The organism is Erythrobacter sp. JK5 (genome assembly GCF_018205975.1).
In the GTDB taxonomy this organism is placed as follows: Bacteria; Pseudomonadota; Alphaproteobacteria; order Sphingomonadales; family Sphingomonadaceae; genus Erythrobacter.
Genome location: NZ_CP073577.1, coordinates 1,864,234 through 1,921,904 on the forward strand (window position 1 = coordinate 1,864,234; position 57,671 = coordinate 1,921,904).

Annotated in this window: 47 protein-coding genes and 1 pseudogene (1 of these 48 running past the window's edge); 24 read left to right on the forward strand and 24 right to left on the reverse strand. The window is 65.5% G+C overall.

The genetic code is table 11. The annotated features are described in order from the left end of the window. The 4 genes in view from KDC96_RS09155 to KDC96_RS09170 are tightly spaced (at most 15 nt apart) and all read left to right on the forward strand, a layout consistent with a single transcriptional unit that may run on beyond the window. Positions 1-1,339, forward strand: the 3' portion of a protein-coding gene (locus KDC96_RS09155; RefSeq protein ID WP_212448157.1) for a tetratricopeptide repeat protein. Its footprint begins 347 nt before the window's first position; 1,339 of the gene's 1,686 nt are visible here — the last part of the coding sequence; the start codon falls outside the window, past its left edge; it ends in the stop codon at positions 1,337-1,339. Positions 1,340-1,354: 15 nt separating this feature from the next. Next, positions 1,355-2,086: a 2OG-Fe(II) oxygenase family protein gene (locus KDC96_RS09160; protein ID WP_212448158.1), complete on the forward strand. Its 732-nt coding sequence runs from the start codon at positions 1,355-1,357 to the stop codon at positions 2,084-2,086. Then, a complete protein-coding gene (locus KDC96_RS09165; RefSeq protein WP_212448159.1) occupies positions 2,068-3,786 on the forward strand; it encodes a putative 2OG-Fe(II) oxygenase in 1,719 nt (572 codons plus the stop codon). The genes KDC96_RS09160 and KDC96_RS09165 overlap by 19 nt, the downstream gene beginning before the upstream one ends. Then, on the forward strand, positions 3,783-4,691 hold the full coding sequence (locus KDC96_RS09170; protein WP_212448160.1) for a class I SAM-dependent methyltransferase: 909 nt from the start codon (positions 3,783-3,785) through the stop codon (positions 4,689-4,691). The genes KDC96_RS09165 and KDC96_RS09170 overlap by 4 nt, the downstream gene beginning before the upstream one ends. Positions 4,692-4,820: 129 nt before the next feature. Here the strand turns inward: KDC96_RS09170 and KDC96_RS09175 are convergent, their stop codons facing one another. Then, positions 4,821-7,823, reverse strand: coding sequence for a TonB-dependent receptor domain-containing protein (locus KDC96_RS09175; protein WP_212448161.1), 3,003 nt, complete (start codon positions 7,821-7,823; stop codon positions 4,821-4,823). A 276-nt stretch (positions 7,824-8,099) separates the two neighbouring features. Here KDC96_RS09175 and KDC96_RS09180 point away from each other — a divergent pair, with 276 nt between their 5' ends. Next, the gene (locus KDC96_RS09180; RefSeq protein ID WP_212448162.1) at positions 8,100-8,651 is read left to right on the forward strand and encodes a hypothetical protein; all 552 of its coding nucleotides are present in this window, start codon (positions 8,100-8,102) and stop codon (positions 8,649-8,651) included. An 85-nt stretch (positions 8,652-8,736) separates the two neighbouring features. Here KDC96_RS09180 and KDC96_RS09185 read toward each other — a convergent pair whose 3' ends face one another. From KDC96_RS09185 to clpB, 3 genes are all read right to left on the reverse strand, one after another. Further along, positions 8,737-10,740, reverse strand: coding sequence for a S9 family peptidase (locus KDC96_RS09185; protein ID WP_212448163.1), 2,004 nt, complete (start codon positions 10,738-10,740; stop codon positions 8,737-8,739). 151 nt (positions 10,741-10,891) lie between these two features. Further along, complete coding sequence (locus KDC96_RS09190) at positions 10,892-14,329, reverse strand: TonB-dependent receptor domain-containing protein (RefSeq protein WP_212448164.1); 3,438 nt, start codon at positions 14,327-14,329, stop codon at positions 10,892-10,894. 346 nt (positions 14,330-14,675) lie between these two features. After that, positions 14,676-17,255: an ATP-dependent chaperone ClpB gene (gene clpB, locus KDC96_RS09195; RefSeq protein ID WP_212448165.1), complete on the reverse strand. Its 2,580-nt coding sequence runs from the start codon at positions 17,253-17,255 to the stop codon at positions 14,676-14,678. Between the two features lie 180 nt (positions 17,256-17,435). On the opposite strand from clpB, the gene KDC96_RS09200 reads away from it, so the two are divergent. From KDC96_RS09200 to KDC96_RS09230, 7 genes are all read left to right on the forward strand, one after another. Next, positions 17,436-19,643, forward strand: coding sequence for an acylase (locus tag KDC96_RS09200; RefSeq protein WP_212448166.1), 2,208 nt, complete (start codon positions 17,436-17,438; stop codon positions 19,641-19,643). A gap of 68 nt (positions 19,644-19,711) precedes the next feature. Next, positions 19,712-22,585, forward strand: coding sequence for a pitrilysin family protein (locus KDC96_RS09205; protein ID WP_249171737.1), 2,874 nt, complete (start codon positions 19,712-19,714; stop codon positions 22,583-22,585). Between the two features lie 154 nt (positions 22,586-22,739). Next, positions 22,740-23,042: a hypothetical protein gene (locus KDC96_RS09210; protein ID WP_212448167.1), complete on the forward strand. Its 303-nt coding sequence runs from the start codon at positions 22,740-22,742 to the stop codon at positions 23,040-23,042. Positions 23,043-23,239: 197 nt separating this feature from the next. Continuing rightward, positions 23,240-24,847, forward strand: coding sequence for a peroxidase family protein (locus tag KDC96_RS09215; protein ID WP_212448168.1), 1,608 nt, complete (start codon positions 23,240-23,242; stop codon positions 24,845-24,847). A 53-nt stretch (positions 24,848-24,900) separates the two neighbouring features. Next, the gene (locus KDC96_RS09220) at positions 24,901-25,248 is read left to right on the forward strand and encodes a helix-turn-helix transcriptional regulator (protein ID WP_212448169.1); all 348 of its coding nucleotides are present in this window, start codon (positions 24,901-24,903) and stop codon (positions 25,246-25,248) included. After that, positions 25,245-25,802, forward strand: a complete 558-nt coding sequence (locus KDC96_RS09225; protein WP_212448170.1) for an SRPBCC domain-containing protein — start codon at positions 25,245-25,247, stop codon at positions 25,800-25,802. The genes KDC96_RS09220 and KDC96_RS09225 overlap by 4 nt, the downstream gene beginning before the upstream one ends. Positions 25,803-25,816: 14 nt before the next feature. Beyond that, complete coding sequence (locus KDC96_RS09230) at positions 25,817-26,359, forward strand: DUF4287 domain-containing protein (RefSeq protein ID WP_212448171.1); 543 nt, start codon at positions 25,817-25,819, stop codon at positions 26,357-26,359. On the opposite strand, the gene KDC96_RS09235 is transcribed toward KDC96_RS09230, so the two are convergent. From KDC96_RS09235 to rpsU, 9 genes are all read right to left on the reverse strand, one after another. After that, positions 26,341-27,342, reverse strand: a complete 1,002-nt coding sequence (locus KDC96_RS09235; RefSeq protein WP_212448172.1) for an esterase-like activity of phytase family protein — start codon at positions 27,340-27,342, stop codon at positions 26,341-26,343. The two genes, KDC96_RS09230 and KDC96_RS09235, sit on opposite strands and share 19 nt — an antisense overlap. A gap of 1 nt (position 27,343) precedes the next feature. Then, positions 27,344-28,843, reverse strand: coding sequence for an Asp-tRNA(Asn)/Glu-tRNA(Gln) amidotransferase subunit GatB (gene gatB, locus KDC96_RS09240; protein WP_212448173.1), 1,500 nt, complete (start codon positions 28,841-28,843; stop codon positions 27,344-27,346). Between the two features lie 40 nt (positions 28,844-28,883). Beyond that, positions 28,884-30,041 (reverse strand): acyltransferase, encoded by a 1,158-nt coding sequence (locus KDC96_RS09245; RefSeq protein ID WP_212448174.1) that lies wholly within the window; start codon positions 30,039-30,041, stop codon positions 28,884-28,886. Between the two features lie 90 nt (positions 30,042-30,131). After that, positions 30,132-30,362: a hypothetical protein gene (locus KDC96_RS09250; protein WP_212448175.1), complete on the reverse strand. Its 231-nt coding sequence runs from the start codon at positions 30,360-30,362 to the stop codon at positions 30,132-30,134. Beyond that, entirely contained in the window at positions 30,359-30,544 is a 186-nt protein-coding gene (locus KDC96_RS09255) for a hypothetical protein (protein WP_212448176.1), read from the reverse strand. The genes KDC96_RS09250 and KDC96_RS09255 overlap by 4 nt, the downstream gene beginning before the upstream one ends. 47 nt (positions 30,545-30,591) lie before the next feature. Continuing rightward, positions 30,592-32,076 (reverse strand): Asp-tRNA(Asn)/Glu-tRNA(Gln) amidotransferase subunit GatA, encoded by a 1,485-nt coding sequence (gene gatA / locus KDC96_RS09260; protein WP_212448177.1) that lies wholly within the window; start codon positions 32,074-32,076, stop codon positions 30,592-30,594. Positions 32,077-32,178: 102 nt separating this feature from the next. Further along, on the reverse strand, positions 32,179-32,481 hold the full coding sequence (gene gatC, locus KDC96_RS09265) for an Asp-tRNA(Asn)/Glu-tRNA(Gln) amidotransferase subunit GatC (RefSeq protein ID WP_212448178.1): 303 nt from the start codon (positions 32,479-32,481) through the stop codon (positions 32,179-32,181). Positions 32,482-32,505: 24 nt separating this feature from the next. After that, complete coding sequence (locus KDC96_RS09270; RefSeq protein ID WP_212448179.1) at positions 32,506-33,156, reverse strand: FKBP-type peptidyl-prolyl cis-trans isomerase; 651 nt, start codon at positions 33,154-33,156, stop codon at positions 32,506-32,508. A 127-nt stretch (positions 33,157-33,283) separates the two neighbouring features. Next, positions 33,284-33,490, reverse strand: coding sequence for a 30S ribosomal protein S21 (rpsU, locus tag KDC96_RS09275; protein WP_066772550.1), 207 nt, complete (start codon positions 33,488-33,490; stop codon positions 33,284-33,286). Between the two features lie 242 nt (positions 33,491-33,732). Here rpsU and crcB point away from each other — a divergent pair, with 242 nt between their 5' ends. Genes crcB through KDC96_RS09300 form a run of 5 tightly spaced genes read left to right on the forward strand, consistent with a single transcriptional unit; the run spans position 33,733 to position 36,896 of the window. Continuing rightward, positions 33,733-34,137, forward strand: a complete 405-nt coding sequence (gene crcB, locus KDC96_RS09280) for a fluoride efflux transporter CrcB (RefSeq protein ID WP_212448180.1) — start codon at positions 33,733-33,735, stop codon at positions 34,135-34,137. Then, positions 34,134-35,294 carry an RluA family pseudouridine synthase gene (locus KDC96_RS09285; protein WP_212448181.1) on the forward strand — a complete coding sequence of 387 codons (1,161 nt, stop codon included), beginning with the start codon at positions 34,134-34,136 and terminating at the stop codon, positions 35,292-35,294. Before crcB ends, KDC96_RS09285 begins: the two co-directional genes overlap by 4 nt. Then, positions 35,291-35,950, forward strand: a complete 660-nt coding sequence (locus tag KDC96_RS09290; protein WP_212448182.1) for an HAD-IA family hydrolase — start codon at positions 35,291-35,293, stop codon at positions 35,948-35,950. Before KDC96_RS09285 ends, KDC96_RS09290 begins: the two co-directional genes overlap by 4 nt. Beyond that, entirely contained in the window at positions 35,947-36,174 is a 228-nt protein-coding gene (locus tag KDC96_RS09295) for a hypothetical protein (RefSeq protein ID WP_212448183.1), read from the forward strand. The genes KDC96_RS09290 and KDC96_RS09295 overlap by 4 nt, the downstream gene beginning before the upstream one ends. Then, positions 36,171-36,896 carry an ATP12 family chaperone protein gene (locus KDC96_RS09300; RefSeq protein WP_212448184.1) on the forward strand — a complete coding sequence of 242 codons (726 nt, stop codon included), beginning with the start codon at positions 36,171-36,173 and terminating at the stop codon, positions 36,894-36,896. The genes KDC96_RS09295 and KDC96_RS09300 overlap by 4 nt, the downstream gene beginning before the upstream one ends. A gap of 5 nt (positions 36,897-36,901) precedes the next feature. On the opposite strand, the gene KDC96_RS09305 is transcribed toward KDC96_RS09300, so the two are convergent. The 4 genes from KDC96_RS09305 to KDC96_RS09320 all read right to left on the reverse strand — a co-directional run bounded on the left by KDC96_RS09305 (position 36,902) and on the right by KDC96_RS09320 (position 40,509). Continuing rightward, entirely contained in the window at positions 36,902-37,552 is a 651-nt protein-coding gene (locus KDC96_RS09305; RefSeq protein WP_249171738.1) for an ABC-type transport auxiliary lipoprotein family protein, read from the reverse strand. A gap of 11 nt (positions 37,553-37,563) precedes the next feature. Continuing rightward, entirely contained in the window at positions 37,564-38,511 is a 948-nt protein-coding gene (locus KDC96_RS09310) for an MlaD family protein (RefSeq protein ID WP_212448185.1), read from the reverse strand. Between the two features lie 63 nt (positions 38,512-38,574). After that, the gene (locus KDC96_RS09315) at positions 38,575-39,393 is read right to left on the reverse strand and encodes an ABC transporter ATP-binding protein (RefSeq protein WP_212448186.1); all 819 of its coding nucleotides are present in this window, start codon (positions 39,391-39,393) and stop codon (positions 38,575-38,577) included. 3 nt (positions 39,394-39,396) lie between these two features. Next, positions 39,397-40,509, reverse strand: coding sequence for an ABC transporter permease (locus tag KDC96_RS09320; RefSeq protein ID WP_212448187.1), 1,113 nt, complete (start codon positions 40,507-40,509; stop codon positions 39,397-39,399). Between the two features lie 143 nt (positions 40,510-40,652). On the opposite strand from KDC96_RS09320, the gene KDC96_RS09325 reads away from it, so the two are divergent. The 3 genes from KDC96_RS09325 (at position 40,653) to KDC96_RS09335 (ending at position 44,936) form a co-directional block, all read left to right on the forward strand. After that, positions 40,653-43,634, forward strand: coding sequence for a valine--tRNA ligase (locus tag KDC96_RS09325; RefSeq protein ID WP_212448188.1), 2,982 nt, complete (start codon positions 40,653-40,655; stop codon positions 43,632-43,634). 22 nt (positions 43,635-43,656) lie between these two features. Beyond that, a complete protein-coding gene (locus KDC96_RS09330) occupies positions 43,657-44,019 on the forward strand; it encodes a hypothetical protein (RefSeq protein ID WP_212448189.1) in 363 nt (120 codons plus the stop codon). A gap of 182 nt (positions 44,020-44,201) precedes the next feature. Continuing rightward, complete coding sequence (locus KDC96_RS09335) at positions 44,202-44,936, forward strand: 7-carboxy-7-deazaguanine synthase QueE (RefSeq protein ID WP_212448190.1); 735 nt, start codon at positions 44,202-44,204, stop codon at positions 44,934-44,936. A gap of 267 nt (positions 44,937-45,203) precedes the next feature. On the opposite strand, the gene KDC96_RS09340 is transcribed toward KDC96_RS09335, so the two are convergent. From KDC96_RS09340 to KDC96_RS09360, 5 genes and pseudogenes are all read right to left on the reverse strand, one after another. Continuing rightward, positions 45,204-46,913: an ATP-binding protein gene (locus KDC96_RS09340; RefSeq protein WP_212448191.1), complete on the reverse strand. Its 1,710-nt coding sequence runs from the start codon at positions 46,911-46,913 to the stop codon at positions 45,204-45,206. Positions 46,914-47,043: 130 nt separating this feature from the next. Further along, positions 47,044-47,766 (reverse strand): TIGR02186 family protein, encoded by a 723-nt coding sequence (locus tag KDC96_RS09345; RefSeq protein ID WP_212452564.1) that lies wholly within the window; start codon positions 47,764-47,766, stop codon positions 47,044-47,046. Between the two features lie 38 nt (positions 47,767-47,804). Next, a pseudogene (locus KDC96_RS09350) lies at positions 47,805-48,715 on the reverse strand (sulfite exporter TauE/SafE family protein). A gap of 81 nt (positions 48,716-48,796) precedes the next feature. Further along, on the reverse strand, positions 48,797-49,975 hold the full coding sequence (locus KDC96_RS09355) for a hypothetical protein (protein ID WP_212448192.1): 1,179 nt from the start codon (positions 49,973-49,975) through the stop codon (positions 48,797-48,799). Beyond that, positions 49,972-51,378 carry a glycosyl transferase family protein gene (locus KDC96_RS09360; protein WP_212448193.1) on the reverse strand — a complete coding sequence of 469 codons (1,407 nt, stop codon included), beginning with the start codon at positions 51,376-51,378 and terminating at the stop codon, positions 49,972-49,974. Before KDC96_RS09360 ends, KDC96_RS09355 begins: the two co-directional genes overlap by 4 nt. A gap of 87 nt (positions 51,379-51,465) precedes the next feature. Here KDC96_RS09360 and nhaA point away from each other — a divergent pair, with 87 nt between their 5' ends. Beyond that, entirely contained in the window at positions 51,466-52,707 is a 1,242-nt protein-coding gene (gene nhaA, locus KDC96_RS09365) for a Na+/H+ antiporter NhaA (RefSeq protein WP_212448194.1), read from the forward strand. A gap of 22 nt (positions 52,708-52,729) precedes the next feature. Here the strand turns inward: nhaA and KDC96_RS09370 are convergent, their stop codons facing one another. After that, positions 52,730-53,167, reverse strand: a complete 438-nt coding sequence (locus tag KDC96_RS09370) for a VOC family protein (RefSeq protein WP_212452566.1) — start codon at positions 53,165-53,167, stop codon at positions 52,730-52,732. 190 nt (positions 53,168-53,357) lie between these two features. On the opposite strand from KDC96_RS09370, the gene KDC96_RS09375 reads away from it, so the two are divergent. Further along, complete coding sequence (locus KDC96_RS09375; protein ID WP_249172010.1) at positions 53,358-54,008, forward strand: SIMPL domain-containing protein; 651 nt, start codon at positions 53,358-53,360, stop codon at positions 54,006-54,008. Between the two features lie 81 nt (positions 54,009-54,089). On the opposite strand, the gene KDC96_RS09380 is transcribed toward KDC96_RS09375, so the two are convergent. Beyond that, positions 54,090-54,950 (reverse strand): TorF family putative porin, encoded by an 861-nt coding sequence (locus tag KDC96_RS09380; protein ID WP_249171739.1) that lies wholly within the window; start codon positions 54,948-54,950, stop codon positions 54,090-54,092. 302 nt (positions 54,951-55,252) lie between these two features. On the opposite strand from KDC96_RS09380, the gene KDC96_RS09385 reads away from it, so the two are divergent. Further along, positions 55,253-56,056: a metallophosphoesterase family protein gene (locus tag KDC96_RS09385; protein WP_212448197.1), complete on the forward strand. Its 804-nt coding sequence runs from the start codon at positions 55,253-55,255 to the stop codon at positions 56,054-56,056. A gap of 59 nt (positions 56,057-56,115) precedes the next feature. Continuing rightward, the gene (locus KDC96_RS09390) at positions 56,116-57,426 is read left to right on the forward strand and encodes a UDP-glucose/GDP-mannose dehydrogenase family protein (protein ID WP_212448198.1); all 1,311 of its coding nucleotides are present in this window, start codon (positions 56,116-56,118) and stop codon (positions 57,424-57,426) included. Positions 57,427-57,671: the final 245 nt, after the last annotated feature.

Consider the following 57,671-nt stretch of genomic DNA (forward strand, 5'->3'; position numbering starts at 1 on the left):
TGCCGAGCGCGGCATGGGCCACGGCGCAGCGGCGGCGAAATGGTACGACCGCGCCCTGACAATCGAGCCGAACCGGCCCAAGGCGCTGCTGGGCCGGGCCAATGTCGCGCTGGAACGGGGCGAACGCAGCGCGCTCCAGCGGTTCGACAAGGCGCTCGATGTCGACCCCGGCAATCCAATGATCCTGCTGGCCAAGGCGCAGGCTCTCGAGGTTGCCGGCGATGCCGAGGGGGCGCTGGCGCTGGTCGGCGAAGTGACTGCCGGGTTCCCGCACTATACCGATGCCTTGCAACTCAAGGCGCAGCTGCTTCTAGCCATGGGCGAATCCGATTTCACCTCGCACTTTGCCGCCGCCGCCGAGCAGGTCCCGGCCGATCCGGCGATCCGGGTCAGCTGGTGCCGCGCGCTGGCGGGGATGGACCGCGAAGCCGACGCCGCCGAGGTCGCGGCACAGGCACGCGCAACGTTCCCCGAAGAGCCGGGCTTTGCGCTGCTCGAGGCGGTCTATGCCGGGGCGGCGGGCGACAATGGCCGGGCCGATGCGATCTTCGCACAACTGGCGCTCGATACCCCCGCCCGCCACGTCCACGAAGCGCGCCATCGCGTGCGGCAGGGCGACTACGACGCGGCCGAAGGTTTGCTCGATACCGCGCTGGCCGCACAACCGGACAATATCGATGCGTGGTCGCTGCGGGGGATCGTCTGGCGGCTGATCGGGGACCCGCGCAGCCAGTGGCTGCACGAACAGGCCGGGCTGGTCGAATTGCTGCCGTTCGCGGCGCGATCGGGCCTTCTCGACAAGGCGGCAGCCACCCTGCGCGAAATGCACGCGGTCTCGACCATGCAAATCGGGCAGACATTGCGCGGCGGCACGCAGACGCGCGGGGCGCTGTTCCAGCGCGCCGATCCGGTGCTCGCCGAGCTGCACGAGGCAGCGCGCAAGGCCCTCAACCGCTACCGTTCCGCCCTGCCCCCGGTCGACCCTGCGCACCCGCTGCTGCGGCATCGCGATGCGCCGTGGCCGATCACCGGATCGTGGTCGATCCGCATGACCGGAGATGGCGGGCATCACAAATCCCACATCCACCCCGATGGCATCGTGTCGAGCGCGCTCTACCTTGTCGTGCCCGAGGAAGCCCGTGGCGAAGGGCAGCGCGGCTGGCTCGAAGTGGGGCGCCCGCCGCCCGATCTCGGGCTCGACCTGCCGCCCCTGCGGGTGATCGAACCGCGGGCCGGGCATCTCGCGCTGTTCCCCTCCACGCTGTTTCACGGAACCACCCCGTTCGACACGGCAGAGCGGCTGACGGTCGCGTTCGACGTAGCGAGCGAAGCGCGCTAAGGGGCCGCCGCGACCATGAAAAAGCTGTTCGAACTCAATCCCGCACTCGATCGCGCCGCGCTGGCCCGGCGCTTTGCCGCCACCGGCCGGGTGCAGATCCGCGACGTGCTGACGGAGGAAACCGCGCGCGAGATCCTCGCAGTGCTGACCAGGGGCACGCCGTGGGGCATGGCGATCGGCGCGGGCGAGACCACGCCGCAAAGCTTCCGCATGGAAGAGGCCCGCACCCCGCAGGGGCAGCAACAGGTAAACGCCGCCGCCATGGCAGCGCAGGAGCACAGCGCGCGCGGCGAATACGGGTTTCGCTTCGCGCATTATCCGATCCTCACCGCGCTGCAGGAACGCTGGGATCCGGATGGCCCGCACGAGGTACTGCTCGAACACCTCAACGCGCCCGAGTTCATGGCGCTGGCGCGCGATGTCACCGGTATCGAGAGCCTGTTCAAGGCCGACGGTCAGGCAACCCTGTTCGCGCCCAACCACTATCTCGGCCGCCATATCGACAGCCACGTCGCCGAAGGATGGGAAGTCGCCTACGTGCTCAATTTCGCGCGCGACGACTGGCACCCGGACTGGGGCGGCTACCTGCTGTTCCTCGACGAGGACGACGATGTCGTCGAAGGGTTCCGCCCGCGTTTCAACGCGCTCAACCTGTTCAAGGTGCCGCAATCACACCTGGTCAGTTACGTCCCGCCGTTCGCGCCGATGGGCCGGATCGCGGTGACCGGATGGTTGCGCTCGAAGTGAGCAGCGGCGCGCCCCTTTCCGCTCCAGAGGCGCTGGTGCGCGCGCGGATGGCGATGCAATCGGGCGATGTCGCCGGAGCGATGGCCATCACCGACGCCGCGCGGCGCGATCATCCCGACGACGCCGCGCTGGCCGATGCCGCGGGCGATCTCGCGCTCAGATCGGGCGATGCGGCGGCGGCAGCGGCGCATTTCGCCGCTGCCTGCCGCGCTGCGCCGACCATGCTCGATTACGCGCTCAACCATGCGATCGCCTTGCAGCGAATGGATCAGCACCGCGAAGCGCTCGCGGTTCTCGAGCCACACGAGAAGGCCGGATACAGTGTCGCGCGCTACGGCAGCATCCGGGCGCTGTCGGAGCGCAGCCTCGGCCACGCGGGCGACGCCGCGCGCTGGTACGATGCCGCGCTCACCGCCGAGCCGCACCATCCGCGCGCGCTGCACGGGCGGGCACGGGTCGCGCTCGAACGCGGGGAAGGCGATGCGGTGGCGCGGTTCGATGCCGCGCTGGCGGTGAATTCGGGCGATGCGGACCTGTGGCTGGGCAAGGCGCAGGCGCTCGAAGTCGCGGGCGATATCGCCGGGGCGCGCACCATCGCCGAACAGATCGCCGCGCAGGCTCCCGGCTTCATCGCCGCGCTCGAATTCCTGAGCGGGATGAAACTGGCAGCTGGCGACGCCGATTTCGCCGCTCCCTTTCGCACCGCCGCCGACAAGCTGCCGCAGGATCCCAACATTCCCGCAGGGCACGCCGAGACGCTTGCCGGGCTCGACCATGCGCGCGAGGCGGCCGAAATCGCCGCCGCCGCGCGGTCGCGGTTCCCGAACGAACCGCATTTCGCCCTGCTGGAGGCGGTGCATGCCGGATCGGCGGGCGAATGGGAGCGGGCCGAAGCGATCTTTGCCACCCTGCCGACCGACAGCGCCATGCGCGCGCTGCACGAGGCGCGGCACCGGTTGCGCGCCGGGGACACGGCGCGGGCGGAGGCGCTGCTCGAGCGCGCGCTGGTCGACAATGCGTGGGACATTTCCGCCTGGGCGCTGCGCGGCATCTGCTGGCGGCTGGCCGATGACGACCGCGCCGGCTGGCTGCACGAGCAGCAAGGGCTGGTACAGCTCCGCCCGCTCGCCGGGCGCGACGGGCTGATCGGCGACGCGGTCTCCGAGCTGCGCAGATTGCACGCCGGTTCGGCGCTGCCGCTGGGCCAGAGCCTGCGCGGCGGGACCCAGACGCGCGGCATCCTGTTCCAGCGCACCGAGCCGCTGCTGGCCGAGCTGCACGCGGCGATCCGGGCGACGCTGGAGGACTATCGCCGCGAGCTTGCCCCGCTCGACCAGCATCACCCGCTGCTGCGGCATCGCGAAACCGCCTGGCAGCTCGCCGGGTCGTGGTCGGTGCGGCTCACCGGCGGCGGCGATTACCACACCGCGCATATCCACCCGCAAGGCATCGTCTCGTCCGCGCTCTACCTCGTAGTGCCCGAGGAAGCGCATCACGAAGGGCAGCGCGGCTGGCTCGAAGTCGGCCGCCCGCCGCCCGATCTCGGGCTCGACCTGCCGCCGCTGCGCGTGATCGAGCCGCAAGAGGGACACCTCGCGCTGTTCCCATCGACGCTGTATCACGGCACCACCGCGTTCGGATCGGAAGAACGGATGACGGTGGCGTTCGACGTCGTGACCGGGCAAGGACACTCGCGATGACCGATACGCACGCTACGATCGCCGATGCCACCGCCTGGAGCGAATTCTGGGCGCAGAATGCCGGTGGAGACGGCGGCGGGTGCCTGCCCGAACGCTGGGCCGCGATCGAGGAGGCGCAGAAGGCCGCCTGGCGCAGCTTTACCTCCGACCTGCCCGAACGATCGCGACTGCTCGATCTTGCCACGGGTGACGGGCGGGTGCTCCGCTGGATCCGGGCGGAGCGCTCCGATCTGGCGCTCATCGGGATCGATCTGGCCGCGACATTGCCCCCCGCGCCGGAAGGGACCGAGACGCGCGGCGGAGTCGCGATGGAAGACCTGCCGTTCGACGACAGATCGTGCGACGCGGTGGTGAGCCAGTTCGGCTTCGAATACGGCGACGTCGCGAAAGTTGCCGCCGAGATCGCGCGCGTCCTGGCGCAGGGTGGCAGGATCGGGCTGATGGTTCATCGCGGCGACGGGCCGATTCTGGAACACAATCTCGCGCGCCGCGCGGCGATCGATTGGGCCCTGTTCGAAAAGGCCGTGGCAAAGACGGTCGCCAACGCCCTGACCGCACCCAATGGCGGGACTGACGCCGCGGCGCAGGTGGCGGGGGCGTTCAATATGCTGGGGGCCCGAGTGCACGGCGATAGCTCTCCGGCGTGGGAGATCCCGGAGGCGCTGCGCCGTGCGGTGCTGCTCGGCAGCGATACGCAGGCGATCCTCGGCACGATCGCCGCGATCGAAGCGCAGGCCCACAACGAACTGGGGCGGATCGCGTCGCTCGAACGCGCCTGCGCCACCGCCGATGCCCGTGACGAACTGGTCGGGGCGTTCGCCAGGCATGGCCTGAAGCTGGTCGATACCGCTCCCGTGACAGAGCCTTCGGGCCGGTCGCTTGCCGATTTCCTGACCTTTTCCTGATCGTCTCCTGACGCCGGGAAGGTCGCACCGCCGGCGCGGGTCTTGCGCCTGCGTTGCCGATCCTAACGTCAACGAAAAAGGGCGGCGGACCGAAGTCCACCGCCCCTTTCGTTCAGGCTTGGCGCGCTCTTAGAACGAGAACGCAACCGAAGCGAAGAAGTCCCGACCGTTCACGTTGTAGGTGCTCGGGAAGGTGTTGGCCTGCTCCTGGTTGTCACCCAGCAGGAGACCGCTCGGACGGTTGGTCACGAACCCGTTCGCATCGAATTCGGGCGTACCCGGCAGCGTGTCGAGCAGGTTGTTGATGCCGAACGTGATGGTCACGTTCTCGGTGGCTTCAACCGCAAGCGTCAGGTCGAAAATGTCGTAGGCGGGGATCCGCTCGACACCGTTGAAGGCGGTGTAGTCGGTGCCGTCGTCGGCATCGTCCACGGCGCTCAGGTGACGCCAGCGCGTCGACAGCGTGACCGGTCCGTCGATCCAGCTCAGACGCGAGACCCACGAGAACGACGAGCGAGGATCGCCCGTGTTCGGGCAGTCGCCGCCGAACTTGCCGGCGCACTCGAACACTTCCGGCTGGCCCTGAAGCGGACGCAGGAAGTAGCTTTCCGTCCAGGTTCCGAGGAAGCTGAAGTTCAGGCGCGAATCGCCATCGGTGTTGAAGATCGCGAACGGCAGCGAGGTGCCGTAGTTCACTTCGACGTCGACACCCGACGTGCCGAGCTCGGCAACGTTGACGCCCGCAACCAGCGGCGGAGCATCCACCGTGATCGCACCGTCGCCGTTACGAATGCCGACGAACGGCTGACACAGCGGGCTGTTCACGTCCTGAGCCGTGCCGTAGCACAGGTTCAGAAGGCCCTGGAGCGAGCCGCCCGCAACCGAGATCGCATCATCGATGACGATGTCGAAATAGTCGGCCGTGATCGTCAGGCCCGGGATGAAGTCCGGACGCAGCACGACACCCGCGCTCCAGCTGGTCGAGGTTTCTTCCTGGAGGTTCGGGTTGCCGCCGAACAGCGCCGGGATCTGAGCGTTCAGCTGGATCGCGTTGGCGTTGCCCACGTTGCCCGCCGGAACGCCGGTCGCGACGCAGGTCTGCGAAGCACCCGGGTTGGCTGCCAGGAAGCCCGGATCGCCGCACGGGTCGGTCGCGCCGGGGAAGCCGATCGCCTGACCGCCGAACAGTTCGCCGACGTTCGGTGCACGCACCGCACGCTGGTACTGACCGCGCAGCTTGACGCTCGGAACCACGTCGAATTCGGCACCACCGGCATAGGTCCACACGCCGCCTACCGCGTCGAGCGAGTAGTCGGAGTAGCGGGCCGCACCGGAAAGCTCCAGACGCTGCGAACCGTTGTCGAAAATCGGAACGTTGAGTTCGGCGAAGAGTTCACGCACGTCGTACGCGCCTTCGGTCGCCTGACCGGCGTTGAAGCCGATCACGTCGCCCGAAGACAGCGCGGTGTCGGGAATGAACTGCGAACCGACGCGGCGATATTCCACACCGGCTGCGAAGCCGACATCGCCAGCGCCCGAGGTGAGCTCACCCAGGAAGCCGGAGATCGAACCCGACGCCACTTCGACGGTCGAGATGTCGCCGTTCTGTGCCTGGATCGTGATGGCATTCACCATCGCCGGGGTGAGCGTGCCCTGACCGAAGATGTTGAGCGCAGTGCCCGTCCCGTCGAGACCGGCCTGGAAGGCCGAACGCGAGATGTTGCCCTGCTGCACGTTCGAGTTACGCGTCCGTGCATAGCTGTAGTAGGCATCGTAGTTCAGGTTGTCGGTGATCGCCCCGGTCACGCCGGCGAGCACGCGGAATGCGTTGCGCTCGTCGAGCGAGTTGCGCCCGCCGGATTCGAGCACGCGGCGCTGGATCGATGCGCTCACCACGCCAAGCTGCGGAGCCGGCAGCGGCGACAGGCCGTTGGCGACACGCTGGGCGTTGGCAGCGGCTTCGCGCTGGTCGAGCAGGTTGAGTTCGGCGATCGTTGCTGCGTCGAGGAACTGCGACACGGTCGCGATATCGACGTTGAACGTGCCGGTCACCGGAGTCGCCGCGAGCTCGGTGGCGACGCGGTTGTTGACGAACGCGACCTCGGTGTAGGCGCGATGACCGTCCACGAATTCGTAGTCGGCATAGCCACCCAGCAGGTAACGTTCCTGCGGAACCTGCAGGTAGTTGACCGGTGCGTAGTTGTAGGTGTCGCCGGCACGGCGGCGCGGGCTGCCCGGCGTATCGAAGATGGCATCGTCGATGACGAGGCCCTGCGCCAGCGGAGCAGTCGGCGTTTCGCCCGGATCGGTGACGTCGCCGTCGCCGTTGAGGTCGGTGCCGTTAGCGACGGCGGTGGAGCCGGGTGCGTTGAAGCGGCCCTGCGGCACGGTCGACGAACCGAACTGCAGCAGGTTCAGACCGAAGGTCTCGCCGCCGATCGCGAAGTTCGAGAAGTCGCGGTCGCCCTGGAAGATGTCGTCGCGCTGATAGTACTCGGCGAAGACGGTCGCGCTGCCGCGGCCATCGTCGAAGCTGGTGCCGATCGCGCCATACATCTGGTAGCGGGCGCCATCGCCGCGCTCGGTGATGGAATACTGGCCGCCGAACTCGACGCCTTCGACCTTCTTGAGGTTGAAGTTGACGACGCCCGACATGGCGTCCGAACCGTAAACGGCCGAAGCACCGCCGGTCACGACGTCGACAGTCTCGATCAGGAAGTTCGGGATGGTGTTGAGGTCGACGATCTGCTGGGTGTCGAACGACAGCCAGCGACGGCCGTTGACCAGGACCAGCGTGCGCTCTTCGCCCAGACCGCGAAGGTCGAGCGTGGCGGTGCCGTTACCCGGGTTGTTGGAGTTGCCGGTAACGCCCGGCACAACCTGCGGCAGCGCGTTGACGACGTTTTCGACGTTGACCGCGCCGGTCAGCTGGAATTCCTCGGCAGCGACGACCGCAACCGGAGCGGCGGTTTCGACGTTGCGCTGCTGAATGCGCGAGCCGGTCACAACGATGAAGTTGTCTTCCTGCGCGGATTCGGCGGATTCGGTATCTTGTGCGTAAGCAGGCGTCGCGATCACGGCACCGGCCATGATCGTGCCGGCGAGCAGCGATCCCTTGGTGAAGCGGTTCATTTCAGTCCCCTTTATAAATGTGCGCCAGAATCGGCGCGCATTTTCCGGAAAATACACGGGCACACGCCCGGATGGTCCGCGCTTATGCCAATCGGAGTCGTCACCGCAATCTCACAGGCTATCAATTTGCGCGGTTGCCACCGACCTGTGACATTCGCGCTACAGTTTTGCCCGTCGGACTTTGCCTGACGGGGATTTCGACGTATTATCTTGAGAATCCGGGCGTTTTGTTAAGTTCGCGGTAACCATTCGGCCCGGACTGACGGAGAGAATCACATGCTTTCAAACGACTTTTCCGTGCTGCACCGCCGCTCGATCGCGGCCGCTGCAGCCGCTCTGATCGCGCTCGGCGTTCCCGCGACCGGCCATGCGCAGGACGACGTCCAGGTGCCGCCGACCGATTACCTCGACGAATTGCGGGGCTGCCAGGCACTGACCGAAAACGCCGCCCGCCTCGCGTGTTTCGACCGCTCGGTCGCGGCGATGGTCGCCGCCACCGAAACCGGCGACGTCCAGATCGTCGACCGGGAGGACGTTCGCCAGGAAAAGCGCCGTCTGTTCGGGTTCACGCTGCCCAAGATCGGCCTGTTCGGCGACGGCGAGCCCGACGAACTGCTCGAAACGACGATCACGAGCGTGCGCTATTTCTCGCAGCGCAAACTGCGCTTCACGACCGAAGAGGGGGCGGTTTGGGAAATCAACGCCGCTCCCCGGCGACTGGCACCCATCGAGACGGGCGATCCCGTGATCTTCAAGAAGGCCGCGCTCGGCACCTATTTCATCCGGATCGACGGGCAGATGGGGGTCAAGGGCAAGCGCGTCGAATAGCCAGCGTCGTTCCGGGATCAGCAGGCTGAAACGAAAAGGGGCCCGCCGCCATGGCGAGCCCCTTTCTTGTCGGGTTCGGTAAGGCTCAGAGCCCGCCCGGACCGCAATCGTTGGCCAGAAAGTCCAGCATCTTGGTGTAGAACTGCTGCTGGTGGTTGTACATCAGCGTGACGTAAAAGTGGTCGGCATCCTTCAGGGTCAGGAACTGCCCTTCCTTGCCGGCCTTCTCGAACTCCTTCTTGTAGTCCTTGAAGTTGAAGTACATCACCCGGCGGTCATCCTCGGGATGGACCATCAGCAGCGGGATGTTGACCTTCGACACTTCGTTGATCGGATTGATCCCGATCATGCCGCGACGCTGCGCCCAATCGTCGATCGCCTTGGGCGTCCGCGGAGAGGAGCGCATGCGATAGACCTTGGCCGGATCGGCGACCGCCGCACCGGCGATAGCGCACTGGTAGATGTTGTTCTCGCGGCTCAGCGAGACCAGCGCGGCATAGCCGCCGTACGACCAGCCGAACATCGCCATCCGGTCGGGATCGACCAGGCCCTGCTTGACGAGATACAGCGCGCCGTCATCCTTGTCGTCCTGCATCTTCAGGCCGTGCTCGCCATAGCCCGAATCGAACAGGTCCTGCCCCCATCCGGTCGACATGCGGTATTGCGGCTGCAGCACCATATAGCCGGCATTGGCGAGCAGCTGACCCCACTCGTCGTAGAGCACAACTTCGTTCACGTGCGGGCCGCCATGCGGCAGCACGATCAGCGGGAACGGGCCTTCGCCCTTGGGCTTGGTGACGTAGGCCGGGATCATCTTGCCGTCGCGCGCGGGGTAGCGGATGAACTCGACATCGGCCATCTGGTCGGGATTGAGCAGCGGATTGGTGCTGCCGAGTTTGGCCATCTGGCCATCCTTGACCAGCCAGTACGACCCGGGATCCCTGGGTCCGACATTCTCGACGATCATGGTGTTGCCATCTCGCGAACGGCTGGTGATCCGGATGTAGTGCGAATAGGGAATCTGCTGCTCGAGCGCTTCGAACAGGGCCTTTTCCTCTTCGTCGAACCAGTGCCGTTCGTACTTGGCGCCGGGATAGATCGCGGCCACGACCTTGTCGTTGCCGGGGATCGAATGGCGCTGGATACCGATCACGTCGGCGTTTTCGGCCTGGAACATCTTTTCGACGATTTCGCCTTTGGAGAAATCGTACTTCCAGAGCGCGGCCTTGTCCTCGCCATTGGGGTTGTCGATGATGTAGCCGATGTTGGGATTGTCGGGATCGAATCCGCGCACACCGTACACGCCGCCGAGGAAGCGATACAGGTTTTCGTGCTTGTCCTGGCTGTATTCGGGACCAAACTGTTTCCACGAACCGTCGCCCGGCAGGCGATAATACGTCTTGAGCGAGTTGGTGCTGTCGTCGAAGCCCTCGGCGTAGCGCGGATTGCCGTCGTTATCGAAGCCGATGTTGCCGTATTTGTCGTTGCCCTTGATCACCAGACTGCGGGTCCCGCGCTCGAGATCGAAGGTGTAATACGAAGTCGGACGGAACGCGGCGAAGGGATCCACGCCGGTCGGATCGGGAATGGCGTTGCCGCTGCCGATCAGGATCTTGTTGGGCTCTTTCGGAAGCAGGTTCTCGATCCCGAAATTGCCGTCGACGGCAGAAAACTTGTTGCTTTCGAGGTCGTAGAAATACGCCTTGTATTCGCGAATGTCCTCTTCCGGCTCGGTCACGCGCTCGCGCACGATCTGCCAAGCGCTGCCGAAGATCTTGGTGTCGCTGACCCATGCCGCGCTGTTGATCTCCATCGGATCGGCGTTGAGCCGGCGCAGCGGTTTCGACAAATCGTCGGTCTTGTAGATTTCGAGCAGGTAGTCGCCGTCGCGGCTTTCGACCTTGTGCACCAGCAGGTGCTTGCCATCGGGAGAAACCTGGACCGCGTTGACGACGTCACGCAGCGCCCAGACGTCGATCGGGACGCGGGCTTCGGATTGCGCCTGGGTTTCGGCGGGTGTTGCCAGGCTGAGCCCGAGCGCGGCGACCCCGGCCATCGCTCCGACGATTGGAACTTTCAAGAATTTCATGGTCACGACCCTTGTGGTGTGGATGATGCGTTTACGGAAACGGGAGCCGCGCGTCCTCCTCGGCGCCTCACCTGTCGGGAATTAAACAAAAAAGCGGCCCCACCGCAAGTGCAGGGGGCCGCCTTTTTGTCGTGATGGCGAGATTTTCGGATCAGAAGCGGTAGCGCACCTGAGCAAAATACTCGCGACCGTCGAGATCGTAGCCGTTGCCGATCGGAATGTTCGAGATGCCGAACACTTCGTTGGTGTCGATCAGCGGCGGGGATTCGTCGAACAGGTTGGTGATACCCGCGATGATCCGGAACGGACCGCTGTCGAAGCGCAGCGAGATCGTGTGCTCGAAGTAATCGTCGGCGAAGCCCACGTCGCGGCAGAACACGCCGTCGCCGGCAACCACGCCATTGTCCGAACCGCCGCCCAGGCAGGTGTCACCGATGAAGCCGGTGGGCACGCCATCGGGACCGTTTCCGAACGCGTCGGACAGCGGATCGATGCCGTCGGCCTGCTGCTCGACTTCACCGATCCAACGGGTCTGCCAGGTCAGGCGCCACTTGTCCCAGTCGAGGAAGAACGTCGCCCGTCCGGTCCAGCTCGGGAAGCCGAATTCGCCGGCGTCGTCGTCGAAGCTCGGATCGCCGTTTTCGTCGATGAACAGCGTCGAACGCTCGATCAGGTGGTTGGCCCGCAGGTTGAGGTTGAGGTCGACCGCTTCACCGAACAGCACCACATCCTTGGCGAAGGTAGCGTTGATGTCGATACCGCGCACCGATTCCTGGTTCAGGTTGATGAACCCGGAATTGAGCTGACGGATCAGGAAACGATCGGCGGCCAGCCCACTGGCGGTGATGCGATCGCAGAACGGGCTGCGGCTTCCATCTTCGCGCAGGAAGCAGTCGTTGATGATGAACTGCGAGTTCGGTTCAACGATCGAGCCCTTCAGCTTGATGTCGTAGTAGTTGAAGTTCACCGCGACATCGAAGCCCTCTCCGAAGGTTTCCTCGAAGGCAAAGCCCGTGGTGATCGACCGCGAGGTTTCCGGATCGAGATCGAAGGTACCGCCGCTGGCGATTTCGACGCTCGAGAACTGCGTGGTGTTCACACCGTTCTGCTCGATCCCGACACGGGTCGGGTCGCGACCTTCGCGCCGGCAGTTGTCGAGCGTGGTCGGGTCGCGCGTGTCGTTGGCGGCGTTGTAGCCGCCACCGGTCGAATCGAACGCCGCGTCCGGCACCGCGCACGGATCGAACAGGGTGTTGAAGCCCGACTGGTTGCGCAGGAAGTTCTCACGCAGGTTCGGCGCACGGAACGATGTACCGTAGTTGAACTTGAACAGCAGCGCCGGAGTCGGACGCCAGCCGGCGCCGATCGAGTAGGTGCCTTCGGTTCCGTAGAACTCTTCGTCCGTCAGTCGACCGGCGACCTTGATGCTCAGGTCCTCGACCCATGGCTTGCCGGCCATGAGCGGAATGTCGAGTTCGCCGAAGAGTTCGCGGATCCATTTCGAACCGCTCGCCCCGCCATCGGCGAAGAAGCCCCAGAACAGGCCGTTGGATGCAACGAAGTTCGGATCGGAGTCGATCGAGTCTTCGCGCCATTCGGCACCAAGCACGATCCCGACCGGACCGGCCGGCAGTTCGAACAGGTCGCCAGTGGCAAACGCCGACAGGATGATCTGTTCGTAGGTGGTGTCGAACGTGCGTTCGCCGAACAGGTAATCGCGCTCGGCCTGGCTGGCGAGTTCGCCGACCACGGTCTGGTACAGCGTCGGCGAGAACAGGTTCACCGGGACGCAGCCTGCGGTCAGATCGGCCGGAGCGAGGCCCGGGTTGCGCAGGCCCGCCACATCGCACGCGCCGCCCGCAAGCAGCGGTGACGTCGGCTGGCTGATGTAGTCGTCGGCAATGCCATCGCCATCGTTGTCGATCACGCCGTCGCCGTTGAAGTCGGCGGTCGGATCGATCCCGAGCGCAAAGGCAAGACGGTCTTCGCGGATACCGCGACGGATCGAGGAGCCTTCCGAACGCGAGTAGACACCCGCAGCCTCGAAGGTCCAGCTCGATCCGATGAACGGAAGGTCGCCGCGCACACCGAGCACACCGCGATACTGCTCCTGCCGCACTTCGACGTTGTTCCGGTCGCCGCGCACCGCGGGGATGACGCGGGTCGGGGTCGAGAAGCCGGTCGGCAGCGCAAAGCGCGCCAGCGGCGAAGGCGGAACCAGCCCGAGGAACTCGTTGTCGATCGCGTTACAATCGACCCCGTTCGGGTTGGTATCGATGTTGCAAGGGTTAAACACGTTGTTCGAGGGAACCCACGGGAAGAACTGCGGGGTCCCGTTGTTGCGCACGTTGACGTCGGTGCGCGTGTACTGCGCCTCGAAGAACGGCGTGATGTTGGCTTCGCCCGGGAAGACATATTCGCCGTAGGCAAACAGGTTGTAGACGTTCTGCGTCGGGACGAAGTCGATGTCCTGCTCTGCCGCGTTGGTGTTCAGCGCGAAGAAATCGACATCGCGGATCCCGTCGCCGTCGCCGTCGACCGGCGAACCGAACGCGTCGGTGGATTCGGAGAAGCCGTTGATCCCGGTGTTGCCGGTCACGCCCGGAACGCCGCGATCGTTGGGGTCGAAATAGATGAAGCCGAAGCGACCGGTGGTCTGTATACGACCGACGAGACCCTGAATCTTGCACTCGCTTTCGGTGGTCCGCACGAGGCCGCCCGAATCTTCGAGCACAGCGGCGTTATCGGCGAGGTTGACCGTCAGGATGTTGCCGTTCTGGTCGATTTCGAGGTTGGTGTCGCAGCCGCTGAGGAAGTTGCGGTCGCGGATCTTGTATCCATCGGTGCGGCGATATTCGCCGGCGATGCCGAAGAATGCGCGGTCGGTGTTGAAGCCCCACGCCGCGCTGACGGTGAAGTCGTTACCGGCACCCTGTTCGTTGAGGTCGCCGTTGACCTGCAGTTCGAGACCGTCGAAGTCCTTGCGCAGGATGGCGTTCACAACGCCGGCAACCGCGTCCGAACCGTAGACCGAGGACGCGCCGTCCAGCAGCAGGTCGTAGCGGTCGACCAGCGATGCCGGGATCAGGTTGATCGAGGGGTTGGCGGGGGCGCCTTCGACACCGGCCGGTGCGAGGCGGCGACCGTTGACGAGGACCAGCGTACGGTCCGCGCCGAGGCCGCGAAGGTCGATCGTCTGCGAGGCCGGACCATTGTCGAGCACGAAGCCCTGGAAGGTCGCGTCGATCTGCGTACCCGATGCGCTTTCCGAACGCTGCAGGATCTGCGCCGGGTCGAACGCGCCGACCGATTGCTGGTTCTCGGTAGTCAGCACCTGGAGCGGCGAGATCGAGCTGTAGGTGTCGCGCACGATACGCGAACCGGTAACGGTGATGCCCCGACCTTCGGTCTGGGTGTTACCCGATGCGTCGGTCGAAACATCGACCTGCTCTTCGTCCTCGTCGTCCTCGGACTGCGCCTGATCCTCTTCGCCTTCATCCTGTGCGGAGACAGGACCGGCCATCACGAACGCGATGGCGGATGCGGAGAAGGCGAGCGCCTTCATCGAATTGCTGTGAAACTTTTTCATGATCACTCCAGTTGCGACAACCGGAACCCTGGCCGCGTCCAACCCTATGTCCGACACGTTCGCAATTTACCCCTTGCGACGGCGGACACCCCAAATGAAGACGCGACAAAGCCCCTGCGGTGGCCGATACCTGCAACGCAGAGGGAATGATGTAAATGCAGCGTTCAGCTAAGAGCCACTTTTCCCCCCGGTGTTGCGGGAATCCCACAGGCTTTCTCGCACGTCCGAAACAAGCGGCGCGCGGCGCTTTACAAAAAATTTAACCGGCTGCGATTTCGCGCAATATATGGCCAGCGCCGTTTTTTGCGCGGCCTGGCGCTGTCCGGAATCCGGGCGCGCGCGAGGCTCAGGATTCGACGGTCATTTGCAATTCGCCGTCGCCTTCGTCGATTCTGACAGTCGCGCCATCGTTCACCTCGCCTTCGAGCAGCATCTCGGCCAGCGGGTCCTGCAGATAGCGCTGGACCGCGCGCTTCAGGGGCCGTGCGCCATACACCGGATCGTAGCCGACCCGCCCGAGCCAGCGCAGCGCGGCATCGGTGAGGTCGAGCGTGATCTTGCGGTCGTCGAGCAGCTTCTGCACCCGCCTGATCTGGATCGCGACGATCGGCGCCATGTGCTCCATCGCCAGACGGTGGAACAGGATGATCTCGTCCAGCCGGTTCAGAAACTCGGGGCGGAAATGTCCGCGCACCACGTCCATCACCTGGTCCTCGACATCGGCGACCTTCTGGTCGTCGCCCAGGTTCGACAGGAACTGGCTGCCGAGGTTCGAGGTGAGGATGATCAGCGTGTTGGAAAAATCCACCACCCGGCCCTGCCCGTCGGTGAGCCGCCCGTCGTCGATCACCTGCAGCAGCACGTTGAACACGTCGGCATGCGCTTTCTCGACCTCGTCGAACAGCACCACCTGATACGGGCGACGGCGCACCGCTTCGGTCAGCACCCCGCCCTCGTCGTAGCCGACATAGCCCGGAGGCGCGCCGATCAGGCGGGCGACCGAATGCTTCTCCATGAACTCGCTCATGTCGATCCGGACCATCGCCTGATCGTCGTCGAACAGGAATTCGGCCAATGCCTTGGTCAGCTCGGTCTTGCCGACGCCGGTGGGGCCCAGGAACAGGAAGCTGCCGAGCGGGCGGCCCGGGTCCTGCAAACCGGCGCGCGCCCGGCGCACCGCCTTGGACACGGCAACGATGGCCTCCTCCTGGCCAATCACCCGCTTGCCGAGCAGCTCTTCCATCTGCAGCAGCTTGTCGCGTTCGCCTTCCATCATCTTGTCGATCGGAATGCCGGTCGAGCGGCTGACGACGCTGGCGATGTCCTCTTCGGTAACCTCTTCGCGCAGCAGCGCATTCTCGGTCAGGCCCTCGGCAGCCTCGAGCCGCTTTTCAAGCTCGGGTATGGTGCCGTAGGACAGCTCGCCCGCCTTCGCGAGGTCGCCCTCGCGCTGCGCCTGTTCGAGCTCGAGCCGCGCGTGGTCGAGCTGTTCCTTGATCTTGCTCTCGGCTTCGATCTTGTCGCGCTCGTTCTGCCAGCGGGTGGTCAGCTCGGCGCTTTCCTGCTCGAGATCGGCCAGCTCCTTGCGCAGGTTGCCGAGCCGGTCCTTCGACGCGTCGTCGCCTTCCTTGGCGAGCGCGCTTTCCTCGATCTTGAGCTGGATGATGCGCCGGTCGAGCGCCTCGATTTCCTCGGGCTTCGATTCCACTTCCATCCGGATCCGGCTCGCGGCCTCGTCCATCAGGTCGATCGCCTTGTCGGGCAGGAACCGGTTCGAGATGTAGCGATCGGACAGCTTCGCCGCGGCGACGATGCTGCCATCGGTGATGCGCACGCCGTGGTGCAGCTCGTACTTGTCCTTGATCCCGCGCAGGATCGAGATCGTGTCCTCGACGCTGGGTTCCTCGATATAGACCGGCTGGAACCGCCGCTGGAGCGCCGGGTCCTTCTCGACATACTTCTGGTATTCGTCGAGCGTGGTCGCGCCGATGCAGTGCAGCTCGCCGCGGCTGAGCGCGGGCTTCAGCAGGTTCGAGGCGTCCATCGAGCCTTCGCTCGCGCCCGCCCCGATCAGCGTGTGCATCTCGTCGATGAACAGGATGATGTTGCCTTCGGCGTTCTTGACCTCGTCGAGCACGGACTTGAGCCGTTCCTCGAACTCGCCGCGATATTTCGCGCCCGCGATCAGCGACCCCATGTCGAGGCTCATCAGCGTGCGGCCCTTCAGGCTGTCGGGCACGTCGCCGTTGGCGATGCGCAGCGCCAGCCCCTCGGCGATCGCGGTCTTGCCGGTGCCGGGCTCGCCGATCAGCGCGGGGTTGTTCTTGGTCCGCCGCGCGAGGATCTGGACGGTGCGGCGGATTTCCTCGTCGCGGCCGATCACCGGATCGAGCTTGCCGTCGCGCGCCGCCTGGGTGAGGTCGCGCGCGTATTTCTCCATCGCGTCGTACGAGCTTTCGGCGCTGGCGCTGTCGGCCTTGCGCCCGCCGCGCAGCTGGTCGATCGCCGAATTGAGGCTTTGCGGGGTGACGCTCGCCGCCTTCATCGCTTCGCCCGCAGCACCCGGCGCGAGCGCCAGAGCGACCAGCATCATCTCCACGGTGACATAGGAATCGCCCGCCTTTTCGGCGACCTGTTCGGCCTGGTCGAGCACCCGCACGGCATCGTTGTCGAGTCCCGGGGTCTGCTGCGCGCCGCCGCCGGTCACCACCGGAATTTTACCCAGCCCGGCATCGACCGCGCTGATTGCGAGCGCCGGCTGACCGCCCGCGCGCTGGATCAGCCCGGCGGCCATGCCCTCTTCGTCCTCGAGCAATGCCTTGAGCAGATGCAGCGGCGTGATCCGCTGATGGTTCATGCGGATCGCAACGGTCTGCGCGCTTTGCAGGAAGCCCTTGGCGCGATCGGTGAACTTTTCGAGATTCATCTGGAGACCCCTCAACGGTGTGACCGACATGACATAGTGTTGCATATTCGCAACACAAGCCCTCGCGCCCGGATTTTCTTCAACGGTGTATTACCCGGCTAGGTGGGTCCGGCAAGTGCGCTTGCCAAGCCCCCGCCGGCAGGCAATGATCCGGGCAAGAGAGAGCAGGAGAATTCCGGGATGAAATGGATTGTGCGCGGTGTCATCACCGTGGCCGCGCTGGCGATCGTGGCGTTCGTGGCGCTGGCGACGTGGGAACCGTTCTTCGCGCATCGCAGCGCGGCCCCGCCCGCACGCGCCTACACGGCGGAGATCGTCCGCGACGAATTCGGCGTCCCGCATATCTACGGCAAGACCGACCCCGACGTCGCATTCGGCGTCGCCATCGCCCATGCCGAGGATGATTTCTTCACCCTGCAGGACGTGATCGCCATGTCGCGCGGGCGCTATGGCGCGATCGCGGGCGAAGAGGGCGCGACCTTCGATTATGTCTATCATCTGCTCGATGCGCGCGGCACGGCCGAGCGACAGTACCCGCAACTGCCCGCAGATTCCCGCGCGCTGTTCGAAGCCTATGCCAGCGGCCTCAACCAGTACGCCAGGGATCACGCGGACGAGGTCAAGCTTGCCAACCTGTTCCCGGTCAACGGCGAAGACGTCGCCGCCGGCTTCGTGCTGCGCCAGCCGTTCTTCTACGGGCTCGGCAACGTCATCGCGCCGCTGGTCGCGGGCGAGCCGCTGCGGCGTGAATTTGGGCCGGACATTCCGGGTTTTCCAAGGGCCGAGCCTGCTCCCGATGCAGAAGAACAGACCGCCATGACTGGCACCCATCCGCTGCCGTGGGGCGAGGATGCGGCGCTGCTCGGGTCGAATGCCTGGGCGGTCGCGCCCGAACGCGCGGGCGGTCCGACCACGCTGATCTCGAATTCGCACCAGCCCCTGCGCGGCGGGGTCGCGTGGTACGAATTCAGCGTCGAGAGCGAGGACGGCTGGCATTTCACCGGGGCGAATTTCCCCGGATCGCCCTTCCCGTTCCTCGGCCACAACCGGCATCTCGGCTGGACCAACACGGTCAACCGGCCCGACATGGTCGATGTCTACATGCTCGAAACCGACGCCGGCGGGAAGCGCTACAAGCTCGACGGCGAATGGCGCGAGCTTGAGGAAAAAACGGTGATCCTGCCCGTCAGGTTCGGCCCGATCACCCTGCCGGTGCCGCGCACCGTTCATCGCGCGAAGCACGGCCCGGCGATCGTCAACGATCAGGGCACTTTCGCGATCCGGTATGGCGGGATCGACAGCGTCGCACAGATCGATGCCTATTACCGCATCAACAAGGCGACCAGCTTCGATGAATGGCAAAGCCAGATGGCGCGCATGGCGATCCCCAGCACCAACTTCATCTTCGCCGACGAAACCGGCACGATCGCCTATATCTACAACGCGGCGATCCCCGACCGGCCCGAACTGGACGAGGTCCGCGCCAACTGGCGCGGCGTGCTGCCGGGCGATCGCAGCGAGCTGATCTGGCAGGGCACAGTCGACTACGCCGAGATTCCCAAGCTGGTCAATCCGGCCAGCGGCTGGCTCTACAACGCCAACAACGAACCGTTCACGGCGGCGGGGCCGGGCAGCGATCTGCCGCGCGACGCGTTTTCGCCCGTGCTCGGGATCGAGGAAAAGCAGACCAACCGCTCGCGCCGTGCGTACAAGCTGCTGACCGAAGCGGGCACGCTCGACCGCGCCGCGCTGGAGGCGATCAAGTACGACATGGCCTACGAACGCGAAGGCTATATCGACCGGATGTGGGACGATCTCGACATGATGCAGGCCGACGGGCGCCGGGGCGAGGCGCGCGACCTGCTGCTCGGCTGGGATTTCACCGCCGACGGCAAGGGCCGCGCCGATGCGCTGGCCTATCTCCTGATCCGCGATTTCATGTCGGCCGAGTATCAGAACAAGCCGTGGCCGCTGATGGCCGACAAGCTCGACGAGGCCGCTGCGCATCTGATGACGCATTTCGGACGGCTCGATCCGCCGCTGTCCGACCTGCTGCGGCTGCGCCAGGGCGACAAGGACCTGCCGCTGACCGGCGGTTCGGACACGCTGCGGGCGATGACGACCTGGAAGGTCGATCCCGACGGGCGGCTCAACCTCGTGCATGGCGACAGTTTCATCCAGTGGGTCGAGTGGCCGACAGACGGCGGGCGGGTGTTCTCGCGTTCGATCCAGCCGTTCGGCGCGGCCACCACCCGGCCCGGCAGCCCGCATTACACCGACCAGATGCAGCTGTTCGTCGATCACAAGTTGAAGCCGGTTTATTTCTGGCGCGACGACGTGCTCGCCAATGCAAAGCGTCGCTATACCGTAACCAACACTGCCGATTGAGGCTTGATTTCGCGCCCCTGCCACCGCAGGCTGGCTTAGACATTCCCTCCCGAAACCGGAGCATTTCCATGATCTTGCGTTCTTCTCGCATGCGCCTTGCCACCACCAGCCTCGCCGCGCTCGGGCTCGCGCTCGCGGTTCCCGCCGCGCCCGCCTTCGCCGATGGCCACACGGCCGGCGAAAGCGAAGCGGCAGACGCCAATTCGCTCACCGAACTGGTCTCGCAGGTCTCGATCCCGTACGAGGAATTCCAGCTCGAAAACGGCCTGACCGTGATCGTGCACGAGGACCGCAAGGCGCCGATCGTCGGGGTCGCGGTGTGGTACAACGTCGGCTCGAAGGACGAACCCGAAGGCAAGACCGGCTTTGCCCACCTGTTCGAACACCTGATGTTCAACGGTTCGGAAAACGCCCCCAACGACTATTTCCAGTATCTGCAGGAAATGGGCGCGACCGATTACAACGGCACCACCAATTTCGACCGCACCAACTATTTCCAGACGGTGCCGCGCCCCGCGCTCGAACGCGCGCTGTGGCTGGAAAGCGACCGCATGGGCTACCTGCTCGGCGCGGTGACGCAGGAAAAGCTCGATAACCAGCGCGGCGTCGTCCAGAACGAAAAGCGCCAGGGCGACAACCAGCCGGGCGGCCTCGTCTTCTACGAGATCCTCGACAAGATGTTTCCCAGGGAGCACCCCTACGGCCATTCGGTGATCGGCTCGATGGCCGATCTCGACGCGGCCTCGATGGAAGACGTGCGCAGCTGGTTCCGCGACAAGTACGGCCCCAACAATGCGACGCTGGTGCTCGCCGGCGACGTGTCGGCCGCGGAAGCACGTCCGCTGGTCGAAAAATGGTTCGGCCCGATCGCGCGCGGCCCGGTCAACAATCCGGCCCAGGCGGAAATTCCGACGCTGAGCGAGGATGTCCGTTCGATCATGAAGGACAAGGTCGCGGCGACCAACATCACGAAATACTGGCACGCCCCGGGCATCACCAGCGAGGAACTCGCCGCGCTCAATATCGGTGCCAGCATCCTCGGCGGGCTGGCTTCGAGCCGGCTCGACGAAGTACTGGTGCGCGACGAACAGCTCGCGGTCGGCGTGGGCGCGGGCAATTTCGATTTCCAGCGCACCGGCATCCTGCTGGTCAGCGCCACGCTGAAACCGGGCGTCGAGCTCGCTACGCTCGAAGCCCGGCTCGATGAACTCGTCGCCGAATTCATCGCCGAAGGCCCGAGCGAGGACGAGGTGCGCCGCGCCGCGACCAGCCAGCTGGCCGGCACGATCCGCGGGCTCGAACAGGTCGGCGGCTTTGACGGCAAGGCGGTCACGCTGGCGCGCGGTGAAGTGCTCGCGGGGGATCCCGGCTTCTACAAGCGCCAGTTCGACGTGCTCGCCACGCTCACCCCCGCCGACGTCAAGGCGGCGATGCAGCGCTGGATGACCAAACCCAGCTTCACGCTGGTGCTTGAACCGGGCGAACGCGACGCGGAATACGAAGAAGCCGCCTCGGTCGCGAGTGCGGACGACAACGCCTCGGAACGCGACCGCGCGGCCGAACAGATCACCGTCTCGCAGGTCCGCCCCGCCCCGCCGATCGCCAGCGTGGCGCAGCTCGACTTCCCCGATGTCGAGCGCGCGACGCTCGCCAACGGCATGCAGGTCACCTACGCGCAGCGCGACGCTGTCCCCGCGACCTACGTGACGCTGTCCTTCAATGCCGGCACCGCGGCCGATCCGGTCGACAAGCGCGGTCTCGAAGACCTGACGCTCAACCTGTTCGACGAGGGCACGCAAAACCTCACGTCGCAGGAAATCGCCGAAACGCGCGAGCGGCTGGGCCTGACGATTTCGACCGGCGGCGGGTCCGACCGTTCGACCTTCACGCTTTCCGCCCTGACCGCCAATCTCGAACCGTCTCTCGACCTGTTCCGCGAAATCGTGCTCGAACCGGCGTTCAACCCCGCCGACCTCGAACGGGTGCGGACGCAGACGATCACCGGGATCAAGCAGCAGATGACCTCGCCGCAGGGCATCGCGTTCCGCGCGATCGGCCCCGAAGTTTTCGGCGAGGCCAATCCCTACGGCGGCCCCAGCACTGTCGAAAGCGTCGCGTCGATCACGCGCGAAGACCTGGTGACCTTCAAGGATACCTGGATCCGCCCGGACAATGGCGAGGTGTTCGTGATCTCCGACAAGCCGCTGGCGGAGATCGTCGATGTGCTCAACGGCGTGTTCGGCGACTGGACTGCGCCTGCGGCGGCGAAGGGCGAGAAGAGCTTTTCGCTCGACGATGCCCCCGATGCGGGCAATCGCATCGTGCTGATCAACCGCCCGAATTCGCCGCAGAGCTTTATCCTCGGGGCGCAGCTGACCCCGCTCGATGCGAGCGATCCGGCCTATGTCGATTTCACCAACGCCAACAATTCGCTCGGCGGAAACTTCCTCGCGCGGCTCAACATGAACCTGCGCGAGACCAAGGGCTGGAGCTATGGCGTACGCGGCGGGCCGCAGGCGCGCGAGAACGCGGTGGTCTACTCGATCAGCGGCGGCGTGCAGGCCGACCGGACCGGGGATTCGCTGCGCGAGATGATGCGCGAGACCAGCGAGTTCCTGACCACCAGCGGCGTGACCGACGAAGAGCTGGCGCGCAACGTCGCGGCCGAGATCGGCGAGCTGCCCGGTCAGTTCGAAACCTCGCCCGCGGTGCTCGATGCGCTGCAGGACAACGCCCTGTTCGGCCGTCCCGACGATTATTACGAGAAGCTGGTCGACCGCTACGGCGCGCAGACCCGCGCCAGTCTCGACGCAGCGGCGCGCGCCGCGCTCGAGGTCGAGAAATTCGTCTGGGTGGTGGTCGGCGATGCCAGCAAGGTGCAGCCGCAGCTCGAGGGGATCGGCATGCCGGTCGAGGTTCGCGAGCTTCCGGCAGACGAGTGACGTTACGGCATCGCCCGGCAGATCGATAGAGGTTGAGTCGCCCCGGCACACGTGTAAACACACGCGCGAGTTTCGCAGGCAGGAACGACCGGCCGCGCTCGATCAATCACAATGGGCCGGCCCCCGGCCGCTCGACCATCAAGGAGATACGGAAATGTCTGTTTCAGGTACCTACAACACCACCGTCAAGAGCCCGATGGGCGACCAGAGCGGCACCTTCACCGTGGTCGACAACGGCGACGGCACGTTCAGCGGCAACATGGCCGGCGGCATGGGTTCGATGGACGTCGAAGACGGCAAGGTCGATGGCAACACCCTCACCTGGAAGATGAACATGACCGTGCCGATGCCGATGACGCTGGAATGCGAAGCGACCGTCGATGGCGGCACGCTGGCCGGCAACGTCAACGCCGGCGCCTTCGGCGCGATGCCGCTGACCGGCGAAAAGGCCGCGTAAGCGAAGTCACCGACTTCACAAGCAAAGGGGCCGTCGGAGCGATCCGGCGGCCCGTTTTGTTTACGCATCCGGCAAGTCAATCCAGGGGTTTGTCTCGCACTTTACTTGGCTAACCTGACGCGGGCATTTGTGCGCCCGCCGGGCACCTGCTAAACCACGCGCACAATGGCATCCGGGTCGCAGGCCAAGGAGGTGTCATGAAAAGCGTCCTCGTAAAATTCCTCTACCGCGTCGCCGCGTTGCTTGCGCGCCTTTCGCCGGGCCTTGCGCGGCGGATCAACGCCCTAGCGATCGGGCGGCTGGTCAAGGTTACCCGCACGCGTCCGCATCCCTGGAGCACCTACAGCGATCACGTGAGCTGGCGCGGGCTGACCGATCGCAGCTACAGCGCGCGGCACCTGCCTGCGACCGATATCCCCGACCTGCCCGACCTGCACGGCGTCGGCGACCTGTTCCGTGTGCCGGAGGGGCGCGAGCAGCGTCTCTGCCCCAAGTCGACCTGCCTGTTTCCGGCCTTTGCGCAATATCTCACGGACGGGTTCATCCGCACCATGGTCTCGAACAAATTCGGCACCGGCGAGACGATCGAGGACCGGCGACGCAACACTTCGAACCACGAGATCGACCTGTGCCCGCTCTACGGGCGCACGGTCGAGCAGGTGCGGGCCTTGCGGACGCTTTCCGAACACCCCGACGAACGTGGCAGGCTCAAGTCCGAAGTAATCGACGGGGAGGAATGGCCGCTCAGGCTGTTCCAGCCGGGGGGAGAGGCCTTCAACCCCGAATTCACCGACGCGGAGGGCAAGCCGCTGCTCGATACCCCGCTCGGGATCGATCACACCACCGCGCAGAGGCGCGAAACCCTGTTCGCGGTCGGCGGCGACCGGGCCAATGCCGCTCCGCAGGTCAGCATGATCAACGTGCTGTTCCTGCGCGAGCACAACCGGCTGGCGAGCGCGATCGCGGCCGGCAATCCGCACTGGAACGACGACCGCGTATTCGATGCCGCGCGCGCCTGCACGGTAGTGATGTTCATCAAGATCGTGGTCGAGGAGTACATCAACCACATCAATTCCACCCCGCTGATGCTGATCGCCGATGCCGTCTCGGCATGGCGCGCGGGCTGGAACCGGCCCAACTGGATCACCGCCGAATTCAGTCTGCTGTATCGCTGGCATTCGCTGGTGCCGGACCGGATGGTGTGGGGCGGAGAGGCGTTGCCGGGCAATGCGCTGCGGCTCAACAACGCGCGCTTGCTCGCGCGCGGCCTCGCGCAGGCGTTTGCCGATATCAGCGGCAACCGGGCGACCGAGCTGGGGCTGCACAACACGGTCGGCTGGCTGATCGAGGTCGAGGAGAAGGCGGTCGACCAGGCGCGGCTGAACCGGATCGCACCCTTCGTCGCGTATCAGGGTGCGTTCGGGCACCGACCCGCGCGCGACTGGGCGGACATCAACCCCGACCCGGCAATCCAGGATGAGCTGCGCGCGCTCTATGGCGAGGTCGGGCGGGTCGAATTCTATCCCGGCCTGTTCGCACAGCCGCGCACGCCGGACGGCCCGCTACCGCCCCTGCTGCAAACGATGGTTGCGGTCGATGCGTTTTCGCAGGCGCTCACCAACCCGCTGTTGTCCGAGCATGTCTGGGGCGATCCCGAGGTGCAGCGCGATACGTTCACGCCCGAAGGGATCGAGGCGATCGCGGACACCAGGACCCTGCGCGATATCCTCGATCGCAACTCGGCCGGGGTGGGCGAGCGGTTCGTCGGCATGACTCGCGAAGGCTGGCAGCGCGGACGCGAGTAGCCCGACGTTCGTGCACGCTTGACGTCTCGCCCAATATGTAACAATGTAATTACATGATTACCGATTCGGACATGGACCGGATTTTCCAGGCGCTGTCGCACGGCACGCGGCGGACCATCCTCGATCACCTGCGCGACCATCCCGGACTCAGGGTCGGGATTCTCGCGGGAAAGTTCGATGTCAGCCGGGTCGCGATCATGGCGCATCTGCGGGTGCTCGAGGAGGCAAACATGGTGGTGAGCGAAAGGGAGGGCCGCACCCGGCGGCTCTATCTCAACGCGGTGCCGATCCAGCAGATCTCCGACCGCTGGCTCGGCGCCTACAGCGGGAGCTTCGCCTCTCGCCTTACGGGGATCAAACGCGCCGCCGAAGACGCGGCCAAACGGGAGGGAAAGCAATGAGCGAAGCAAGCGCGACCGCGCCGCAGGCGAGCGAGAAGGCCGTGTACAAGGTGTTCATCGCCGCGCCGGTCGAGACGGTGTGGAACGAGCTGGTCAGAACCGACGAGGTGCTGCCGTTCTTCTTCGGATCGGTGTGCCGGACAACCGGCGAGCTGACGGTGGGCAAGCCGATGGCGATGGAAACGCCGAACGGCAAGTATCGCACCGTGGTCGGCACGGTGCTCGAATTCGATCCTCCGCGCCGCTATTCGCACACCTTCAAGTTCACCGCCTACGACGACCCGCCCTGCACCGTCACCTACGAGTTGGAGCCGGTCGAGGGCGGGACCGAATTTTCGCTCGTCACCACCAACGTCCCCGTCGGCACCAAGACCGAAAAGGGTATGGCGCAGGGCGGACAGTTCATCGTCGATACGTTCAAGTCCGTGGTCGAAACCGGCAGGCCCTCGCTCGGCAAGCGGTTCCTGCTCGGCGTGATGGGGCTCGCCGCGCCGTTCACGCCCAAGGAGTGCCGCAGCGAAAACTGGCCGTTCGAACGGATCGCAAACCTGTAGGGGAGGATATTCTCATGGCATCACCCGAAGACCAGCTGGCGACGATGCTGGCGAACATTCCGGAAAAGACCGGCAAGACGCTCGACCAATGGATCGCGCTGATCCGGGCAAGCGGACTCGAAAAGCACGGCGAGATCATGAAACTGCTGAAAGGCGAACACGGCGTCGGGCACGGCTTTGCCAACCTGATCGTCTCGAAATCCAGGGAGACCGGCGAGGAAATCGATCTGGTCGCAGCGCAATATTCCGGCGCGAAGGCCGGGTTGCGCCCGCTCTACGAGGAGATCGTGACATTCGCGCAATCGCTGGGCGGCGATGTCGAGATCGCGCCCAAGAAAGCCAGCGTCAGCCTACGCCGCAAGAAGCAGTTCGCGCTGGTGACACCGGCGACGAAGACCCGCATCGACCTCGGCCTGGCGCTGAAGGGCGATGAGCCGCAGGGGCGGCTGGAGAACTACAACGCGATGTGCAGCCACCGCGTGCGGCTGGAAAGCGCGGACGACTTCGATGCCGAGGTCAAAGGCTGGATGAAGGAGGCCTATTCGCGCGCGGGCTGACGCGGCGGCACCACCGCGAATTTCAGCAGCAGCGTTCGCTGCGAACCCGAGAAATTGTCGTCGGAAACGAGGTAAAGGAAGGTTCGCCCGCCCTCTTCGCGCACCGCCAGCCCTTCGAAATTGTCGACCGTGAGCGGCGGGCGCAGCGTCGCGAGTGCGCGCCGCTCGTCACGCGGGTTCAGGGCCACGATCTCCGCGCCGTTACCATCCCCCGGCGAATAGCTGCGGAACAGCAGGTAAAGCGTCCCGTCGCTCGCGAAGTCAGCATCGGTCGGTGTGCCCCCGAGTTCGTACAGCGGTCCCTGCGGCGAAACTACGACGCGCTCCGGGTCCGCACCTGCCACTTGCCGGATGCAATTGCCCAGATCGTCCGGACCCGACCAGCGCTCGGCGCACGCGAACAGGCCGGTCTCGTCCCCCGCCAGCGTCTCAATGCCTCTATTGGCTTCGAGCGCGCCGAACAGGGCGACGGGATCGACCGCGGTCGGCTCGGGTCGTTCGCCCAGCGCAGGGTAGCGCCAGACGCGGTGATCGCGCTCGAACGCGACCAGCCAGCCGCCATCGGCGCTGCGGGTCAGCGCTTCGGAATCGCCCGCTTCCTTGCCGGTCAGCGGTTCGCCTTCGAAACCGAGCAGAGAGCCGGTGGTGATCTCACCGACGCCGACGAGGCGGGAATCCCGCTCGCGCACCGCGATCCGCACCCAGCGGGCATCGTCGGTCAGCGCCAGCAGCGTTCCCGCATCCCAGCGCAGGCCCGACAGGCCGCCGATATTCTGGCCGAGGCGGGGCAGGTCGATCCCGCCCAGATAGCGCAACTCGCCGACCCGAACGAGCGACGGGTCGTCTTCGGACAGCGGGACGAGGACGATATCGGGAGAATCGCTTGCATGCGGCCGGTGGACGATCAGCCACGCGGCAAGCAGCGCTGCCACCGCGAGCAGGATCGCGCCCCCGATCCACAGCCCCCTCCCCCGGATCAGCACATTACCCCAGCTTGTCCTTCAGGATCTGGTTGACCACCGCCGGATTGGCCTTGCCCTGCATCGCCTTCATCGTCTGGCCGACGAAGAAGCCGAACAGCTTGTCCTTGCCGCCGCGATATTCCTCGACCTTGTCGGCGTTGGCGGCGATGATGCCATCGATCGCGGCCTCGATCGCGCCCGTGTCGCTGACCTGTTTGAGGCCCTTTTCATCGGCGATCGCCTCAGGGTCGCCGCCCTGCCTGAGGACGATCTCGTAGATCTCCTTGGCCTGCCCGCCGCTGATCTCGCCCTTGTCCTGCATCGCCAGGATCGTCGCCTGCGCTGCGGGAGTCGAGTTGGTTAAGTCGGCCTCGTCGCCCAGCCCCTTGACCACGCCCGGAGCGACCGAAAGCGCCCAATTCGCGACCTGCGTGGCGACATCCTTTTCCGGCTTGCCGATTGTCGCGGCGGTGGCGGCGAGCAGCGTTTCGAACCGCGCGAAGGTCTCGACCTCGGCGGTCAGCTCGCGCGCGTTGTAGGGCGTAAGGCCGAGCTCGCTCTCGTAGCGCTGGCGCTTGGCATCGGGCAGCTCGGGCAGGCTGGCGCGGCATTCTTCCAGAAACGAGTCGTCCAGCACCAGCGGCAGCAGGTCCGGATCCGGGAAGTAGCGGTAATCGTGCGCGTCTTCCTTCGACCGCATCGTGCGGGTGGTGCCGGTCGCGACATCGAACAGCCGGGTTTCCTGATCGACAGTACCGCCCGATTCCAGCACATCGACCTGGCGGTTGGCCTCGTATTCGATCACCTGCATCACGAATCGCACCGAGTTCACGTTCTTGGTCTCGGTCCGGGTACCGAGCTCCTGGGTGCCCGCACGGCGTACCGAGACGTTGACGTCGGCGCGCATCGAGCCTTCCTCCATGTTGCCGTCGCACGATCCGACATAGCGCAGGATGCTGCGCAGCTTGCGGACATAGGCTCCGGCCTCGGCGGGCGAGCGCATGTGCGGGCGCGAGACGATCTCCATCAGCGCGACGCCGCTGCGGTTGAGGTCGACATAGGACATGGTCGGGTGCTGGTCGTGCATCAGCTTGCCCGCATCCTGCTCGACATGGATGCGCTCGATCCCGATCACCTTGTCTTCGGCGATCCCGGCCTTCTCATCGGCTTCGATCAGCAGCTGCCCCTCGCCCACCAGCGGGTGGTAGAGCTGGCTGATCTGGTAGCCCTGCGGCAAGTCGGCATAGAAATAGTTCTTGCGGTCGAAGCGCGACCATTTGTTGATCTCGGCCTCGATCGCCATGCCGGTGCGCACCGCCTGCCGGATGCATTCGCGATTGGGCACCGGGAGCATGCCCGGCATCGCCGCATCGACGAGGCTGACCTGCGTGTTCGGCTCGGCTCCGAAAGCGGTGGACGCGCCCGAAAACAGCTTGGCGTTGGAGGTGACCTGCGCATGAACCTCGAGGCCGATTACGACCTCCCATTCGCCCGTCGCGCCGTGGATTGTGTATGTGCTCATAGGCTTTCCGATAGTGCGAGTTGCGGCGGCTTTCCAGAGGCTAGATGGTCGGCGCGCTCGCTTCGGCCTGCCCTGCGCCGAATTGCCGCGCCTTGCGCCGCGACCAGTCGCGCGTCGGGCGCTCGATCAGGAGGTAGGCCACATGCGCGGCGGCGAGGACCAGCGCGAGAAACAGCGCCGCGACGGCCTCGGCGGCGAGGCCAGTCGGCGCGATGGCGAGCTGTCCGTTCGCCTCGGCAGCGGTGAGCGCCAGCCCGGTCTGCGCTTCGAGCAGGCGGAACGCGGGGAACGCCAGCCGGTAGACCAGCGGGTGCACGAGATAGATCGAGTAGGAGATCAGCCCGACCCACACGAACCCGCGCAACGCCAGCGCACGGCTGAGCGGTCCGGCATCGAAAGCGAACACGAACACCAGCAGCGCGAAGGCGATGTGGTTTGACATCAGCCCCATCGGCCACAGGACGACAGCCAGCGCAAGCAGCGCGGTGGCGACTTCGAGGAACGGCGCACGGCGTCGCCATGGCTCGACAGAGGACAAACGCAGCCACAGCCACGCCGCCAGCACTCCGAAGCCGAATCCGCCAATCCCGCGCAGGATGGAGGTCGCGCCAAACGCGAAGTCGGGATGCGCTTTCCAGTCGACCCCCGCGAGCGTGACCCCCGCCGCCACCGCCAGGGCAGCGAACACGAACGGCGCGACGCGCGGGATACGGTTCAGCAGGATCGCGGCGAGTAAATACAGGCCCAGTTCGACCGAGATCGACCAGCTCGGCCCGTTCCACGTCATCCCCCCGGGATGGACGTAGGTCTGGAGCAGCAGCAGGTTGGCCGGGAGAGTTTCGAGCGAGCGCCTGCCGGTGAAGGCACCCGAGCCCTCGCCAAGCACCAGCGGCACCAGTTCGAGCGCGAAGAAAGCGAGCAGGATCGCCACATGCAGCGGCCACAGCCGCCCGATCCGCAGCAGCATGAACCGCGCCGTCGAAAAGCCCTGCGCGAGCCGCTCGTGATAGCTCGCGAAGATCACGAAGCCCGACAGCACGAAGAAGAAATCGACCGCGATGGCGAGGCGCGCATGGAAGGCGCTGCCGAGCAACATCCCGTCGCCGCCGAGATGGAAGTAGGCGATGGCGAGCGCAGCAATCCCGCGCAGGGAATCGAGCGCGATGAAGCGGTGAGTGGGTTGCCGAGTTGCCGCCATGGTGCCGCCCGCGCCCACCGTCCTAACCCGTCATTCCGGCGGAGGCCGGAATCCAGAGCGGCCCAAACGCAAAGTAAGCTGGATCCCGGATCAAGTCCGGGATGACGAAGAGGGATCGTCGTCCTTGTCCTCGATCCGCGTCGCGGGCCGCGTCGGACCATCATGCCGCGGCCCTGTCCCGGATCCGTTCAAGGGCTTGCCGGTCTTGCTGTCGAACCGCGCTTCGCCGTGATCGATCGTCCTTGAGAGATACATCACCACCCCGCCGATAAGAACGAAGGCGATGAGAAAGATCATCACGGAAACCGCGACGAAGGTCATCGCCCGTCCCGACGATCGGGTATCGGCTGCCCCGTTTCGCTGTCGAACCGGGCTTCACCGACGTCAAACCGCCTTTCAAGATACTCGAAGCCGAAAGCCCAGACGTGGATAGCTGTTGCGAAGCCAAGTCCGATCACAATCAATTGCCACTGAAACCAGCCGTCGAAGAAGGCGTAGGCCATGAAAGCAAAATAAATGCACCAAGCAAGGACCGAAACGTATTTCCGTATCACCACCACTTCTCCGGCGCATGGTCGAACCCGGCGCGCTGCTGGATCGCCAGCCCGGCATCGAGCACGGTCTGCTCGTCGAATGCTTTGCCCACCAGCTGCAGGCCCAGCGGCAACCCGTCCTCGTTGAGCATCGCCGGGACGCTCATGGCGGGGAGGCCCGCCAGCGAGGCGGGCACCGCGAAGACGTCGTTCAGATACATCGTCAGCGGGTCGTCGTTGAGGCTGCCGAGCGGGAAGCTCGCCGTCGGCGTGGTCGGGGCGAGGATGAGGTCGCACTGCGCCCAGGCCTGCTCGAAGTCGCGCGCGACCAGCGCCCGCACCTTCTGCGCCTGGTTGTAATAGGCATCGTAGAAGCCAGCCGAAAGCACATAGGTGCCGATCAGGATGCGGCGTTTCACCTCGTCGCCGAACCCCGCCTCGCGGGTAGCGGCGTACATGTCCTGCAGCCCTGCGCCTTCGGGCAGGTCGCGCAGACCATAGCGCACGCCATCGTAGCGCGCGAGGTTGGACGAGGCTTCGGCGGGCGCGATGATGTAATAGGCGGGCAGCGCGTATTTGGTGTGCGGCAGCGAGATATCGACGATCTGAGCGCCCGCATCCTTGAGCCACGCCTTGCCCTGTTCCCAGCTGTCGAGGATCGCCTCGTCGGTGCCCTCCATGCGGTATTCCCGGGGAATGCCGACTGTCTTGCCCTTGAGGTCCGCGCTGAGCGCGCCTTCCCAGTCGGGCACTTCCATCTGCAGCGAAGTCGCGTCCTTCGGGTCGAAACCCGCCATCGCACCGAGCATGATCGCGCAATCCTCGACACTGCGCGCCATCGGCCCGGCCTGATCGAGCGAGGAGGCGAACGCCACCACGCCCCAGCGCGAGCAACGGCCATAGGTCGGCTTGATCCCGCAGATGCCGGCGAACGCGGCGGGCTGGCGGATCGAGCCACCGGTGTCGGTGCCGGTCGCGGCGGGCGCGATCCGCGCGGACACGGCGGAGGACGAACCGCCCGACGAACCACCGGGGCTCATCGGCTGGTTCGATCCGGCCTTGCGCCATGGCGAGGCGACATTGCCGAAATACGAAGTCTCGTTCGAGGAGCCCATCGCGAACTGATCGAGATTGAGCTTGCCCAGCATCCCCGCGCCCGCATCCCACAGGTTCTGCGAGACGGTGCTTTCGTATTGCGGCTTGAACCCTTCGAGGATGTGCGACGCAGCGGTGGTCTGCACGCCATGGGTGGCAAACAGGTCCTTCATGCCGATCGGTACACCGCCCATCGCGCCGAGTTCCTCGCCCTTCGCACGCCTTGCGTCGGTCGCGTCAGCGGCGGCGAGCGCATGGTCGGGCGTGGTGACGATAAAGGCGTTGAGCTTTGCGGCTTCGGCCACGGCCGCGTTGAAGCTTTCCGCCACTTCGCGCGCGGTAAAGTCACCGCCGGCGACACCGTCGCGGATGGCCTTGACGCCGAGTTTGGTCAGTTCTTCGCTCACTTCAAATCCGTTCGTCCTGAGCCTGTCGAAGGGCGAACCCCTCGGACGTTACTCCGCTCGCACTTCGACAAGCTCAGCACGAGCGGGATGGCATATGCAGTTCTATTCGATCACCTTCGGCACACCGAAAAATCCGTGTTCGGCGGCAGGCGCATTGGCGAGCACGTCGTCGCGCCGTCCGCCGCCGGTCTTCGGATCGGCGTCGATCACGTCGTCGCGCAGCCGCAAGGTGTTGGGGATCACCGCGCTCATCGGCTCGATCCCGGTCACGTCGACTTCGCCCAGCTGCTCGACCCAGGTCAGGATGCCGTTCAGTTCGGGCACCATCCGGTCGAGCTCTTCGTCGGTCATCTTGATCCGCGCCAGTTGCGAAATCTTGGCGACGGTCGCTTTGTCTACGGACATGGGAGGATGCCCTTTCTCGTGTGCTTATTCGGCAGGACCGGGCTGGGTGCCCTGCGGCTGAGCGGGGGCGCCTTCGGGCGGTGCAGACGGCGGCGGGCCGCCGGGGCCACCCGGTCCCGGTCCGCCCGGCATCTGCTGTTGCAGCGCCTGTTGCAGGATCGCGAGGTTGCGGTCGAATTCCTGGCGGCTCATGAAATCGACCAGCTCGACTTCGAAAACCAGGTCGGAATTGGCCGGAATGCGGACCTCGCCGGTCTGCGGATCGGCTTTCTCCTCCGCGCCATAGGCGTCTTCGGCCGGGATGAAGAGTTCGTACTTTCCGCCCTTCTGCATCTGCTGCAGCCCCTTGAAGAAGCCCGGGATCGTCGCCCCGTCCTCGACCGGGAACGGCGTGCCTTCGGGGAAAATCCCCTCGATCGGGAGCGGAATGTCCTGCGATTCGTCGAACACTTCGCCGGTATCGGCCAGCTTGCCGGTGTACTTGACGAACGCCATGTCGCCGACCTGCGGGCTCGCGCCTTCGCCTGCGGCAATCGTGTCCATCGAGAAGCTCTTGGGCAGCGCCGCCCATGCGAGGCCGCCGCCCAGCAGGATCGCGACGATCACGCCCAGCCACAATTTGGTGAGCGATCCCTTGGCGATGGGATGAATCGGTACGCGGGTGACTTCGGCCATTTATCTATCCTGATCGAGAGGCGGCTTTTGCCGATGGTCGATAGCAAAAGGGCGCGGGATGAAACCGCGCCCTGATGGCTTATCGTGGGTGTGCGTTCAAGCGATTATCGCTCGAACCGCCGACGGCTTACTTGACGCCGTCGCGTTCCATCCGCTTGCGCTCGAGCTTGCGGGCGCGGCGCACGGCGGCAGCCTTCTCACGGGCGCGCTTCTCGCTCGGCTTTTCGTAGTGGCGACGCAGCTTCATCTCGCGATAGACACCTTCGCGCTGCAGCTTCTTCTTGAGCGCGCGCAGAGCCTGGTCGACATTGTTATCGCGAACGATGATTTGCATAAAAGATCACTACCTTCTCGAAACCGCACAGAGCCCGCGTAAGTGTGCGGGGATGCACGCAAAATTGACGCTGGAAACGGCGCGAATCCAGATGGATCGCGCTCGAACTGGGTGTCGTATAGCGCCCGGGCACGATTTTGGCAAGGTTCTGCGGGCGTTGCAGCGCGGCCACACCGGATCGGTCGCCCTCGGGCAGCTCGCGCTATGCAGCGCGGCATGCCCCCGCTAAAGGCATCGGCGCAATGTCTGTCACCCTTTCCCCCCTCACCGCATCGGCCTTCGTCGCCACCGGAGGCGCCATCGGCGCACTCGGGCGCTACCAGCTGGGGCGTGCGGTCATGCACTACATCGGCCCCGCAAATGCATTTCCATGGTCGACTTTCGCCGCGAACCTGCTCGGCTGCTTTGCCATGGGGCTGCTGTTCGGCTGGCTCGCCCGGCATGGCGGCGCAAACGAGACACTGCGCCTGCTGCTCGGCGTCGGGCTGCTGGGCGGGTTCACCACCTTCAGCGCGTTCGGGCTCGAAATGCTGCTGCTGATCGAGCGCGGCGCGATCGGTCTTGCGCTCGCCTATTCGGGCGGATCGGTGCTGGCGGGGGTCGGCGCGCTGTATATCGGGCTGCTGCTGGTGCGAGCCGTCGCATGACGCCCAAACCTTCCGACCGGGTGCGCCAGTTCACCATTGCCGAGGACGACGACGGCATCCGGCTCGACCGCTGGTTCAAGCGCAACCTGCCGCAGATCGGCTTTGCAACGATCTCGCGCTGGGCGCGGACGGGGCAGGTGCGGGTCGATGGCAAGCGCGCCCGGCCCGAGGACCGCCTCGCCACCGGACAGGTGCTGCGGGTGCCGCCGGGCGGCGAACCGACGGGCAAGAAACCGCGCCCCCGGCGCGAACTCTCGGCGGAGGACATCGCCGAAGCGCGCGCGATGGTGATCCGCGAGACCCGCACCGCAATCGTGCTCAACAAGCCGCCGGGCCTCGCGACGCAGGGCGGCAGCAAGACCAACCGCCATGTCGACGGGCTGCTCGATGCGTTCGTCGAGGATGACGAGACGCCCCGGCCGCGCCTCGTCCACCGGCTCGACAAGGACACCTCGGGCGTGCTGCTGATCGCGCGCACGCCGGGCAGCGCCGCCGCCTATTCGAAGCGCTTTGCCGGGCGCACCGCGCGCAAAGTCTACTGGGCGCTGGTGGTCGGCGTGCCCGAGGTGCGCGAAGGCACGATCGACGCGCCGCTCGCCAAGCAACCGGGCACCGGCGGCGAGAAGATGCATGTCGACGAAGACGAAGGTGCACCGGCCAAGACCCGCTACCGCGTGATCGAGCGCGCCGGACAGAAGGCGGCCTGGGTCGAGCTGGAGCCGCTGACCGGACGCACCCACCAGCTGCGCGTGCACATGGCGGCGATCGGCCATCCGATCGTGGGCGACGGCAAGTATGGCGGGCAGGATGCGTTCCTGACCGGCACGATTAGCCGCAAGATGCACCTTCACGCGCGCCGCCTGATCATCGCCGAGCCGGGCAGCAAGGGCACCGGCGGCAAGCTCGACGTGACGGCCGATCTGCCCGATCATTTCGCCGCGAGCATGGAAGCGCTGGGGTTCGACCCCGCGCTGAGCGATGCCGCCCCGATGCGCGACCAAGCGCCCGAGCGCACTCCGGCGCAGAAAAAGCAGGCCGCGCGCCAGCACGCCAAGCAATACCGCAAGGAACGCCGCGGCGAACGGCGCAGCCGGACCACCTCCGCCGCCACCGCCAAGCGCAAGGTCAAAGGCAAGCCCAAGGGGCGCAAAAAGTGACCCGGCCCAAGCCGCGCCTGGCCGTGTTCGATTGTGACGGCACGCTGGTCGATGGGCAGGCGGACATCTGCGACACGATGGTGCAGGCGTTTGAGCGCGCGAAGATCCCCGCGCCCGACCGCAACGATGTGCGCCGGATCGTCGGGCTCAGCCTGCCGGTGGCGATCCGCAAGCTTGCGCCCGACCTGACCGACAACGACGCGCGCAATGTGGTCGAATTCTACAAGAGCGGATATTTCGCCAGGCGGCAGGAGGGCGTCCTGCACGAACCGCTGTACGACGGCATCGCCGACCTGCTCGGCGCGCTTCACGGCAGCGGCTGGCAGCTCGCCGTCGCGACCGGCAAGTCGGATCGCGGTCTCGAGGCGGTGCTCGCCGCGCACGGCCTTACCGACCTGTTCGTCTCGCTCCAGACCGCCGATCGCCACCCGTCGAAACCGCATCCCGCGATGCTCGAAGCGGCGCTGTTCGAAGCCGGAGCGACGCCGGACGAGGCGGTGATGATCGGCGATACGACTTTCGATATCGACATGGCGCGCGCCGCCAATGTCCGCGCGGTGGGCGTGGCCTGGGGCTATCACGAGCCGGGCGAGCTGACGCTGGCAGGCGCTGCCGCGATCGCGCAGGACGTCGCCGACCTGGAGCGGCTGCTGTGAGCGACGACGAAGCGCGGGCAAAGCGCCGCTATTTCATTCTCGGCGGGGTGCGTTTCGGATCGCTCGCGGTGCTGCTGATGGGCCTGATGATCGCGCGCGCGGTGATCGACGCGCCCTATGCGCTCGGCATCGCGCTCACGGTGGCCGGATTGCTCGCGTTCTTCTTTGTCCCGCCGCTGCTGGCCAAGAGCTGGAAGGCGAACGATCGGGACCAGCCGGAGTGAAACGCTTTTACGACATGGTCGCCGTTGCCGAGGCAGGCGGCGGCTGGCAGGTCACGCTCGACGGGCGCGGGGTGAAGACCGTCCAGCGCAAACCGCAGATCGTGCCGCACGAAGATATGGCCTTTGCACTCGCTTCCGAATGGCGCGCTCAGGATGACGAGATCGATCCCGGCTCGTTCCGCCTGCGCGACATGGTCGATTACGCCATCGACGTCGTGGCGCCGCATCCCGCAGGCGTCGCGTTCAAGCTGGTCGCCTATTCCGATACCGACACGCTGCTTTACCGGGCGCATCCCGACGAGCCGCTGTATGCGCGCCAGCAGCAGGTGTGGGAGCCGATCCTGTCTGCTTTCGAAGCGCGCGAAGGGGTGACATTGAAGCGCGTGAGCGGCGTCATCCATGCCCCGCAGGACGAAGCCGCGCTGGAGAAGCTGAAACTACGGCTCGCGTCGCTCGATGCCTTTTGCCTGGCGGCGGTGGAAAGCATGACCAGCCTCGCGGCTTCGCTGGTGGTGGGGCTGACCGCGCTCGAGACCGATGGCGATCCGCGACCCCTGTGGCGGGCAGCCGGTCTCGAAGAGGAATGGCAGGCCGAGCTGTGGGGACGGGACGAGGAAGCCGAGGACCGCCGGATAAGGCGCGAGCTCGATTTCCTGTTCGCACACCAGCTCGCCCGACTGGCGCAGGGAGACGAGTGGATCGCGGGGTCTCGCCCCGAATAGCCGGATTACCCGGCCGGGCTGTCCGCGACGGCTGGCGCGCTCGGCGCGATCGAGCCCTCCGTCATCCAGTCCGCGACTTCGCCCGCAACCGTGTTGGCCGCGCGGTTCAGCGCCGGGCCGACCGACGCCGCATCGGGCAGCACGCCGCTTTCGCGCGCTTCGAACCGGCGCGATTCGACCGCGCCGCCTTCTCCGGTGCGCACCGCGTCGTAGCGCACCACCACCGCAGACGATCCGGCATCGTAGCCCATGTCGAGCAGCGTCCCGCGCAGGGTCCGGTCGGCGAGCGTCGGCGTGTCGTCGCTGTCGAGCACCAGCACCGATCCGCGCGCGCGCAGAGTTTCGCCCAGCAGGCGACGGAACAACCGCGCGGGCCGTTCGACCCAGAAGGCTTCCTGAAGGTAGGCGATCTCGGTATCGCTGACCGTTACCGGAACCCGCAGCACATCGAGCTTGGCCGGGGTCTCGGGCGTCAGCACCGCGATCGTCGCGCCTTCGCCCGCCCGTGCGCCCGCGCCCGCTGCGGCTGTCGCGGTCGGCTTCAGCGTCAGCAGGCTTTCGGGCGGGTCGCCCGCGCCGAAACTGACGCAGCCGCCCAGCAGCAGCCCGGCCGAGAGCGCGGCGGCGATGCAATGTATTCTGATGCGGTTGTTCACCTGCACTCCTCTCACGGCTCGTAATCGGGCAGTTTCTGATTGCCGACCAGCGAACCGACCCCCTGGGTTTCGAGCCGCTCGGTAATCGCCCGCAGGCTGCGGCTGGTCGTGCGCAGATCCTGCAGGGTCGCTTCGGCGGCAGGCAGCGTGGTCTCGCGCAGCGCCCGCGCGGCGGGCCGCGTGTCTTCCAGCGTCGCCGCCAGCGACGCCGCCGCCTGATTGGCCGACTTCAGCGTTCCGCGCAGCTCGGTGGCAAGCGCCGGGCCTTCCTGGTTCAACAGCCTGTCGGTGGTCAGCGTGGCCTGTTCGAACGCGTCGAGCGCCTCGCCGGCTTCCTTCAGCGCCACTTCAAGCTCGGCAAACGTGCCTTCGAGGCGCGGCGCGGCTTCGGCCAGCTCGCCGGTCAGGCGGCTGGAATTGGCAAGGATCTCGGATATCTGCTGCTGATTTTCCGGACCCAGCAGCGTGTTCAGGTTCTCGGTCAGCGTCGCCAGCCGTTCGAGCAGCAGCGGCGCGTTGGCGACCAGTTCGCCGAACCCGCCGCGGCCCGGCGGAATGACCGGGCGGCCTTCGGGGCAGGCGGTCGTTTCGCAGGTGATCGCCGGTGCATCCTTGCGCGCACCGTCGAGCAGGATCGTCGAAACTCCGGTGAAGCTCGCCTGGATCGTTGCCGTGGTCCCGACCAGGATCGGCACGTCTTCCTTCACCTTGATCCGCACCCGCACGAATTCGGGGTTTTCGTTCGACAGTGCGATATCGCTCACCTGGCCGACAGGCACCCCGGCGAACGAAACCTGGCTGCCGTTGGCGAGCCCGGAAACCGATTGCGCGTAGAAGATGTCGTATTCGTTCTGCTCGCCCTGCCCGAGGCGCGCGATCCAGACGATGAACGCCGCCAGCGCCGCCAGCAAAATCAACGTCACCAGGCCGACCCAGAGGTGGTTCGCTCGCGTTTCCATCAGCGCTCCCTATGGACGCGCCGGGGCGCGCCTGTCCATGGGTTTGGTTTATCCAACATCCTGTCAGTCCCCTGTTTCCGCCCGCGCGCGCAGGTGGCTGCCCTTGGCGGCGCGGCCGCGCGGTCCGTTGAAATATTCGTCGATCCACGGGTGGTTGGTGTCGATCAGTTCGGGGATCGTGCCCACTGCGATCACTTGCTTGTCCGCTAGCACCGCCACCCGGTCGCAAATTTCGTAGAGCGTATCGAGATCGTGGGTGATCAGGAACACGGTGAGCCCCAGCGTTTCCTGCAATTCCTTGGTCAGCCGGTCGAACTTGGCCGCGCCGACCGGATCGAGCCCGGCGGTCGGTTCGTCGAGAAACAGCAGCTGGGGATCGAGCGCGAGCGCGCGGGCCAGTCCGGCGCGCTTCTTCATCCCGCCCGAAAGCTCCGACGGGTATTTCGAGATCGCCTCTTCGGGCAGGCCCGACAGCATCACCTTGTAGCGCGCGATGTCGCGCCGCAAGCTGGGCTCGATCTCGGGATAGAACTGCTTGAGCGGGACCTCGACATTCTCACCCACCGTAAGGGTCGAAAACAGCGCCCCGCCCTGGAACAGCACCCCCCACTGGCTGCGCACCCCGATATTTTCGTCGGGATCGGCATCGGTGATGCTCTGGCCGAGCACGTGGATGCTCCCGGCGGTGGGGATCTGGAGCCCGATGATCGAGCGCATCAGCACCGATTTGCCGGTGCCCGATCCCCCGACCACGCCCAGGATTTCGCCGCGCCTGACCGTGAGGTCGAGATTCTGGTGCACCGCGAAATCGTCGAACCGGTTCTCGAGCCCCTCGACCACGATCGGCGGCTCGCCACCGTCGGCAGGATTGATCTCCACCATCGCCTAGCCCCAGCCAATCTCGGTAAAGAACACCGCGAAGAACGCGTCGAGCACGATCACCGCGAAAATCGCCGAGACCACCGCCATGGTGGTGCGGGTGCCGACCTCCTCGGAATTCCCCTTGACCTGCATCCCGTGATAGCAGCCCGCGAGCGCCACGATCAGGCCGAACACCGGGGCCTTGATCAGCCCGACCCACAGATCGTGCGTCGGCACCACGTCCTGGATGCGATCGAGGAAGGTCAGGAACGGGATGCCGAGCGCGAACTGGCCGACCACCGCGCCGCCGATGATCCCGATCAGCGAGGAATAGAACCCCAGCAGCACCATCATGAAGGTGCATGCAAGGATGCGGGGGATGATCAGCACCTCGACCGGGGAGAGGCCGATCGTGCGCATCGCGTCGATTTCCTCGGTCAGTTTCATCGTGCCGATCTGCGCCGCGAAGGCGCTGCCCGAACGGCCTGCGACCATGATCGCGGTCATCAGCACGCCGAGCTCGCGCAGGGTGATGCGGCCGACGAGGTTGACCGTCAGCGCTTCGGCCCCGAACTGTTCGAGCTGCACCGCGCCCTGCTGCGCGATGACGATCCCGATCAGGAAGCTCATCAGCCCGATGATCGGCAGCGCCGACACGCCGACCAGCTCCATCTGGCGCACCAGCGCCTTGATCGGGAAGCGCGAAGGATTGCGGATGAGGCTGCCGAACCCGATCAGGATCTGCCCGAAAAAGCCCACCACCCCGTAGATGCCGCTGCGCATCGCGGCGACCTTTTCGCCCATCGCGACCGGCACGCGGGTCCACACCGGAACGCGCGGCGGGACGATGTCGGCATCGCTGCTGGCGCTTTCGACCGCATCGAGGATTCGCCGGGTGTGGGCATCGGCGCCGACGATTTCGGCATCGTGCTTGGCGGCGAGGCGGCAGGCGACCCATGCCCCGACGGTATCGATCTCCTCGATCCCCGAAACATCGACCGCCGATACCGCGTCGGTGATGGCGAACAGGTCCTGATCGATCGCGCCGACGGTGGACACCAGCACCGTTCCGGAAAGCGCCAGCCGTGCGCCCCCGGCGCCGTCATCCTCCAGTGCAAAATGCGCCAGCCCGTCCATCGCCTTGGCTATGCGGGGAAATCCGTCGCACCACAAGTGAGGACTCTCAGACGTTGCGTCGCACAATGCGCGCTGTATTGAGAATCGCGACCAGGAATTGACAGGATTGGCCGGGGCGCGCCCTCGGGACGCAAGCGACGAAAATGACAAGCGAATTATCCACCACGTTCGACCCCGCCGAAATCGAGGCGCGATGGTACCGGCATTGGGAGGAAACCGGCGGTTTCCGGCCCGAACGCCCCGACGCGGAAGCCTTCACGATCGTGAACCCGCCGCCCAATGTGACGGGCAGCCTCCATATCGGCCATGCGCTCGACAACACGCTGCAGGACGTGGTGATCCGGTACGAGCGCCTGCGCGGCAAGGATGCGCTGTGGGTGGTCGGCACCGACCATGCGGGCATCGCGACGCAGATGGTGGTCGAGCGCCAGCTTGAAGAGAAGCAGGACAAGCGCACCAATTATTCGCGCGAGGAATTCGTCGACAAGGTGTGGGCATGGAAGGCCGAATCCGGCGGCAAGATCACCCACCAGCTGCGGCGGCTGGGCTGTTCGATGGACTGGTCGCGCGAGCAGTTCACGATGGACCCGCACTTTACCAAGGCGGTGCTCAGGACCTTCGTCGATCTCTACAACGACGGGCTGATCTACCGCGACAAGCGGCTGGTCAACTGGGACCCGAAGCTCAAGACCGCGATCTCCGATCTCGAGGTGGAGCAGCAGACCATTCCGGGGAGCTTCTGGCACTTCAAATATCCGCTCGCAGACGGCGTGACGCTCGACAGCGGCCAGGACTATATCGAGGTCGCGACCACCCGGCCCGAGACGATGCTGGCCGATATGGCGGTCGCGGTTCACCCGTCCGACGAGCGCTATAAGTCGGTCGTCGGCAAGCACGTGATCCTGCCGCTGACCGGGCGGCGCATTCCCATCGTCGCGGACGAACACGCCGATCCGGAACTGGGTTCGGGCGCGGTGAAGATCACGCCGGGGCACGATTTCAACGACTTCGAGGTCGGCAAGCGCGCAGGCTTCGCGCCCGCCGAGATGCTCAACATGCTCGATGGCGACGCCAATGTCTGCCAGACGGCAGACGGGCTGGTGCCGGAGGAATTCATCGGCCTGCACCGCTTCAAGCGCGACGGGGTCGATGGGGCACGCGAACTGGTGGTGCAGCGGCTCAAGGAACAGGAATACCTGATCCCGCACGTTGTCCGCACAAAGCACGACGAGGTGCAAATGCTGGACGCCGAACCGCGCCAGATCGCAACCCCCTTCGGCGACCGCGGCGGCGTGGCGATCGAGCCGTGGCTGACCGACCAGTGGTATGTCGATGCGGCGAAACTCGCCGAAAAGCCGATCAAGGACGTGCGCGACGGCACGATCGAGATCGTTCCGAAGTCCTGGGAGAAAACCTTCTTCAACTGGATGGAGAACATCCAGCCGTGGTGCGTCTCGCGCCAGCTGTGGTGGGGGCACCGAATTCCGGCCTGGTTTGGTTTCTCACCATTAGTCTTTGAAACCCAGGATGATTCTGAAGGGAGTATGTGGAAGCGCCTAGCCGACGAACCAGAGGAGGTATTCGTAGCCGAATCAGAAGATGGTGTGATCCTCAAAGCGACCGAGTTCTATCGGAATCATTGTCCTCCTCAGTTCACGGTCGATGTTGAGCTCCGCGATGCGGTGGGACACAAACGAAATGGCGATCACTTCACCATCTATTTGAAGCGCGACCCCGACGTCCTCGACACGTGGTTCTCCTCTGCGCTGTGGCCGTTCGCGACGCTGGGGTGGCCCGATGCCTCCCCTCCCGTCACCCCAGCGAAAGCTGGGGTCTCAGGCGACAGCACACATACGCCCGAGATGCCAGCTTCCGCTGGCATGACGTATCTGGAGAAACACTTCCCCAACAGCCTGCTCATCTCCGGGTTCGACATCCTGTTCTTCTGGGATGCGCGGATGATGATGATGGGGCAGTACAATATGGGTGAGGCCCCGTGGCCGCGCCTGTATCTCCACGGCCTCGTGCGCGCTGCCGATGGCTCGAAGATGTCGAAATCCAAGGGCAATGTCGTCGACCCGCTCGGCCTGATCGACCAGTTCGGTGCCGACGCGCTCAGGTTCTTCATGGCGGCGATGGAAAGCCAGGGCCGCGACATCAAGATGGATGAGAAGCGGGTCGAAGGCTATCGCAACTTCGCCACCAAGCTGTGGAACGCGACGCGGTTCTGCCAGTCGAACGGCATCGGCAGGAGCACCACGATCAAGGCCCCGACCGCGCGCCTCGCCGCCAACCAGTGGATCATCGGCGAGGTGCAGACCTGCGTCGAGGAGCTCGACAGGGCGATGGCCGACCTGCGCTTCGACGCGGCGGCGAACGCGATCTACCAGTTCACGTGGAGCAAGTTCTGCGACTGGTATCTGGAACTGATCAAGCCGGTCTTCGCCGAAGGCGCTGACCCCGAGGCCATGCCCGCGGTCGAAACCCGCGCAGTCGCCGGGTGGGCGCTCGACCAGATCCTCGTCATGCTGCACCCGTTCATGCCCTTCATCACCGAAGAGCTGTGGCACGCGCAGGGTGAGCGCCAGTACGATCTGATCGTTGCCAGCTGGCCCAATCCGCGCGCCGCAGTGTCGAAGGACGCGACCGACGCGATCGACTGGGTGATCGACCTCACCACCAATGTCCGCAGCGCCAGGAACGAGCTCGGCATCCCGCCGGGCGCGAAGCTGGCGGCGTATGTTCCGCACGCGTCGGACCTCGCGGCCAGCACGATCGCGCGATCGAGCGCCGCGATCGAGCGGCTCGCGCGCCTGACCCCCGTGACCATTGGCGAAGCCCCCGCAGGCCCCGCGATGCAGGTCACCGCGCAGTCCGGTTCGGGAGCGGGCGACGTGTTCGTCATCCCGCTTGCAGGCATCATCGATGTCGAGGCCGAGAAATCGCGACTTGAAAAAGCGCTCGCCGCATCTGACAAAGAGGCGAAATCGCTTGGGGGTCGGCTGTCGAACCCGAACTTCGTCGAGCGGGCAAAGCCGGAGGCGGTCGACAAGGCCAAGGCCGATTTTGCCCACCATACGGCGGAGGTCGAACGGCTGAAGGCGGCGCTCGAGCGGCTGGGTTGACGATCGTTCAGGATGGAAAGCAATGAGCGACTTTTCCGAGGAATTCGACTTTTCCGCCCGCAAGTCGGGCAAGGGCCTGTTTGCCGAGGGCGAATGGCACGGTGACGACGTGACGCTGATCGCCGCGCTGGACGGCGATGCCGCCGAAGCGATCGACACGCTCGAACGGCTCCACAAGAGCTGGAAAGCGTGGTCGAGCGACCTGCGCGACGCGATCGAGGAGGAATACGGCGAAGCGGGCGATATCTGGATCGAGCGCATCACCGCCTTTGCCAAGGGCGAGTTCGAGATCGAATTCGGCGCGCCCGACCTATTCGACGAGGACACCGGGCTGGCGACGGGAAATCTCAAGGACGGCTTCGACGAGATCGGAACGGTCGGCTAGGTTTCCTACACGCGCCATTCGTGGCATGGCGCACGCATGATCCATGCCGCAATCCGCGTTTCGAGTTGGAGAAGTGTCAACTTCGCTTTTCGGGCGATTTTGCGAGGATTCCTGCGGGATTGGGGCACCTCCGGAGTGCCTGACACGGTGTCGGGTGTGTCAACTTCGTGTGCGGGTGCAGCATGGCGTTAGTGCTGGCCACCGACGATAGCGGCGGGCCGGAAATCTTCGCCAGCCTGCAGGGCGAAGGGCCGAGCGCGGGCACGCCGGTCGCGTTCATCCGCCTGTCGCGCTGCAATCTCGCCTGCACCTGGTGCGACACCGCCTATACCTGGCGGTTCGAGGGCGACAATCGTCCGCATCGCGACGGCGTGGCGTTCGCGCGCAAGGCCAATCAGGTGACCCTGCCCGAAGAGGAGGTGGCCGAGCTTGTCGCGGCGCTGGGCCAGTCGCGGCTCGTCATCACCGGCGGCGAACCGCTGATGCAATGCGGGCCGCTGGCGGATTTGCTCGCGCTGCTGCCCGATATCGCAGTCGAGATCGAAACCAACGGCACGGTGAAGGCCACCGCGCATGTCGATATCCGGGTCGATCAGTACAACGTCAGCCCCAAGCTGGCGCATTCGGGCAACGAGGCGGCGCTGGCGCTGATCCCCGAGCGGCTCGACTTCTATGCCAGCGATCCGCGCGCGTTCTTCAAGTTCGTGATTGCCGCACCGGAGGACGTCGAGGAGGTGTTGGACCTGCAGCGCCGCCACCGCATCCGTCCCGACAGGCTGTTCCTGATGGCGGAAGGCACGACCAGCGCAGCGTTGCGCGAGAAGCAGGCGTGGCTCAGCGAACTATGCCTGAAGCACGGCCTGCGCATGAGCGACCGGCTGCACATTCATCTGTACGGGGATGAACGGGGGACGTGATTTGTTTTCGCCCTCAAACGCCGGGCGCGGGCCATCCGGCCCGCTTGGCTTCGCCGCAGTGGCGGCGGCGCGCGGTCGCGCGCTGGCTCACCTGCGGCTCGCAAGAAGAATGAAAGGAGAAACCACTCGGTCGCGCAGCGACCGCAAGGGCGACCGCCCGCCCGCAGTGGATTCGGAGCGAAGCGGAGAAGGCCGTCAGGCCACCCAACCTTCAGGTCGCATGAGCGAGGATTTCGCACCCCGGATGGGGTGCGGAAAACAAGAACTCTAACCCTGCGACCTCCACCGCAGCACGACCCGCTCGACCGTCTCTTCCTCGCCGCCGCTGCGGTTCCAGAGATCGACGAAGCTCGGGTCTTCCGAGGCCGGGCGCTTGTGTTCCTCGAGCGTGTCGAAGGTGACACGGATCGGGATCGCGACGCCCTCGCCGCAGATGATGCATTCGCGGTTGCGCAGCGCCGGGATCGAATCGAGGAACCCGCGCGAGCCTTCGGGCATCGCCGACTTCACGAACGCCTGGTCGCGATCGTTGTTGAGACGCATCGAGATGATGGTGCCGCATTGCGACAGCACGCCCTCGGCAAGGTCGGACGGGCGCTGGGTGATGAGGCCGAGCGAGATGCCGTACTTACGGCCCTCCTTGGCGATCCGGCTGAGAATGCGCCCGACCGAAGAGCCGTCCGAGTTCTTCTCGTTGGGAACGTAGCGGTGCGCCTCTTCGCACACCAGCAGCACCGGGCGCGGTTTCTCTTCGCGGCCCCAGATCGCGAAGTCGAACACCAGCCGGCTGAGCACCGCGACCACGGTCGACGTGATGTCCGACGGCACGCCCGACACGTCGATGATGGAGATCGGCTTGCCGTCGCTCGGCATGCGGAACACCTTGGAGATGAACTCCGTCATCGTGTCGCCGACCAGCATGCCCGAGAACATGAACTGGTAGCGCGGGTCGGTCTTGAGTTCCTCGAGCTTGCTCTTGATCCGCATGTACGGAGCAGACGACGTCGCCTTGTCGAGCTTGCCCATCTCGTCCTGGATCTTGTTGGACAGGTCCGACAGCAGATACGGGATCGGCGAATCCACCGTGATCTTGCCCATCGTTTCCGCCAGCCGGTTCTTCGAGCGCGCGTGCAACAGGCACTTGGCCAGAATGTCGGCATCGACCTGGCGGTTGTTGCCCTCGCTGGTGAGCAGCACTTCGCAATGCTCTTCGAAATTCATCAGCCAGTACGGCATGTTGAGGTTCGACACGTCGAGGATCTGGCCGGTCTGGCGAAACGCGGCGCTGTATTCGCCGTGCGGGTCGATCATCACGATGTGGCCCTGCGGCGCGGCTTCGCAAATGCGGTGCAGGATCAGCGCGGCGCTGGTGGACTTACCGGTACCGGTCGACCCGAGCAGCGCGAAGTGCTTGCCCAGCATCGCATCGACATACAGGCCGGCGCGGATATCCTTGGTCGGAAACACCTTGCCGATGGTGATGTTGGCGCGGCCATCGCTGGCGTAGATCTGCTCGAGGTCCTTGGTGGTCGCTGGGTAGACCATCGATCCGGGCACCGGATAGCGGGTCACACCGCGTTTGAACCCGTGGATGCGACCGGTCAGTTTTTCCTCGCCGCCTTCGCCCAGGAAATCGATATTGGCAATGATCCCGCCTTCGGTGCGGCGGTCCTTGCGCTGATCGCGGACGTTGGCCAGCAGCCACGCGTCGCCGACGCGGATCTTGATCTGGCTGCCGACCTGCCCGGCAAGCTGGATCGAGGGATCATCGTCCTGCATGCATTCGTTGATGCGCGGAAGATCGAACGCAACCTGCGACCCGGAACCCGAGATTTCGAGCACCACGCCGATCGGCGCGCGGGCATTGTCGTATTGCGAATCCGCCTGCGCTGTGTCCTCGCCGCGGTCCTCCGCTTCATTGCCCGGCCCACCCGGCCCGGTAAAGCGTTCGAAATTCTGGTGCCCCATATCGGTCATGCGCGGTCCCTTGGTCCCTTCGAGTGTCGCGAAGTCTCGCTCCGGGCGAGCGCGCCCGGTCAATCGCTAAACCGAAGGCAGATAACGGGAACGGGGTTAAAATCGCGTCAACGAAACCGCGCGGGCGGGATTACAATCGTGCGAACAGGCGCCCGGCAAGCCAGCCCATTCCGAGCGACAGCAGGATCGCCCCCAGTCCGTAGAGCGGCGACCACCTCTGGGCGGCGACCACCACCTGACCTTCAAGCCCGACCTTGACGACCTCGATCTCGGCGGTGGCGCTGGCGACCACCCGCCCATTGGCGATCGCGAAGGTCTCGGCGGTGTAGGGCCCGGTGGTGACATTGGAAGGCAGCGCGATCCGCGCCTGGTACAACACGCCTTGCTTGATCCGGACCCCCTCGGCGTCCTGCTTGTACAGCCCGGCGCGCTGGCGCATGTCGACCAGTCCGCGGGCAAAACGCGCCTGCACCTGCGGATCGATCATCCCGCTCGGGCTGAGCTGGATGAAGTTGGTCCCGAGCTCGTAGATCGCGGCGGTGCGCGGATCGACGATCTCGCTGATCGGACGCGAGGATGCCACGGCGAAGAACGAGGGGGCCGAGCGGAAATCGCTGTCCCCCGCATTCATCCAGATCCCGGCGATCCGCTCCTTTTCGCGCAACCGGATCGGTTCGGTCGGCCCCTTGAGCACGACCACGATATCGTAATCTGCGGTAGCTCCCGGCCCGGCCGGATCGACGATTGCGCCGTAGAGCAACAGGTCCGCGCCGGTGAAACCCTGCCGCACCTCGATCCGCGATTCGCTGACCTCTGGGACAAGGATGGGCTCGCTCTGCCCGGAAAGGAACATCGCCGCCGCCAGCACAAAGCCAAGGCGGAGCGCGCGGCTCACAGCGGGCTCACGGTGTAGATCTCGTCCGGCTGTACGCCGAGTCCGTAGAGCATCCTCAGCGCCACCGCGATCACGATCGCCGCCAGCACCAGCCGCAGGATCTCCGGCCGCGCCTTGAGCGCGATCTGGGTGCCGAACTGGGCGCCCATCACCGAACCGAGCAGCAGCAATCCGGCCAGTATGATGTCGACCGCCTTGGTGGTCAGGGCATGCGTCATGGTCGTCACCATCGTCACGAACAGGATCTGGAACAGCGAGGTTCCGACCACGACATTGCCGCTCATGCCGAGCAGGTAGAGCATCGCCGGAACCAGGATGAACCCGCCACCCACGCCCATCAGCATCGTCAGCACCCCGACGACCGTGCCCAGGATCAGCGGCGCCAGCGGCGATATGTAGAGGCCCGAGCGATAGAACCGCCAGCGAAACGGCAGGCCCGCCACCAGCGGGTGATGGCGCCGCTTGCGCACTTGCGCGGTGGCGGAGCCGCGCGGTCTCAGCGCACCGATGGACTCGCGCATCATCAGCGAACCGATCGTGCCGAGCATCAGGACATAGAGAATGTTGATGACGACATCGATCTGACCGATCGATTGCAGCAACCGGAACAGCACGGCACCCAGCAGGGCGCCGACCACCCCGCCGCCGACCATCACCAGGCCCATGCGATAATCCACCCCGTGGCGTCGGCGATGCGCCAGCACCCCGGAAACGCTCGCCCCGGTCACCTGGGTCGCCGCCGATGCCGCCGCAACCGTGGGGGGAATGCCGTAGAAGATCAGCAGCGGCGTGGTGAGGAACCCTCCGCCCACCCCGAACAGGCCCGACAGGATACCGGTCAGCCCCCGAGCAGCACGATGTACAGCCCGTTCACCGAGAGATTCGCGATCGGGAGATAGACGTCCATGGCCAAGCGATTAGCTCACCCGGCGAGCGGATTAAACCCGCAGAAGTGCGCGCTACCCCGCCTTGTGCACCGGACCGTGGTTCAGAACCGGGTCGAAAGCGTCGCCGCGACCCCCGAAGCCGGGGCGGCATCGCCCGCGACGCGTTCGCGCCAGTCGACCGAAAGCCGCGCCGGAACGGTCCCGACCGAAAGGTCGAACCGCACGGTCGGCCCGAGATCGAGCCGCGACGCATCCTGCTGCGCGCCGCCCCACGCGCCCGCTCCGACGCTGAGCCTTGCGGGGCGGGTCGCTGCGAGGTCGAAACGGGCGACTTCGCGGGTCAGCGCAATCTGTCCGTCGGCGAACGGGGTCGCGGCATTCCCGCCGACATACCCGCCCTGCACATAGGCTTCGCCCACGATTCCGCCGGGAAGCTTTGCCGGCGGCAGTTCGGTCACGAGATAGGCGGCCGGGCGCAGTTCGGTGCCCGCAGCGTTTTCGGCGATGCGCAGTTCGGCGCGGGCGCGCAGCGGGAGCCTCCCGACCGGACGCAGCGCTATTCCGGCAGCGAGTTCGGTCTCGCCCTTCTCGACCAGCGCGCGATAGGCCCGTGCATATAGCGCGGGATCGCGCCGCGAAGCGGGCGCAAGGCGGAATTGCAGGCTCGCGCCGATCTGGCTTGCGCCGTAGATCGGCACCCGACCCTGCGAGACCGGCGCGGCGTTCGATCCCTGCCGCCAGAATGCCCAGGTATCGAGCGACCAGCGGCCAGCCGACGCGCCGCGCCGGTCGGCAGTCGCGAGCGGCTGCGCGTATGGCGGGTACGGATTGCCCGAACCTGCGACCAGCGCTCCACCGCCCGACGAAAGCGCGTCCTCGACCGCGCGCGGCATCGGCATGTTTCCGAGCGCCGCAAGCCACAGCAGCCGGTGCCCCGCCGCGATCCGCGGATGCACCGAAAACGGCGAAGCCGCGGCGAAGGCAGGACTGCGGGAAGAACGCGCGAGGAGTGGACGCAGCGCTGGCGAGGCATGAACCGTTCGCCCGAAGGGGGGATCGGCGGCCTGAGCGTCAGGTAGGATTTCGGCCGTGGAAGCGCGATCGCCAGCGATCGGGTCGTCCGCCGCCGCCAGCAGAATCGCGTCCGGGCCGAGCTCCAGCGGCATGGCTGCAAACGGGCTTTCCCACATCAGCGTGCGACCGCCGATCCAGACCGCCATCAGCAGGCCCAGAACCGCGATCGGTCCGCCCCGGCGCCGCGTTTCCCCCGTCCCGATCACGCCGCCCCTGCTGCCGCCTGAGTGCGCGCCGGATGTGCAGAGTGGGGAGTCTTGTCCCACTCGATCGCGCGGCCGATCAGCGTACGCGCATAGGCCATCACCGCGCGCCTCCCGGCCATGATGGCGACGATGTTCGTCACCGGGATGCGCACCACAGCGCGCAGCCCTTCGGCATAGCCGTACTGGCTGGCGGTAAAGCCGAACCGCCAGACCGTGCGCCACACGAAGGCGACGAGATTGGCGATCAGCAGCGCCTCGAGCGCCGGCGACAGCGGCAGCCGCTCGCCGTATCCCAGCGCGATGGCGGTCCAGCCCAGAAGCGTCAGCGCCAGCAGCGTGTATCCGACCAGCAGCACCAGCGCGGTCAGCGGCCCGCGCCGGTCGCGCGCGCGCATCCAGGCTTCGACTGCGCCGCCGGACCAGCCGACCCGGTCCCAACCCTGCAAGGCGATGCCGTGGACCCAGCGGGTTTTCTGCTTCACCACGTGATCGAGCCGTGCGGGGAAGAATGCGCGGGTGGCGACCAGCCGCCCGTCCTCGCCCTGCACCCTGACGAACCGGCAAAGCCCGCCGTTCTCGGCGACGGCCAGGCCGAGTTCGTAATCCTCGGTCAGCGAATCCGCCGCGAACGGGCGCAGGTCGAAGCGGCGGCGGCACAATTTCTGCAGCGCATCGCGCGACACCGCGCAGCCCACGCCCGCGCCTGGCAGCGCCGCTCCCAGCGCGTCGCGGACGACCATCGCCTTGCCATGCGCCTCGGCAAACTCCTCGCAATAATGGCTGCCGAGCCAGCGGCTGTCGGGCTGCGGCATCGGTTCGACCGGGAGCTGGACGAAGTCGGCTCCGTCGGCGATCGCTCCGTCGAGCACGCCGAGCGCTGCCGGATCGACCATGTCCTCGGCATCCTGGAACACCACGCACGCGAACAGCAGGCCCATGCGCCGTTCGTCATCGCGCATCGCCGCATAGAGCCGGTTGAGGCAATCGGCCTTGGTGCTCGGCCCCGCGCGGTCGTGGATCACGATCCGCAGCCGCCGGTCGCCCGGGGCAGCGCGCATCACTGCCGCGATCGTCTCGGGATCGTTGCGGTAGCATCCGACATACAGCCGGTAGCCTTCCTGCGGCCAGGCCTTGAGCGCGTGGGCGACGGTGTCGGCGATCACGTCTGACTCGTGCCACGCAGGGATGAAGACCGCAGCCGGTCCCCTGAGCGGCGCTTCGTGCAGCGCTCGCCGGTCGATCCGCCGGGTCGGCGCGCGGCCCGTCAGCTTCAGCCAGATCCAGGCCACATCGATCGCCAGATCATCGATCGCGCCGATCAGGAAGAACACCCCGGCGAACAACAGCAATTCATGCTGGAACAGCACCAGCCATTGCCACACGTCGAAATCCCAGATTGCCAAGGCGACCCCTTTTCCCTGCGAAAATCAGCCTACCGCGCCCGGATTGCCCTTGCAACGGGGGAAACTTTTCTCAAAGGAACGCGCAGCATGTCTCAAGATTCCCCCATCCCGGCTCCCCCTCTCCGCAGGCTTTTCGCTCCCGTCAGGGCGCTGTTCGTCGGCGATGCTTCGGCCGGTGTGCTGCTGATCATCGTTGCGGCAGCGGCGATGCTCGCCGCCAACTCGCCGCTGGCAGGCGAGTATCGCGAACTGTTCTATGGCGAGCTGTCGTGGACCCCGATCGCCAAGCTCGACGATCTGCACCTGTGGATCAACGACGGGCTGATGGCGCTGTTCTTCTTCGTCGTCGGGCTGGAGGTGAAGCGCGAGATCGTATCCGGGCAATTGTCCGATCCGGCCGCGCGGCGTCTGCCGATGGTGGCGGCGGCGGCCGGGATGCTGGTCCCCGCCGGAGTGTTCATGCTGGTGTCCGGCGGCGGGGAATACACCCGTGGCTGGGCGATCCCGGCGGCGACCGATATCGCGTTCGCGATGGGCGTCCTCGGCCTGCTGGGCAGCCGCGTGCCGGCTTCGTTACGGCTGTTCCTGCTCACCGTGGCGATCGTCGACGATATCGGCGCGGTACTGGTTATCGCGGTGTTCTACACGCCTTCGATCGCAATGATCTGGCTGGTCGCTTCGATCGTGGTGCTGGCCGCGATGGTCGGTCTCAACCGGCTGCGGGTCGGCGCGTTCTGGCCTTATCTCCTGCTCGCAGCGGTGTTGTGGTATTGCGTGCTCAACACCGGAGTGCACGCGACCATCGCCGGGGTGCTCGCCGCGCTCACGATCCCGCTGCGACGGGCGGATGGCAATTCGATGCTGGAGCGGCTCGAACACGGGCTCGCGCCGTGGAGCGCCTATCTCGTGGTCCCGGTGTTCGGCTTTGCCAATGCCGGGGTCTCGCTATCCGGAATGGGCCCCGGCGCGCTGCTCGATCCGCTGCCCTATGCGATCGCCGCCGGGCTGGTCGTGGGCAAGCAGATCGGGATCTTTTCGACGGTGTTCATCCTCGACAAGACCGGCTTCGCACCGCGCCCGGCCGGGGCGAGCTGGACCGAAATCTGGGGCATCTCGATCCTGTGCGGGATCGGCTTCACCATGAGCCTGTTCATCGGCAGCCTGGCGTTCCCGACCCAGCCGCTGCTGATCGAGGAAGCCAAGATCGGCATCCTTACCGGCTCGGCGATCTCGGCGGTGCTGGGCTTCATCGTCCTGCGCATGACAACCACGCACCCCGATGAGGATTGCAACGATCGGGGTATTCAGCCGGAAAAGGCGGAAGCCTGAGCCGCGAGTCGCTCGCGCTGCCTCACCAGCTGCCGGTGTTCTCCATGCTCGCCCAGGGTTCCTGCGGCTCGAGATGGCCTTCCTGCAGCAATTCGACCGAGATCCCGTCGGGCGACTTGACGAATGCCATGTGCCCGTCGCGCGGCGGGCGGTGGATCGTATGGCCCGCATCGGCCAGCTTCCGGCACGTGTCGTAGATATTCTCGACCCGGTAGGCGAGATGGCCGAAATTGCGCCCGCCATCGTAGTGCTCCGGCGCGCCGCCGTCTTCGGGCGGCCAGTTGTAGGTCAGCTCGACTTCGGCGACGCCTTCCTGCCCCGGGGCGGCGAGGAAGATCAGCGTGAACCGCCCCGCTTCGACATCGAAGCGGCGCACTTCCTCCAGCCCGATCAGCCTGAAGAACGCCACCGTCGCGTCGGGATCGGTCACGCGGATCATCGAATGCAGGTATTTGACCATGTTCATCTCGCAGCAATTCAAAAACGGTTCATCGACATTCATGCACAACTCGTCGCAGGGACGCGTTGGATCAAGGGAGCATGCGATGAGCGAGGGACAGGTGCAAGACACGATTGACGAACGCGGAGGGTTGCTGCGCAGTCCGGCAACCGCGCGATGGTTCGGCACGGCAACGATTGCGGCGATCGGAATGATCCTCGGCGGCTATCTGCTCGGCGACGGGCTGTTGCGCGCCAAGGAGGCGGAGCGATCGGTCACGGTACGCGGCCTGGCGGAACGCGATGTCACCGCCGATCTAGCGACCTGGACGATTTCCTATTCCGCCAGTTCGGTCGACCTGGCCGAGGCGCAGAGCAAGGTGCGCCGCGATACGCAGTCGATCGAAACTTTTTTCAAGGAGCTCGGCTTTCCCGAAGACGCCCTGCAGCCGACCGGCGCCAACGTCTCCAGCTACACCAGCAATGGGGTAACGACCTACACCGTGCGCCAGCGGCTGTCGCTGCGCACCGACGATATCGAGCGCGCGCAGAAGGCGGTGGCCCGGCAGTTCGACCTGGTCGGGCGCGGCGTGTTTCTCGAAGAAGGGTCGGGGATGAGCTACACCTTCACCGGCCTCAATTCGATCAAGCCCGAAATGGTCGCCGAGGCGACCCGCGACGCGCGCGCCGCGGCGCAGCAGTTCGCCGAGGACTCGGGCGCAGGCGTTGGCGCGATCAAGGACGCCACCCAGGGCTATTTCTCGATCGAAGCTCGCGACGGCGATGAGGGCGGCTGGGGCACCTCGGACAGCCCCTACAAGAAGGTGCGCGTGGTCACGACGGTGAACTTCAGCCTCGACTGATCGCGCCCATGCCAAAGGGCGCGGGACCCTTCGGTCCCACGCCCCTGTTCCACCTGCTGCAAACGGGCTGGCGCGGCTTCTTTAGAAGCTCGCGCTCAGCGTGACGACGAAGGCATCATCGGTGAAGACGCCGCCCGGATCGATCAGGGCGTCACCCTCGACTCCGACGTACGCCGCGCTGAGCGTAGCCGGACCGATGGCGAAATCGGCACCGATCGACCAGTCGAAAGCTTCGCTGTCGGTGGTGAAGGTCAGGAACCCGTCGGTGTAGCCGAGATGTCCGTTGATCGTGATCGGCGTGTTCGGAATGCCGACCCCGACATCGGTGTAGAGATACAGGTTGTCGGTGCCGCCGAGCGAATCCTGCTCGGGCGCATAGGCGATGCCGCCGGTCACCGATGCCGGACCAAGCCCGACGCTGAGCGAGCCGTAGAATTCGACGTAGTCGAAATCGCCCGGACCCGCATCGGGATAGAGATAGCCGATCACACCGACATCGGCCGACAGGCCATCGGTAAGGTCGCCGGTCCACCCGCCATAGATGTCGAGCTCGGTCGAGCCGTATCCTACGGTCTGTTCGTCCAGGCTCGAGCCCCAGGTGCCGACGTAGAAGCCGGACGAATGGCTGAGATCGAACCCGCCCTGTACCGCCAGTTCGCCACCCGAAAGATCGACTCCGCGAAAGCGATATTCCGAGGTGAGTGCGATGTTGGCGGAAAACGTGATGCCGCTCTCGCCGCCGACCGCGCTGGCTTCGGCTTCATCGACCGGCTCGCTCGCGCGATCGATCCCGGCCGTGACGGTGACGGGAGATTTTTCGGCAGCACTGTCGTTGAGCGCGGCATCGGCGGCGAGCAATTCGGCGCCGATTTCGGCGTCGTTTCCGATCGCCTCTTCGGATGCGGTATCCGAAGCAAATGCGGGAGCAGCAGAGAGGAGCATTCCCGCAGAAAAAGTAGCGGCCGTAAGGCCGCGGATGGACGTTAGCATGACAACTTCCTTTGTTATGTTGTTGCTTCGTCCCACCTGCACATTCGCGCGGTTGCCTCTTTTGCGGCAATCTCATGCAAATGCGAAACAATCGTGCCGAATTATGCCGCACTGCACAAGAGAAATTGCGCCACTGTCCCCGAAGGAACGCGGGTGTGGGGTTTTTGCATCAACCCGCCCAACGCGGCCCATTCAGTTGCCGTTCGGACTGCGCTTGATTAAGGGGCATCGCTTTCCTGTATAGCTGTATCACCATGCTCGACGCGCTGCGCCAGATATTCCGTCCCAAGCCGAAGGGACGCCAGCCTTCCGTTCCGGAGGGCACGCGGTTCTATGTCATCGGCGACATCCATGGGCGGCTCGATCTCTTCAAGGCGCTAATCGCGGCGATCGAGGAAGACGATGCGCAGCGCGGCACGGCCAATACCCAGGTCGTCCTGCTGGGCGACCTTGTCGACCGCGGGCCCGACAGCGCCGGAGTGATCAAGCGGGCGCGCAAATGGCAGAAGAAGCGCAAGGTCCGGATCCTCGCGGGCAACCACGAGGAGATGTTTCTCGAGGCGTTCGAGAAACCCGACGTCCTGCGGCACTTCCTCAAGCACGGCGGCCGCGAAACGATCATGAGCTACGGCGTGTCGCGCAAGCAGTTCAACGCGATGACGCTCGACGAGCTGTTCGCGAAACTCCCTCAGATCGTTTCGCAGTCTGAGCGCGACTACATCGCCGGGTTCGAGGAAATGATCATCGCCGGCGATTACCTGTTCGTGCATGCCGGGATCGATCCGGCCGCGCCGATCGACGCCCAGAAGCGCAGCGACATGCTGTGGATCCGCGATCGCTTCCTCAACCACGAAGGGCCGCTGGAGAAGGTGGTGGTGCATGGTCACACCATCTTCGATCGGGTGATGGATTGCGGCAATCGCATCGGGATTGATACTGGCGCTTTCCGTTCAGGTGTGCTTACCGCACTGGTGCTCGAAGCCGACCAGCGCCAGATCCTTCAGGCCTGCGATGCGGATGGCGGGATCGCAATCCTGCACGGCGATCGGGCGCGCTAGGCCGCACACGCGGGCACCGGGGTTCCCCGGGAGGAATTCGACACGATGAGGGTTGCGCCATGAAGATCGCAATGGTGGGTTCGGGCTATGTCGGGCTTGTTTCCGGGGCATGCTTTGCCGATTTCGGCCATGACGTGGTTTGCATCGACAAGGATGAAGGCAAGATTGCGCGGCTGCGCGAAGGGATCATGCCGATCTACGAACCCGGGCTCGAAGCGCTGGTCGAAAGCAATGCGAAAGCCGGGCGGCTGTCTTTCACCACAAGTCTCGCCGAAGGGATCGAAGGCGCGAGCGCGATCTTCATCGCGGTCGGCACACCTAGCCGCCGCGGCGACGGGCACGCCGATCTGACCTTCGTGTACGAAGTGGCGCGCGAAGTGGGACAAAATCTCGCCGGCGACGCGGTCGTCGTCACCAAGTCGACCGTTCCGGTGGGGACTGGCGACGAGGTCGAACGGATCATCGGCGACACCGGAACCGGCCACCGTTTCGCGGTCGTTTCCAATCCGGAATTCCTTCGGGAAGGCGCCGCCATCGGCGATTTCAAGCGCCCCGACCGGATCGTGATCGGGGCCGAGGACGAATTCGGCCGCGAGGTCATGCGCGAGGTCTATCGCCCGCTGTTCCTCAACGAATCCCCGATCCTGTTCACCTCGCGCCGCACCAGCGAGCTGATCAAATACGCCGCCAACGCCTTCCTCGCGACCAAGATCACCTTCATCAACGAAATGGCCGATCTGTGCGAGAAAGTCGGCGCGAACGTGCAGGACGTCGCGCGCGGGATCGGCATGGACAACCGCATCGGGCCCAAGTTCCTCAACGCCGGGCCGGGCTATGGCGGTTCGTGCTTCCCCAAGGATACGCTCGCGCTGCTCAAGACCGCCGAGGATTACGACAGCCCTACCCGGATCGTCGAGGCCGTGGTCAAGACCAACGACAGCCGCAAGCGCGCGATGGGCCGCAAGGTGCTGGACGCGCTGGGCGGAGCCGAGGCGGCGCGCGGCAAGAAGGCCGCACTGCTCGGCCTGACGTTCAAGCCCAACACCGACGACATGCGCGACAGCCCCTCGATCGCGATCGCGCAGACGCTCGCGGATGCCGGGGTCGCGATCGCGGCCTACGATCCGGAAGGCATGGATCAGGCGCGCCCGCTGATGCCCGGGGTCGAGATGTGCGAAGACCCCTACGCCGCGATCGCCAATGCCGATGCGGTGGTGATCGTGACCGAATGGGATGCATTCCGCGCGCTCGACCTCGCGCGGATGAAGGACCTCGCAAAGGCCCCTGTGCTGATCGACCTGCGCAACATCTACAGCCCCGATGATGTCCGCGCGGCGGGATTCAGCTATGCCAGCGTGGGCCGCGCCTAGGACCTGGCGACCACGACCGGCGATGCGCCGATCGTGGCGGAAAATGCAGCAATTGCGTTTTACTCATCAGTAAACGCCGGCTCGAATACTCGAAAATTCTGGTCCGGTGCCGTCGGCAATCGGGCAATTATTGGATTTATGACGAGTTATATAAAACTCTTCACCATCGCCGCCATAATTGGATTCGAATTTCATTCGGATTCATAGTAGCCTCCGAGTCGTTGGGATCATCCAGAGAAAAGGGG

Coding starts and splice junctions, on each gene's coding strand:
- KDC96_RS09160 (WP_212448158.1), top strand. CDS start 1,355: ATGAAAAAGCTGTTCGAACTCAATCCCGCACTCGATCGCGCCGCGCTG.
- KDC96_RS09165 (WP_212448159.1), top strand. CDS start 2,068: ATGGTTGCGCTCGAAGTGAGCAGCGGCGCGCCCCTTTCCGCTCCAGAG.
- KDC96_RS09170 (WP_212448160.1), top strand. CDS start 3,783: ATGACCGATACGCACGCTACGATCGCCGATGCCACCGCCTGGAGCGAA.
- KDC96_RS09175 (WP_212448161.1), bottom strand. CDS start 7,823: ATGAACCGCTTCACCAAGGGATCGCTGCTCGCCGGCACGATCATGGCC.
- KDC96_RS09180 (WP_212448162.1), top strand. CDS start 8,100: ATGCTTTCAAACGACTTTTCCGTGCTGCACCGCCGCTCGATCGCGGCC.
- KDC96_RS09185 (WP_212448163.1), bottom strand. CDS start 10,740: ATGAAATTCTTGAAAGTTCCAATCGTCGGAGCGATGGCCGGGGTCGCC.
- KDC96_RS09190 (WP_212448164.1), bottom strand. CDS start 14,329: ATGAAAAAGTTTCACAGCAATTCGATGAAGGCGCTCGCCTTCTCCGCA.
- clpB (WP_212448165.1), bottom strand. CDS start 17,255: ATGAATCTCGAAAAGTTCACCGATCGCGCCAAGGGCTTCCTGCAAAGC.
- KDC96_RS09200 (WP_212448166.1), top strand. CDS start 17,436: ATGAAATGGATTGTGCGCGGTGTCATCACCGTGGCCGCGCTGGCGATC.
- KDC96_RS09205 (WP_249171737.1), top strand. CDS start 19,712: ATGATCTTGCGTTCTTCTCGCATGCGCCTTGCCACCACCAGCCTCGCC.
- KDC96_RS09210 (WP_212448167.1), top strand. CDS start 22,740: ATGTCTGTTTCAGGTACCTACAACACCACCGTCAAGAGCCCGATGGGC.
- KDC96_RS09215 (WP_212448168.1), top strand. CDS start 23,240: ATGAAAAGCGTCCTCGTAAAATTCCTCTACCGCGTCGCCGCGTTGCTT.
- KDC96_RS09220 (WP_212448169.1), top strand. CDS start 24,901: ATGATTACCGATTCGGACATGGACCGGATTTTCCAGGCGCTGTCGCAC.
- KDC96_RS09225 (WP_212448170.1), top strand. CDS start 25,245: ATGAGCGAAGCAAGCGCGACCGCGCCGCAGGCGAGCGAGAAGGCCGTG.
- KDC96_RS09230 (WP_212448171.1), top strand. CDS start 25,817: ATGGCATCACCCGAAGACCAGCTGGCGACGATGCTGGCGAACATTCCG.
- gatB (WP_212448173.1), bottom strand. CDS start 28,843: ATGAGCACATACACAATCCACGGCGCGACGGGCGAATGGGAGGTCGTA.
- KDC96_RS09245 (WP_212448174.1), bottom strand. CDS start 30,041: ATGGCGGCAACTCGGCAACCCACTCACCGCTTCATCGCGCTCGATTCC.
- KDC96_RS09250 (WP_212448175.1), bottom strand. CDS start 30,362: ATGACCTTCGTCGCGGTTTCCGTGATGATCTTTCTCATCGCCTTCGTT.
- KDC96_RS09255 (WP_212448176.1), bottom strand. CDS start 30,544: ATGGCCTACGCCTTCTTCGACGGCTGGTTTCAGTGGCAATTGATTGTG.
- gatC (WP_212448178.1), bottom strand. CDS start 32,481: ATGTCCGTAGACAAAGCGACCGTCGCCAAGATTTCGCAACTGGCGCGG.
- KDC96_RS09270 (WP_212448179.1), bottom strand. CDS start 33,156: ATGGCCGAAGTCACCCGCGTACCGATTCATCCCATCGCCAAGGGATCG.
- rpsU (WP_066772550.1), bottom strand. CDS start 33,490: ATGCAAATCATCGTTCGCGATAACAATGTCGACCAGGCTCTGCGCGCG.
- crcB (WP_212448180.1), top strand. CDS start 33,733: ATGTCTGTCACCCTTTCCCCCCTCACCGCATCGGCCTTCGTCGCCACC.
- KDC96_RS09285 (WP_212448181.1), top strand. CDS start 34,134: ATGACGCCCAAACCTTCCGACCGGGTGCGCCAGTTCACCATTGCCGAG.
- KDC96_RS09310 (WP_212448185.1), bottom strand. CDS start 38,511: ATGGAAACGCGAGCGAACCACCTCTGGGTCGGCCTGGTGACGTTGATT.
- KDC96_RS09315 (WP_212448186.1), bottom strand. CDS start 39,393: ATGGTGGAGATCAATCCTGCCGACGGTGGCGAGCCGCCGATCGTGGTC.
- KDC96_RS09320 (WP_212448187.1), bottom strand. CDS start 40,509: ATGGACGGGCTGGCGCATTTTGCACTGGAGGATGACGGCGCCGGGGGC.
- KDC96_RS09325 (WP_212448188.1), top strand. CDS start 40,653: ATGACAAGCGAATTATCCACCACGTTCGACCCCGCCGAAATCGAGGCG.
- KDC96_RS09330 (WP_212448189.1), top strand. CDS start 43,657: ATGAGCGACTTTTCCGAGGAATTCGACTTTTCCGCCCGCAAGTCGGGC.
- KDC96_RS09335 (WP_212448190.1), top strand. CDS start 44,202: ATGGCGTTAGTGCTGGCCACCGACGATAGCGGCGGGCCGGAAATCTTC.
- KDC96_RS09340 (WP_212448191.1), bottom strand. CDS start 46,913: ATGACCGATATGGGGCACCAGAATTTCGAACGCTTTACCGGGCCGGGT.
- KDC96_RS09345 (WP_212452564.1), bottom strand. CDS start 47,766: ATGTTCCTTTCCGGGCAGAGCGAGCCCATCCTTGTCCCAGAGGTCAGC.
- nhaA (WP_212448194.1), top strand. CDS start 51,466: ATGTCTCAAGATTCCCCCATCCCGGCTCCCCCTCTCCGCAGGCTTTTC.
- KDC96_RS09370 (WP_212452566.1), bottom strand. CDS start 53,167: ATGGTCAAATACCTGCATTCGATGATCCGCGTGACCGATCCCGACGCG.
- KDC96_RS09375 (WP_249172010.1), top strand. CDS start 53,358: ATGATCCTCGGCGGCTATCTGCTCGGCGACGGGCTGTTGCGCGCCAAG.
- KDC96_RS09380 (WP_249171739.1), bottom strand. CDS start 54,950: ATGCTCCTCTCTGCTGCTCCCGCATTTGCTTCGGATACCGCATCCGAA.
- KDC96_RS09385 (WP_212448197.1), top strand. CDS start 55,253: ATGCTCGACGCGCTGCGCCAGATATTCCGTCCCAAGCCGAAGGGACGC.
- KDC96_RS09390 (WP_212448198.1), top strand. CDS start 56,116: ATGAAGATCGCAATGGTGGGTTCGGGCTATGTCGGGCTTGTTTCCGGG.